This is a genomic window from Escherichia sp. MOD1-EC5495 (genome assembly GCF_002965965.1).
Lineage (GTDB): Bacteria > Pseudomonadota > Gammaproteobacteria > Enterobacterales > Enterobacteriaceae > Escherichia > Escherichia ruysiae.
The window spans coordinates 54854-112524 of the sequence record NZ_PTRI01000006.1 but is presented as its reverse complement, the minus strand read 5'-3'; the positions used below and the strand labels follow the sequence as shown (position 1 = coordinate 112524).

Sequence of the window (57671 nt, the reverse complement as noted above, 5' to 3'; positions counted from 1 at the left end):
GCGGCGGAAAACGTCATCTTCTTCCCCAACTGGTCGGAAATTGCCCGTTTTCAGCATGTTGCAGAGGCTGATGTTGACGCTCTTCGTAACCAGCTTGGCCTGCCGGATAACAAAAAAATCATTCTTTACTCCGGCAATATTGGTGAAAAGCAGGGGCTGGAAAACGTTATTGAAGCCGCCGATCGCCTGCGCGATGAACCGCTGATTTTTGCCATTGTCGGGCAGGGCGGCGGCAAAGCGCGGCTGGAAAAAATGGCGCAGCAGCGTGGATTGCGCAACATGCAATTTTTCCCGCTGCAATCGTATGACGCTTTACCCGCACTGCTGAAGATGGGCGATTGCCATCTGGTAGTGCAAAAACGCGGCGCAGCAGATGCGGTATTGCCGTCGAAGCTGACCAATATTCTGGCGGTAGGCGGTAACGCGGTGATTACCGCAGAAGCCCACACTGAGCTGGGGCAACTCTGCGAAACCTTCCCAGGAATTGCGGTTTGCGTAGAACCGGAATCGGTCGAGGCGCTGGTGGCGGGGATCCGTCAGGCGCTCCTGCTGCCCAAACACAACACGGTGGCACGTGAATATGCCGAACGCACGCTCGATAAAGAGAACGTGTTACGTCAATTTATAAATGATATTCGGGGATAATTATGGCGCAGTCGAAACTCTATCCAGTTGTGATGGCAGGTGGCTCCGGTAGCCGCTTATGGCCGCTTTCCCGCGTACTTTACCCCAAGCAGTTTTTATGCCTGAAAGGCGATCTCACCATGCTGCAGACCACCATCTGCCGCCTGAACGGCGTGGAGTGCGAAAGCCCGGTGGTGATTTGCAATGAACAGCACCGCTTTATTGTCGCGGAACAGCTGCGTCAACTGAACAAACTCACTGAGAACATTATTCTCGAACCAGCAGGGCGTAACACTGCACCTGCCATTGCGCTGGCGGCGCTGGCGGCAAAACGTCATAGCCCGGAGAGCGACCCGTTAATGCTGGTGCTGGCGGCGGATCATGTGATTGCCGATGAAGACGCGTTCCGCGCCGCCGTGCGTAACGCCATGCCGTATGCCGAAGCAGGCAAGCTGGTGACCTTCGGCATTGTGCCGGATCTACCTGAAACCGGATATGGCTATATTCGTCGCGGTGAAGTATCTGCGGGTGAGCAGGATACGGTGGCCTTTGAAGTGGCGCAGTTTGTCGAAAAACCGAATCTGGAAACCGCTCAGGCCTACGTGGCAAGCGGCGAATATTACTGGAACAGCGGTATGTTCCTGTTCCGCGCCGGACGCTATCTCGAAGAACTGAAAAAATATCGTCCGGATATTCTCGATGCCTGTGAAAAAGCGATGAGCGCCGTCGATCCGGATCTCGATTTTATTCGTGTGGATGAAGAAGCGTTTCTCGCCTGCCCGGAAGAGTCGGTGGATTACGCGGTCATGGAACGCACGGCAGATGCCGTTGTGGTGCCAATGGATGCGGGCTGGAGCGATGTCGGTTCCTGGTCTTCATTATGGGAGATCAGCGCCCACACTGCCGAGGGCAACGTTTGCCACGGTGATGTGATTAATCACAAAACCGAAAACAGCTATGTGTATGCCGAATCTGGCCTGGTCACCACAGTCGGGGTGAAAGATCTGGTCGTGGTGCAGACCAAAGACGCGGTGCTGATTGCCGACCGGAACTCGGTGCAGGATGTGAAAAAAGTGGTCGAGCAGATCAAAGCCGATGGCCGCCATGAGCATCGGGTACATCGCGAAGTGTATCGCCCGTGGGGCAAATATGACTCTATCGACGCAGGCGACCGCTATCAGGTGAAACGCATTACAGTGAAACCAGGTGAGGGCTTGTCGGTACAGATGCACCATCACCGCGCGGAACACTGGGTAGTGGTAGCGGGAACGGCAAAAGTCACCATTGACGGTGATATCAAACTGCTTGGCGAAAACGAGTCCATTTATATTCCGCTGGGGGCGACGCATTGCCTGGAAAACCCGGGGAAAATTCCGCTCGATTTAATTGAAGTGCGCTCCGGCTCTTATCTCGAAGAGGATGATGTGGTGCGCTTCGCGGATCGCTACGGACGGGTGTAAACGTCGCATCAGGCGCTGTTTGTCGGATGCGGCGTGAACGCCTTATCTGACCTACGGTTCGGGTTTGTAGGCCTGATAAGACGCGGCAGCGTCGCATCAGGCAATGAATGCCGAACCGCGATGTAAATAACGACAAAAACAAAATTGGCCGTTTCGGTCAGGGCCAACTATTGCCTGAAAAAGGGTAACGACATGAAAAAATTAACCTGCTTTAAAGCCTATGATATTCGCGGAAAATTAGGCGAAGAACTGAATGAAGATATTGCCTGGCGCATTGGTCGCGCCTATGGCGAATTCCTTAAACCGAAAACCATTGTTTTAGGCGGTGATGTCCGCCTCACCAGCGAAACCTTAAAACTGGCGCTGGCGAAAGGTTTACAGGATGCGGGCGTCGATGTGCTGGATATTGGCATGTCCGGCACCGAAGAGATCTATTTCGCCACGTTCCATCTCGGCGTGGATGGCGGCATCGAAGTTACCGCCAGCCATAACCCGATGGATTATAACGGCATGAAACTGGTGCGCGAAGGGGCTCGCCCGATCAGCGGTGATACCGGACTGCGCGACGTCCAGCGTCTGGCTGAAGCCAACGACTTTCCTCCCGTTGATGAAACCAAACGCGGTCGCTATCAGCAAATCAATCTGCGTGACGCTTACGTTGATCACCTGTTCGGTTATATCAATGTCAAAAACCTCACGCCGCTCAAGCTGGTGATCAACTCCGGGAACGGCGCGGCGGGTCCGGTGGTGGACGCTATCGAAGCCCGCTTTAAAGCCCTCGGCGCACCTGTGGAATTAATCAAAGTACACAACACGCCGGACGGCAATTTCCCCAACGGTATTCCTAACCCGCTGCTGCCGGAATGCCGCGACGACACCCGTAATGCAGTCATCAAACACGGCGCGGATATGGGCATTGCCTTTGATGGCGATTTTGACCGCTGTTTTCTGTTTGACGAAAAAGGGCAGTTTATCGAGGGCTACTACATCGTCGGCCTGCTGGCAGAAGCGTTCCTCGAAAAAAATCCCGGCGCGAAGATCATCCACGATCCGCGTCTTTCCTGGAACACCATCGATGTGGTGACTGCCGCAGGCGGTACGCCGGTGATGTCGAAAACCGGACACGCCTTTATTAAAGAACGTATGCGCAAGGAAGACGCCATCTACGGCGGCGAAATGAGCGCGCATCATTACTTCCGTGATTTCGCCTACTGCGACAGCGGCATGATCCCGTGGCTGCTGGTAGCCGAACTGGTGTGCCTGAAAGGAAAAACGCTGGGCGAACTGGTGCGCGACCGCATGGCGGCGTTCCCGGCAAGCGGTGAGATCAACAGCAAACTGGCGCAACCCGTTGAGGCGATTAACCGCGTCGAACAGCACTTTAGCCGCGAGGCGCTGACGGTAGATCGCACCGACGGCATCAGCATGACCTTTGCCGACTGGCGCTTCAACCTGCGCTCCTCCAACACCGAACCGATGGTGCGGCTGAATGTGGAATCGCGCGGTGATGTGCCGCTGATGGAAGCGCGAACGCAAACTCTGCTGACGTTGCTGAACGAGTAATGTCATTACTTTCCCCCTCACCCTGACGCTCTACTGCCTGCGGAGAGAAGAGAGCACGGAACTTTCTTCTCCCCCTCGCCCCTTTGGGGAGAGGGCCGGGGTGAGGCGACAATAGAACAGGAACAACGATGACAAATCTAAAAAAGCGCGAGCGAGCGAAAACCAATGCATCGTTAATCTCTATGGTGCAACGCTTTTCAGATATCACCATCATGTTTGCCGGACTATGGCTGGTTTGCGAAGTGAGCGGACTGTCATTCCTCTACATGCACCTGTTGGTGGCGCTGATTACGCTGGTGGTGTTCCAGATGCTGGGCGGCATCACCGATTTTTATCGCTCATGGCGCGGTGTTCGGGCAGCGACAGAATTTGCTCTGTTGCTACAAAACTGGACGTTAAGTGTGATTTTCAGCGCCGGACTGGTGGCGTTTAACAATGATTTCGACACGCAACTGACAATCTGGCTGGCGTGGTATGGGCTGACCAGTATCGGACTGGTGGTTTGCCGTTCGTGTATTCGCATTGGTGCGGGCTGGCTGCGTAATCATGGCTATAACAAGCGTATGGTCGCCGTGGCGGGGGATTTAGCTGCCGGGCAAATGCTGATGGAGAGCTTCCGTAATCAACCGTGGTTAGGGTTTGAAGTGGTGGGTGTCTATCACGATCCGAAACCGGGCGGCGTGTCTAACGACTGGGCGGGCAATCTGCAACAACTGGTCGAAGATGCGAAAGCGGGCAAAATCCATAACGTCTATATCGCGATGCAGATGTGCGACGGCGCGCGAGTGAAAAAACTGGTTCATCAACTGGCGGACACCACCTGTTCGGTGCTGCTGATCCCCGACGTTTTTACCTTCAACATTCTTCATTCCCGTATCGAAGAGATGAACGGTGTGCCGGTGGTGCCGCTGTATGACACGCCGCTTTCCGGGATTAACCGCCTGATTAAACGTGCGGAAGATATTGTGCTGGCAACGCTGATCCTGCTGCTGATCTCCCCGGTGCTGTGCTGCATTGCGCTGGCGGTGAAACTCAGTTCACCGGGGCCGGTTATTTTCCGCCAGACTCGCTACGGCATGGACGGCAAGCCGATCAAAGTGTGGAAGTTTCGATCCATGAAAGTGATGGAGAACGACAAAGTAGTGACCCAGGCGACGCAGAATGATCCGCGCGTCACCAAAGTGGGGAACTTTCTGCGCCGCACCTCACTGGATGAATTGCCGCAGTTTATCAATGTGCTGACCGGCGGGATGTCGATTGTTGGTCCGCGTCCGCACGCAGTGGCGCATAACGAGCAGTATCGCCAGCTTATTGAAGGCTACATGCTGCGCCATAAAGTGAAACCGGGCATTACCGGTTGGGCGCAGATTAACGGCTGGCGCGGCGAAACCGACACGCTGGAGAAAATGGAAAAACGCGTCGAGTTCGACCTTGAGTACATCCGCGAATGGAGCGTCTGGTTCGATATCAAAATCGTTTTCCTGACGGTATTCAAGGGCTTCGTTAACAAAGCGGCATATTGATATGAGCTTACGTGAAAAAACCATCAGCGGCGCGAAGTGGTCGGCGATTGCCACGGTGATCATCATCGGCCTCGGGCTGGTGCAGATGACCGTGCTGGCGCGGATTATCGACAACCACCAGTTCGGCCTGCTTACCGTGTCGCTGGTGATCATCGCGCTGGCAGATACGCTTTCTGACTTCGGTATCGCTAACTCGATTATTCAGCGAAAAGAAATCAGCCACCTTGAACTCACTACGCTGTACTGGCTGAACGTCGGGCTGGGGATTGTGGTGTGCGTGGCGGTGTTTTTGTTGAGTGATCTCATCGGTGACGTGCTGAATAACCCGGATCTGGCACCGTTGATTAAAACATTGTCGCTGGCGTTTGTGGTGATCCCCCACGGGCAGCAGTTCCGCGCGTTGATGCAAAAGGAGCTGGAGTTCAACAAAATCGGCATGATCGAAACCAGCGCGGTGCTGGCGGGCTTTACTTTTACGGTGGTTAGCGCCCATTTCTGGCCGCTGGCGATGACTGCTATCCTCGGTTATCTGGTCAATAGTGCGGTGAGAACGCTGCTGTTTGGCTACTTTGGTCGCAAAATTTATCGCCCCGGTCTGCACTTCTCGCTGGCGTCGGTGGCACCGAACTTACGCTTTGGTGCCTGGCTGACGGCGGACAGCATCATCAACTATCTCAACACCAACCTTTCAACTCTGGTGCTGGCGCGTATTCTTGGCGCGGGCGTGGCGGGGGGCTACAACCTGGCCTATAACGTGGCCGTTGTGCCGCCGATGAAGCTGAACCCGATCATCACCCGCGTGCTGTTTCCGGCGTTTGCCAAAATTCAGGACGACACCGAAAAGCTGCGCGTTAACTTCTACAATCTGCTGTCGGTGGTGGGGATTATCAACTTTCCGGCGCTGCTGGGGCTGATGGTGGTATCAAATAATTTTGTGCCACTGGTATTTGGCGAGAAGTGGAACAGCATTATTCCGGTGCTGCAATTGCTGTGTGTGGTGGGGCTGCTGCGTTCGGTGGGTAACCCGATTGGTTCGCTGCTGATGGCGAAAGCGCGGGTCGATATCAGCTTTAAATTCAACCTATTCAAAACATTTCTGTTTATTCCGGCGATTGTTATCGGCGGGCAGATGGCGGGCGCGATCGGCGTCACGCTTGGCTTCCTGCTGGTGCAGATTATCAACACCGTTCTGAGCTACTTCGTGATGATTAAACCGGTGCTTGGTTCCAGCTATCGCCAGTACATCCTGAGTTTGTGGCTACCGTTTTATCTCTCGCTGCCGACGCTGGTGGTCAGTTATGCGCTGAGCGTGCTGCTGAAAGGGCAACTGGCGCTGGCAACGTTGCTTGCGGTGCAAATTACCGCAGGCGTACTGGCGTTTGTGGTGATGATTGTGCTGTCGCGCCATCCGCTGGTGGTGGAAGTGAAACGCCAGTTTTGTCGCAGCGAAAAAATGAAAATGCTTTTACGGGCGGGGTGAAGTGTTGTTTTCGGTTCTGGCTCGGGTTTTGTAGGTCTGATAAGACGCGTCAGCGTCGCATCAGGCAAAAAACAGCAATGAAAACAACAAATACAACCTCACCTGGCATCAAATTTATGAGGAAAAAATGAAATTACTTATTCTTGGCAACCATACTTGCGGCAATCGCGGCGACAGCGCCATCCTGCGCGGCTTACTTGATGCCATCAACATCCTCAATCCACAAGCCGAAGTGGACGTGATGAGCCGCTATCCGGTCAGTTCTTCCTGGCTGCTCAACCGCCCGGTAATGGGCGATCCGCTGTTCCTGCAAATGAAACAACACAACAGCGCGGCGGGCGTTGTCGGGCGCGTTAAAAAAGTCCTCCGTCGCCGCTACCAGCATCAGGTATTGCTCTCACGCGTCACCGACACTGGCAAGCTGCGTAATATCGCCATCGCCCAGGGATTCACCGACTTCGTGCGCCTGCTGTCAGGTTACGACGCCATTATTCAGGTCGGCGGATCGTTTTTTGTCGATCTCTATGGCGTGCCGCAGTTTGAACACGCGCTTTGCACATTTATGGCGAAAAAGCCGCTGTTTATGATTGGTCACAGCGTCGGCCCCTTCCAGGATGAGCAATTTAACCAACTGGCGAACTACGTTTTTGGTCACTGCGACGCGCTGATCCTGCGCGAATCGGTCAGCCTTGATCTGATGAAACGCAGCAATATCACCACCGCAAAAGTGGAACATGGCGTCGATACCGCATGGCTGGTCGATCACCACACCGAAGATTTCACCGCCAGCTATGCCGTTCAACACTGGCTGGACGTTGCCGCACAACAGAAAACAGTGGCAATTACCCTGCGCGAACTGGCACCGTTCGACAAACGCCTTGGCACCACTCAACAAGCGTATGAAAAAGCCTTTGCCGGGGTGGTCAATCGCATTCTCGACGAAGGCTATCAGGTGATTGCGCTCTCCACCTGTACGGGCATCGACAGCTATAACAAAGACGACCGCATGGTGGCGCTCAACCTGCGTCAGTACATCAGCGATCCTGCCCGTTACCACGTGGTGATGGATGAACTTAACGATCTGGAAATGGGCAAAATTCTTGGTGCCTGTGAACTTACCGTTGGTACGCGGCTGCACTCCGCCATTATCTCCATGAACTTTGCCACTCCGGCAATTGCCATCAACTACGAACATAAATCCGCCGGGATTATGCAGCAGTTAGGGCTGTCGGAGATGGCAATTGATATCCGTCATTTATTAGACGGCAGCCTGCAAGCGATGGTTGCGGATACCTTAGGCCAGCTTCCGGCGCTGAATGCACGACTTAACGAAGCCGTCAGTCGTGAACGCCAGACGGGGATGCAGATGGTGCAGTCAGTGCTTGAGCGCATCGGGGAGGCGAAATGAAGGTCGGCTTCTTTTTACTGAAATTTCCGCTGTCGTCAGAAACCTTCGTCCTCAATCAAATCACTGCGTTTATTGATATGGGATTTGAGGTGGAGATTGTCGCGCTGCAAAAAGGCGACACACAAAACACCCACGCGGCATGGACGAAATACAACCTTGCTGCCAGAACCCGCTGGTTACAGGACGAACCTACGGGCAAAGTGGCGAAACTGCGCCACCGCGCCAGCCAGACCTTACGCGGCATTCATCGTAAAAATACCTGGCAGGCGCTCAACCTCAAACGCTATGGTGCCGAGTCGCGGAACCTGATTTTGTCTGCCATTTGCGGCCAGGTCGTAACACCGCTTCATGCCGATGTCTTTATCGCTCACTTTGGCCCTGCGGGGGTAACCGCAGCAAAATTGCGTGAACTAGGTGTCATTCGCGGCAAAATTGCCACTATCTTCCACGGTATTGATATTTCCAGTCGGGAAGTGCTCAACCATTACACCCCGGAATATCAACAACTGTTTCGCCGTGGCGACCTGATGTTGCCAATAAGCGATCTGTGGGCAGGGAGATTGCAAAAGATGGGCTGTCCGATGGAAAAAATCGCTGTATCGCGCATGGGCGTGGACATGACGCGCTTTAGCCCTCGTCCGGTTAAAGCGCCTGGAACACCGCTGGAGATTATTTCCGTTGCACGTTTAACTGAGAAAAAGGGCCTGCATGTGGCGATCGAATCTTGCCGTCAGCTCAAAGAGCAGGGTGTGGCATTTCGCTATCGCATCCTCGGCATCGGCCCGTGGGAGCGGCGCTTACGCACGCTCATCGAACAGTATCAACTGGAAGATGTGGTAGAGATGCCGGGCTTTAAACCGAGCCACGAAGTAAAAGCGATGCTCGACGAAGCGGATGTCTTCCTGTTGCCATCGGTAACGGGTGCGGATGGCGATATGGAAGGTATTCCGGTGGCGCTAATGGAAGCGATGGCGGTCGGCATTCCGGTCGTTTCCACTTTGCATAGCGGAATACCAGAACTGGTGGAGGCAGATAAATCTGGCTGGCTGGTGCCGGAAAATGACGCCTATGCACTGGCGCAACGGCTGGCGGCGTTTAGCCAACTGGATACAGACGAACTGGCTCCGGTCGTCAAACGCGCGCGCGAAAAAGTCGAACACGATTTTAACCAGCAGGTGATTAACCGAGAACTCGCCAGCTTGCTGCAAGCTTTATAGAGGAGAACGCATGTCATTTAAAACAATCTCCCGACGCACCTTCCTGACGGCAAGCTCCGCGCTTGCTTTCCTCCATATCCCTTTCGCCCGTGCACTTCCCGCCCGACAAAGCGTTAACATCAACGACTACAATCCGCACGACTGGATCGCCTCATTTAAACAAGCCTTTAGCGAAGGGCAAACGGTCGTCGTGCCCGCCGGATTTGTTTGCGACAACATCAACACCGGCATCTTCATCCCTCCCGGCAAAACGTTACACATCCTCGGTAGTTTGCGCGGCAACGGCAGAGGGCGATTTGTCTTACAGGACGGCAGCCAGGTGACAGGGGTGAAGGGCGGCAGTATGCATAACATCACCCTGGATGTGCGCGGTTCTGACTGCACCATCAAAGGGCTGGCGATGAGCGGCTTTGATCCGGTAACGCAGATTTATATCGGCGGCAAAAACAAACGGGTTATGCGCAACCTGACCATCGATAACCTGACCGTGAGCCATGCTAATTACGCCATATTACGCCAGGGATTTCACAACCAGATTATCGGTGCCAACATCACCAATTGTAAGTTCAGCGACTTACAGGGCGACGCCATCGAATGGAACGTGGCAATCAACGACCGCGATATTTTAATTTCCGACCACGTAATAGAACGTATCAACTGTACTAATGGCAAAATCAACTGGGGTATCGGCATAGGCCTTGCGGGAAGTACCTACGATAATAACTACCCGGAAGACCAGGCGGTGAAAAACTTTGTCGTGGCCAATATTACAGGATCGGATTGTCGACAGCTGATCCATGTTGAAAATGGCAAACATTTCATTATCCGTAATATCAAAGCGCGTAATATTACGCCTGATTTCAGCAAGAAAGCCGGTATTGATAACGCCACTGTAGCGATATATGGATGTGATAACTTTGTTATTGACAATATAGATATGGTTAATAGTGCCGGGATGTTAATCGGCTACGGCGTCATTAAAGGCAAGTATCTCTCCATACCGCAAAACTTCAGACTGAATAATATTCATCTTGATAATACTGACCTTGCCTGGAAATTGCGTGGAATCCAAATCTCCGCAGGGAATGCTATCTCCTTTGTTACGCTGACCAATATTGCGATGAAACGTGCTTCTCTGGAGCTACACAACAAGCCGCAGCACCTTTTTATGCGTAATATCAATGTGATGCAAGAATCTTCGGTTGGTCCGGCATTGACCATGAACTTCGACTTGCGTAAGGATGTCCGTGGGACATTTATGGCAAAGAACGAGACGCTACTGTCACTGGTAAATGTTCATGCGGTGAATGAAAAAGGACAAAGCTCTGTCGATATCGACAGGATTAATTACCATGTCGTTAATGTGGAAAAGATAAACTTCAGGCTACCGAAACTGGAACGATAGATTTGCGACCATTCCTGGAAAAATGGCACCATACTTAAGAATAACGCTACTGCAATCCTGGACAAAGCGGCGTAACATCGGAAGGAAATCAGTAATCAATTCAGGGTAATTGATGCTGGCGAAAAAAATCGAACAAGCTATAATTCAGCAACCATTTTACAGGTGGATGAAATAATGACGAATTTAAAAGCAGTTATTCCTGTAGCGGGGCTTGGGATGCATATGTTGCCTGCAACTAAGGCGATTCCTAAAGAGATGCTACCCATCGTCGATAAGCCAATGATTCAGTACATTGTTGACGAGATTGTGGCTGCAGGAATCAAAGAAATCCTCCTGGTAACTCATGCGTCCAAAAACGCGGTCGAAAACCACTTCGACACCTCTTATGAATTAGAATCCCTCCTTGAGCTGCGCGTGAAGCGACAGCTGCTGGCAGAAGTACAGTCCATCTGCCCGCCGGGCGTGACCATTATGAACGTGCGTCAGGGTGAACCATTAGGTTTAGGCCACTCTATTTTGTGTGCCCGACCGGCTATTGGTGATAATCCATTTGTCGTCGTGCTGCCCGATGTCGTTATTGATGATGCCAGCGCCGATCCGTTGCGTTACAACCTTGCAGCAATGATTGCGCGCTTCAATGAAACTGGTCGCAGTCAGGTATTGGCAAAACGTATGCCGGGAGACCTCTCTGAATACTCCGTCATCCAGACTAAAGAGCCGCTGGATCGCGAAGGTAAAGTCAGCCGCATTGTTGAATTTATCGAAAAACCGGATCAGCCGCAGACGCTGGATTCAGACATTATGGCCGTAGGTCGTTATGTGCTTTCTGCCGATATTTGGCCTGAACTGGAGCGCACTCAGCCTGGTGCATGGGGGCGAATTCAGCTCACAGATGCCATTGCTGAACTGGCGAAAAAACAGTCCGTTGACGCAATGCTGATGACTGGTGACAGTTACGACTGTGGTAAGAAAATGGGCTATATGCAGGCGTTTGTAAAATATGGGCTGCGCAACCTGAAAGAAGGGGCGAAGTTCCGCAAAGGCATTGAGAAGTTGTTAAGCGAATAACGAAAATCTGACAGGAAGTGTCGGTAAGTAAGAAATTAAAAACGGCAGTGAAGATTCATAGCATAAGTTTTGCGCATTGAATTTTCCTGCCGTTGTTTTTTTATGAATTTCAATAATAACAATGAGTTAGCAAGTAGCTTCGCGTCAAACTTTTCCAGGATTTTCCTTGTTTCTATGGCTGTTTGGTAAGACAATTAGCGTTTGAATTTTTTGGATTTGGCACGAGCGAGTCAGGTCGTCACATCGTAGTCATGCACGCAGTGCTCTGGTAGCTGTTAAGCCAGGGGCGGTAGCGTGCACTAATGCCTCTATTAATCAATTCTGGAGCAGTCTATTTCACAGCATGCTCTATAGCTATATGGAATAAAAAAGTGAAGATACTTGTAACTGGTGGCGCAGGGTTTATTGGCTCTGCTGTAGTTCGTCACATTATAAATAATACGCAGGACAGTGTTGTTAATGTCGATAAATTGACTTACGCCGGAAACCTAGAATCACTCGCTGAAGTTTCTGATTCTGAACGTTATTCATTTGAGCATGCAGATATCTGCGATGCCGTAGCTATGGCGCGTATTTTCGCACAGCACCAGCCAGACGCGGTGATGCACCTGGCGGCAGAGAGCCATGTTGACCGTTCAATAACTGGCCCTGCGGCATTTATTGAAACCAATATTGTGGGTACTTATGTTCTATTAGAAGCGGCGCGCAATTACTGGTCTGCTCTGAATGATGAAAAGAAAAAAGGTTTCCGCTTTCATCATATTTCTACTGATGAAGTGTATGGTGATTTACCCCATCCGGATGAAGTAAATAATAACGAAGCGTTACCGCTATTTACGGAAACGACAGCTTACGCGCCAAGTAGCCCATATTCTGCTTCTAAAGCGTCCAGCGATCATTTGGTACGTGCGTGGAAGCGGACTTATGGTTTACCGACCATTGTGACTAATTGCTCTAACAATTATGGTCCTTATCACTTCCCGGAAAAACTAATCCCATTGGTTATTCTGAATGCTCTGGAAGGTAAGCCATTACCTATTTATGGTAAAGGGGATCAAATTCGCGACTGGTTGTATGTAGAGGATCATGCTCGTGCGTTATATACCGTCGTAACCGAAGGTAAAGCGGGCGAAACTTATAACATTGGCGGACACAACGAAAAGAAAAATATCGACGTAGTGTTCACTATTTGTGATTTGTTGGATGAGATTGTACCGAAAGAGAAATCTTATCGTGAGCAAATTACTTATGTTGCCGATCGCCCAGGGCATGATCGCCGTTATGCAATTGATGCCGATAAAATTAGCCGCGAATTGGGCTGGAAACCGCAAGAAACGTTTGAGAGCGGTATTCGTAAAACGGTGGAATGGTATCTGGCTAATACAAATTGGGTTGAGAATGTGAAAAGCGGTGCTTATCAGTCGTGGATTGAACAAAACTATGAGGGCCGTCAGTAATGAATATCCTGCTTTTCGGCAAAACAGGGCAGGTGGGTTGGGAACTGCAACGTGCTCTGGCACCGCTAGGTAATCTGATTGCTCTTGATGTTCACTCCACTGATTATTGTGGCGATTTCAGCAACCCCGAAGGTGTGGCTGAAACTGTCAAAAAAATTCGCCCTGATGTTATTGTTAATGCGGCTGCTCACACTGCAGTAGACAAAGCGGAATCAGAACCGGATTTCGCACAATTACTTAACGCGACAAGCGTCGAAGCGATTGCAAAAGCAGCTAATGAAGTCGGAGCCTGGGTTATACACTACTCCACTGATTATGTTTTCCCAGGCAGCGGTGATACGCCATGGCTGGAAACGGATGCAACAGCACCGCTAAATGTCTACGGTGAAACCAAGCTAGCTGGAGAAAAAGCGTTACAAGAACATTGCGCAAAGCATCTTATTTTCCGTACCAGCTGGGTATACGCTGGTAAAGGAAATAACTTTGCCAAAACGATGTTGCGTCTGGCAAAAGAACGCGAAGAGTTGGCTGTAATAAACGATCAATTTGGCGCACCAACAGGTGCTGAATTGCTGGCTGATTGCACCGCTCATGCCATTCGCGTGGCAGTAAACAAACCCGAAGTTGCTGGTTTGTACCATCTGGTTGCTGGTGGCACAACAACCTGGCACGATTATGCCGCTCTGGTATTTGAAGAAGCGCGCAAAGCGGGGATCAACCTTGCTCTTAACAAACTCAACGCCGTGCCAACAACGGCCTATCCCACACCAGCCCGTCGTCCCCATAACTCTCGTCTCAATACAGAAAAGTTTCAGCAGAACTTTGCGCTTGTCTTACCTGACTGGCAGGTGGGCGTGAAACGTATGCTCAACGAATTATTTACGACTACGGCAATTTAACAAATTTTTGCATCTCGCTCATGATGCCAGAGCGGGATGAATTAAAAGGAATGGTGAAATGAAAACGCGTAAAGGTATTATTTTGGCGGGTGGGTCTGGTACTCGTCTTTATCCTGTGACGATGGCAGTAAGTAAACAACTGCTGCCGATTTATGATAAGCCGATGATTTATTATCCGCTTTCAACGCTTATGTTGGCGGGTATTCGCGATATTCTTATTATCAGTACGCCACAGGATACGCCGCGTTTCCAACAATTGTTGGGGGACGGGAGCCAGTGGGGGCTTAATTTACAGTATAAAGTACAACCGAGCCCGGATGGCCTGGCGCAAGCGTTTATCATTGGTGAAGACTTTATTGGCGGTGATGATTGTGCACTCGTGCTTGGCGATAATATCTTCTATGGACACGACTTGCCGAAATTAATGGAAGCTGCTGTTAACAAAGAAAGCGGTGCAACGGTATTTGCTTATCACGTTAATGATCCTGAACGTTATGGTGTCGTGGAGTTTGATAAGAGCGGAACAGCCATTAGTCTTGAAGAAAAACCATTAGAGCCAAAAAGCAATTATGCTGTAACCGGACTTTATTTCTATGACAATGACGTTGTAGAAATGGCGAAAAACCTTAAACCATCTGCGCGTGGTGAACTGGAAATTACCGATATTAACCGCATTTATATGGAACAAGGACGTTTGTCTGTTGCTATGATGGGGCGCGGCTATGCGTGGCTGGATACAGGGACGCATCAAAGCCTTATTGAAGCAAGCAACTTCATTGCAACGATTGAAGAGCGTCAGGGATTAAAAGTATCTTGCCCGGAAGAGATTGCTTATCGTAAAGGATTTATTGATGCAGAGCAGGTGAAGATATTGGCCGAGCCGCTAAAGAAAAATGCTTATGGTAAGTATCTGCTAAAAATGATTAAAGGTTATTAATAAAATGAACGTAATTGAAACTGAAATTCCTGATGTGCTAATTTTTGAACCAAAAGTATTTGGTGATGAACGCGGTTTCTTTTTTGAGAGCTTTAACCAAAAAGTATTTGAAGAAGCTGTAGGACGGAAGGTTGAATTTGTTCAGGATAACCATTCTAAATCCAGCAAAGGCGTATTACGTGGACTTCATTACCAGTTAGAACCCTATGCACAAGGAAAACTGGTACGCTGTGTTGTCGGTGAAGTTTTTGATGTTGCGGTTGATATTCGGAAATCATCACCTACGTTTGGCAAGTGGGTTGGTGTGAATTTATCTGCTGAGAATAAGCGTCAGTTGTGGATACCTGAGGGGTTTGCTCATGGGTTTTATTCAAAAGAAGAAGGAACAGAAATATTGTATAAAACAAATAATTTTTACTCAAAAACTCATGAGAGATGTATTATGTGGAATGATGTTGTATTAAACATAGATTGGCAATTAGACAACGAACCTCTTTTGTCACCAAAGGATTGTTTGGGCACTCCATTTATAAAAATTGATTATTAATAAAAGACATTAATAATGAGCATTAAAATAAATAGTTTAATAAATTTGGCTGGATATGCAATCCCAACTTTATTGTCAATACCTGCGATGGGTTATTTGGCAAGGGCTCTGGGAATAACAGACTTTGGCTTTTTTTTAATGTTTTTTACAATAGTAGGATACGCTAGCATATTTGACCTTGGGCTTTCGCGAGCAGTTGTGCGCGAGATATCATTAAATAAAAATGATATAAAAGTAACTAGTCAAGTAATCACAACATCAGTATTTTTAACTATATTTATTGGGATTGTTGTTTCCGTTATTTTCTATTATAGTGATCATAAAATAGCATCCTTAATTAGTGGACCTGAACAAACTGAGAATGTAGCATACGCTATAGGTGTTTTATCTTATTGTCTACCGTTCTACCTTCTGAATTTGGTTTGTTGGGGGATATTAGAGGGATATGAAAAATTCAAATTATTAAATGTACAAAAAACAATCACAGGTATTTTAACTGCAATACTACCTATTATTCTTATTCATGAAAATGTTAGTTTGCTTAATGCTACTTGGGGGCTGGTCATTGCGAGAATAACTGGAGCTCTTTTAAGTGTGTTATTTGTTTTTAGAAATAACAAAGTCACAATGGATCTTAGTTTAAATAAGACAAAAGCACTATTAAGTTTTGGCGGATGGGCAAGTATTAGTAGTATAATTAACCCATTGCTTACAAATATTGACCGGTTTATATTGTCAAATGCAGTTGGTCCTGCTAAAGCATCGTTATATATTGCCCCTGCAGATGCGATATCAAAGTTACTTATATTGCCAACAACAATAGCAAGGACAATTTTCCCTGCACTATGCAAGAATAATACAAAAGGTGAGAGAAAAAAAATAATAAAAGAGGCTACACTATTAATTGGTGTAAGTAGCATAATTATAGCTATTATATTTTCTTTTAAAGCTGGTGATATCATAACTTTATGGCTTGGGAAACAATATAGCATAGAGAGTCCTTATATATTTCAAATATTATTGATAGGTTTTGTGTTCAATTCTTTTGCTCAAGTTCCGTTTGCTCAAATCCAATCGAAAGGATATGCAAAAATTACGGGGGTCATTCATCTTATTGAATGTATTCCATACCTGTTAGTTTTATATTTCTCGATTATGTATTTTTCTGTTGCCGGTGTTGCTTATGCTTGGAGCGCAAGAGTTACCGTCGATTATTTTGTTTTAATGCTTGTTTCGTTGAGACTGGAAAAGAAAAAATGAAAATCCCGGTATTAGTGACTTCTTGTATCTCACCTAATGCTCCTCTTACAAATCTTTCTGATGAAAATGCAAGATTATCACTTACATTGAAGGCGATAAGGGAGTTGTCAAAAAATGCAGATTCACTCGTAATATGTGATGGTAGTGATTATGATCTAACTAAAGATATCTATAATGATAAACAAATAATTAATAAGGATTCAATCGAAATATTACATTTTAAAAACGATGTGGAGAGTGTTAAATCTTATGGCAAAGGTTACGGAGAAGGTGAGATAGTTGAATATGCATTAATGAATAGCCACTATTTATCTGGGGCAGAACATTTCGCAAAAATCACTTCCAAACTATATGTTGATAATTATAAGCAATGTATAAAAGCGTTCAATGGAAAGGCTTTTTTTATTCCAGTGCCTTTTTTGAAGGAGAATATGATTGACACAAGGTTTTATGTGGTAAATAAAAAATTATATCATGACTTCTTTGTTGATTCTTATAAAAATGTTCGAGACCTTGATGGGGTTTATTTAGAACATGTTTTTTTTGAACAGATTGAAAAAAATAAATTAACAGGAGTTATTGGAACAATAATACCAAAAATAAGAGGTTTTTCTGGCACATTTAATATCGAGTATTGTACTGATAGTAAAGTTAAGAGCTTGATTAAAGAATTAAGGTTAAAATATATTGCTATGAAAAATAAGTGAGTGGAGATGAATAGCTTAAGGATCACTATAATAACATCAACGTACAATTGTGGATATGATTTTTGCAAGACAGCGGAATCTATTAAAAATCAAACTTATAATAATATCCAATGGATTGTAATTGATGGTAACTCTAATAAGTCAACACTAGAACATATACAAAAATATACCGACATCATCGATTATTTTTTATGCGAGTCTGATCAAGGTATATACGACGCTTGGAATAAAGCTCTACCTCACATAACGGGCGATTGGGTTATTTTCATGGGTGCCGGCGATACCTTTTATGAAAATAATACGCTTGTAAAAATAATCAATGTTATGCGTGAAAAAGAGAATGCAACAACTATATATGGTGATGTGTATTTTGGTGAAAAAGATAACATAGTTGGGATTTATGGGGAAATAAAGAAAAAATGGGAATGTGGTCGACCCGCGCTCCCTCCTCATCAGGGGACTTTTCAGCACTCAAGTCTTTTTAAAGATAATGTTAATTGCTTTGATACAAAATTAAAAATAGCGGCTGATAGTGATTTTTTGATACGAACGATTGATCCGGATAAAATACATTATGTTAATTTTCCTGTATCAATTATGGATGCTTCAGGTATAAGTTCAAATGAGTCTAATAAAGAGTTGGTTAAGAAGGAAATCGCATATATTCTTGCTAAAAATAAAATTTCCATGCCTCTATCATACAAGGTGAAATTTATTTTTTATAATATCTTGCAGGATTTATTTAAAAAAATTGTTCCACAAATATTATATCAGAAAACAAAATCAATTAAGCGCAAATTATTCGGTCTAAGATAGGGGGGGGTGTGGTCATAATTTATTGTTTAAACATTACAATAGCTATAGTATTATATTTCTCTTTTTCTTTATTAGCTACGAAAACACTAAGGCTTAAAATTGCCAATCCATTTACAATTTATGCGATTATTTTATTTCCGGTTTTTTTATTAGAAAATATCTTAGCTCCTCTTTTTTATGGTGCGGATTTTGCTTTAAATGAATATTATAATGAAGCTTTATTTATATATAACATCTATTCTTTTACTGGTATTTTATCTATAATTTTCTTTTATTTGGTGTTCAATACAGTATTTAAAAAAAGTGAAATTTCCTTCAACCATGTGATTTCAAAAGGTAAATTAAAAAGAATATCCAACATTACATTAATTCTATTTGTCGCTTTATTTGTTCTTCTTTCTTCAACGTCAGAAATAGGCATTTCCGGATGGTTAATGAATCCAAGGGACGGCTATCAAAACTATCGAGAAGGTAATGGATTTTTATATGCTTTTTCTTTAAGTACGCTTTCAGTATCTTATTTTACTAGAGCGTTAGCTTTACGTTCAGAAATGAAATTATTTATATGTGCTATATTATATTGTGTCTTGGTATTTTTTCTAGGCTCAAAAACTTTTATTCTTTCATTCGCGATTTTTTATCTTGCAGTGTTAAGCCTCAATCAATCTAAGTTTTTAAAATTTGGACTCATTTTAGTTACGCCTCTGGCAGCATGTGCCATTCTTTATAATTTGTTTTTAGCTATTGGTAATATGAATGTTGATGTCGTGTTGTCTTATTTTGATCAATATCAAAATAGTATTTATTTGCTTCAGGATCTTGATAAAGGCGTAGTTAGATTATTTAATGGTACAGTTTATTTCAGTCAATTTTGGTCTTATATACCGAGAAGTTTGTTTCCAGAGAAACCATTTGTGTATGGCTTCCTTCATGTAAATGAAATATATTATCCAGGTGCTGCGGAATCTGGTCATACTCCAGCCTTTTCAAAGGGGATGGATAATTTTGTTGATTATGGATATGTAGGATTGGTAATTTTAACATTCCTGACACCTATGAATATATTTTATGGCTATATTTTTGCTAAACTCAAAGTTTTCAATAAAAACGTAATGACAAACTCTGCTTCGTATTTGCTACTTTCTTTAATTCTTATTTCACCTTCATTTGGCACGTATTTTACTGGGCCTGCATATGTGTTGTTACTAATCTTCTTTATGATATTGTTCGTTCTAATCGAACGTATTACCTTACGGGGGCGATAATGGTAACTATTGATGGAATTATTTATAACCTCCAATCATTTGGTGGAATAAGTGTATATTTTAATGAGTTGATCCAGGGAATGGCGAAGTCAAACTACCAGGCTGAAATTTTGTTGTATAAAAATAAAGAGTTTGAGTTCGATACAAATAACTTAAAGTTACAATATCGTACGCCAAGAGTTTTAGAAAGATATAAAAATGTTTCTGATGTTAAAGGTGGCGTTTTTCACTCAAGTTATTATCGAGTACATAAAAATCCTTATTTAAATGTAAAAAATGTCACAACTGTTCATGATTTTACATATGAAAAATATAGAGGAGGAATGTCAAAATTCATTCATACACTTCAAAAATATCATGCTATCAAAAATAGTGATATCGTAATTTGTATTTCAAACAACACAGCCAGGGATTTACTCAAGTACTGTCCAATTAGTGAAGACAAAATTAGAGTGATTTATAATGGTGTATCTTCATCATATAAACATCTATCCAATCTATTGGATATAAGAGTCAATAACTCAGTCTTATTTGTCGGTGCTAGAGAGGGTTATAAAAATTTCGTTCTTGCAGTAAAAGCTGTGGGGAAGTTACATGACTTAAAGCTTACGATAGTAGGTGGAGGAGTACTTAAAAAATATGAAAAAGAACTCCTTGAGAAATATTTAAAAAATAGATATGAACATTTTTCTTTTTTGAGTAATGAAGATTTAAATATACAGTATAACACTGCATATGCTCTTGTTTATCCCTCCAGTTATGAGGGCTTTGGAATACCTGTCATAGAAGCTATGCAGGCCGGATGTCCAGTTATTTGTGCGAATACATCTTCATTGCCAGAAGTAGGGGGAGATGCGCCTATTTATATTGATGATATTAATGAGTTCACTTTAAAAGAAGCTTTAGAATTAGTTAATTTAAAAAGAAATGATATGGTCGAAAGAGGTTTACTTCAGGCGCGAAAATTTTCATGGTCAAAATGTGTTAACGAAACAATTAATGTTTATAACGAATTAAATATTTAGGAATATAAGATGATTAAAATGAAGAAAAAAGTTGCATTTATCACTGGCGTAACTGGGCAAGATGGTTCATATCTTGCCGAATTTCTCATTGAAAAAGGTTATGAAGTACATGGTATAAAACGGCGAGCATCGTCATTTAACACTGATAGAATTGATCATATTTATCAATCCCGATTCGTAGATGAGCCTAATTTTATATTACATTATGGAGATTTAACCGATACATCAAATCTGATCCGTTTAATTCAGGAGATTCAACCAGATGAAATTTATAACCTTGGTGCACAATCTCATGTAGCTGTGTCATTTGAGTCACCAGAATATACAGCAGATGTAGATGCAATAGGGACGTTGCGATTATTGGAAGCAATACGAATCTGTGGGTTGGAGAAAAAAACACGTTTCTATCAAGCATCTACTTCAGAACTTTTTGGTTTAGTTCAAGAGATTCCTCAACGTGAAACTACTCCATTCTATCCGCGTTCGCCATACGCTGTAGCGAAAATGTATGCTTATTGGATAACAGTTAACTACCGTGAGTCTTATGGCATATATGCGTGTAATGGAATTCTTTTTAACCATGAATCGCCACGCCGTGGAGAAACATTTGTCACTCGTAAGATTACTCGTGCAATAGCTAATATTTCACAGGGGATCGAACAATGCCTATATTTGGGTAATCTAGATTCGTTGCGTGACTGGGGACATGCTAAAGATTATGTTCGCATGCAATGGATGATGCTTCAGCAAGATCATCCAGAGGATTTTGTCATTGCCACAGGTAAACAGATTTCTGTGCGTGAATTTGTCCGTATGGCAGCTAAAGAAGTCGGTCTCGAACTTGAATTCTCTGGTGAAGGTGTGGATGAGATAGCTACAGTAGTAAATAAAATTTCCGATTGTGCTATTGGTGTAAATGTTGGGGATGTTATAGTTCGGGTTGATCCTCGTTATTTCCGTCCTGCTGAAGTTGAAACCCTCTTAGGTGATCCTGCAAAAGCAAAAAATATATTAGGATGGGAGCCAGAGATTACAGTTGAAGAGATGTGCGCGGAAATGGTTGCTAGCGATTTGTTAAAAGCAAAACAACATGCACTTCTTAAAAGCCATGGCTATGATGTTTCGGTTTCTCTGGAGCGTTAATACATGATAAAGAAAAGAGTTTATGTCGCAGGGCATCAAGGTATGGTGGGTTCTGCAATCTGTAGGCAATTATCAGTACGTAATGATATTGAATTAATTGTTAAAACACATAAAGAACTCGATTTGACGATTCAGGAAGATGTTAAACATTTTTTTGAAGAGGAATGTATTGATCAAGTTTATCTTGCCGCAGCAAAAGTTGGTGGGATCTATGCTAACAATACTTTTCCGGCAGAATTCATCTATCAGAATCTCATGATAGAGAGTAATATTATTCATTCAGCTCATAAAGTTGGAATTCAAAAATTACTATTCTTAGGTTCTAGTTGTATATATCCTAAGTTCGCAGATCAACCAATGAAAGAATCTGCGCTTTTAACTGGCATACTTGAACCAACAAATGAGCCGTACGCCATCGCAAAAATTGCGGGAATAAAATTATGTGAATCTTACAATCGGCAATATGGGCGTGATTATCGGAGCATAATGCCAACTAATTTGTATGGTATTAATGATAATTTTCATCCTGAAAATTCGCATGTTATTCCTGCCCTCATGCGTCGATTCCATGAGGCAAAAGAAAGCGGTGCACCAGAAGTTATTGTTTGGGGAACGGGAACTCCAATGCGTGAATTTTTATATGTTGATGATATGGCTGCAGCTTCGGTTTATGTTATGGAACTTGAAGACAAAATTTATCAAGAACATACACAGCCAATGCTATCCCATATTAATGTAGGCACAGGTGTTGATTGTTCTATACGTGAAATGGCTGAAACAATGGCCTCTGTAGTTGGCTATCAAGGGAAAATTGTTTTTGATGCTACAAAACCAGATGGTACACCACGTAAATTAATGGACGTTACTCGCTTAAAAAATTTAGGTTGGGAATATCGCTATAATTTACATGAAGGTTTATCATTGACATATCAATGGTTTCTCGAAAATAAAAATACTTTCCGAGGCTAATTGTGACTAAGAGATTAGAATTTGAGTTATTTAAAACAATAGTTGAGCATACTCCTCTAATCTCGATTGATCTCATAATTAGAAATGAGAAAGGTGAGGTGCTGCTTGGGCAGCGCCTGAATCGCCCTGCGAAAAATTATTGGTTTGTACCTGGTGGGCGAATTTTTAAGGATGAGTCATTCGAGATAGCTTTTAAAAGGATAACATTTGAAGAATTAGGCTACCAAATCAGTCTTGATCAGGCGAATTTTCTTGGGGTGTATGAACATTTCTATAATGATAATGTTTCTGGGACCGATTTTTCTACTCACTACATAGTGCATGGATACGAAACCCAACTTAATCCTCAGCAAATTCGACTACCAACGGCCCAGCATAATTCCTACAAGTGGTTTGATGTAGAAGCCTTACTTCATAGCACTATTGTTCATCAGTATACCAAAAATTATTTTATTCCAAGGTAATAAATATGCTACTTCCCGTTGTCATGGCCGGTGGTTCTGGGACCAGATTATGGCCTCTCTCACGTACACTTTATCCGAAACAGTTCCTGTCCTTAAATAGCCGGTTAACTATGTTGCAAGAGACTTTGCGACGGCTTGAAAAGGTTGAACACACTCCTGCTTTGATTATTTGTAATGAATCACATCGTTTTATCGTTGCTGAACAATTGCGTAAAGTAGGTTTAAAGCATAGTGGAATTTTGCTTGAGCCTGTTGGACGCAACACTGCACCTGCCGTTGCGCTTGCAGCACTTCAGGCAATGGTAACTGGAGAGGATCCTATACTCTTGGTTCTTGCTGCTGACCATGAAATTCAGAATGAAGAAAGTTTTATTGCAGCAGTTTTGGCTGCTAAGGATTTCGCGACGCAAGGTAAGTTGGTTACCTTTGGCATAGTTCCAACTGCTCCAGAGACCGGGTATGGTTATATTAAGTCAGGTGATTCACTTGGTGGGCAAGGTTATAAAGTCGCAGCTTTTGTTGAAAAGCCAGGGCTAGAATTAGCTCAGCGGTATTTGTCAGATGGTGGCTATCTTTGGAATAGTGGAATGTTTATGTTCAGAGCATCTGTCTTTATTGATGAACTGAAAAAATTCCGCCCAGATATTTTAGAGAGTTGCCAACAATCCTTAGCTTCCTCGACACAAGATTTAGATTTTATCCGCTTGGATAACTCTTCTTTTTCTTGCTGCCCTGAAGAGTCAATTGACTATGCCGTTATGGAAAAAACATCTGAAGCTGTCGTCGTTCCGTTAAATGCGCAATGGAGTGATGTTGGGTCATGGTCTGCGTTATGGGAAATAAGCTCAAAAGATCAAAGCGGTAATGCCATTCGTGGTGACGTACTGGTCGAAGATGCGACAGATAGTTATCTTTATTCGCAGCATAGACTTATTGGTGCAGTGGGCATAAAGGATTTGGTTGTCGTTGAAACGAAAGATGCTGTATTGGTTGCACATAAAGACAAAGTTCAGCAAGTTAAGAATATAGTTGCACAACTTAAAAAGAATAATCGAACAGAATATTTACAGCATCGGGAAATTTTTCGTCCTTGGGGTAGTCATGATACTATTGCTGAAGGGGAACGATTCCAGGTAAAGCATGTGATTGTATTACCTGGACACATTACGGCTAAACAGATCCATTATCATCGTACTGAACATTGGGTGGTTGTATCGGGGACAGCTAAAGTTCATCTTGAGGATAAGACCTATCTTGTTTCAGAAAATGAATCAACATATATTCCTGTTGGCGTTCCACATTCAATTGAAAATCTTGGCAAGATCCCACTTGAAATAATTGAAGTTAGATCCGGAGTCTACCTGGAAGAGGATGATGTTATAAGAGTTTCTTCATCAGGGGTTGGATACTAATGAGGATTTCTATTATTACAGCAACCTATAATAGTGAAAAAACTCTGCTTGATACATTGCTCTCTCTGGAAAAACAAACGCATCCAGATATAGAGTATATAATTATAGATGGGGTCTCTAACGATAATACAATTGAGCTAATTAAAAGTAATTGTACAAGAGTTTCAAAAATCATTTGCGAACCAGATAAAGGTATTTACGATGCACTGAATAAAGGTATTCAGGTAGCTACTGGTGATGTTATTGGATTTTTACATTCTGATGACTTACTTGCTTATGATGATGTTATTGCAGATATAGCAAAAACATTTGAAAATTCGGGGTGTGATGCTGTTTATGGTGATCTGGAATACGTTTCTCAGAATGATACGGCTAAACGTATTAGATTATGGAAAAGTGGCACGTTTAGCCGTGTGAGAATGAAATTAGGTTGGATGCCACCTCATCCATCATTTTATATGAAACGTGATTGTTATAATAAATTTGGTGATTTTTCATTAGATTATCGAATTTCTGCTGATTATGACTCATTATTGCGTTATATTCTAAAACAACGAGTTTCGGTAGCTTATTTACCTAAAGTATTAGTGAAGATGCGTGTTGGCGGAATTAGTAATCGCTCAATATCTTCAATGGTTAATAAGTCAATGGAAGATATTCGTGTTATGAGGAATAATGGTATTATCTGGCCATTAGCCTTAGCGTATAAAAATCTTTCAAAACTCCCTCAATTTATTAAAAAGTAATCATCATGTTAAATGCTAATAAAGTTATTGATCAAAGCAACATTGCTTTCGGCACTAGTGGTGCGCGCGGTTTAGTCGTTGATTTTACCCATGATGTATGTGCTGCGTTCACCCATGCTTTCCTTTCAGTTGTACAAAATAAATCTAACTTTAATACGGTTGCCTTAGCAATCGATAACCGTCCCAGTAGTTATAAAATTGCACAGGCATGCGCATATGCAATAAAACAACATGGGTTCAACGTTGAATATCATGGTGTCATTCCTACACCAGCGTTGGCATATTATTCGATGCAGAAAGGCATACCATGCATTATGGTTACCGGAAGTCATATCCCATTTGATCGCAATGGATTGAAATTCTATCGACCAGATGGAGAAATTACAAAAGAAGATGAAGTTGCGATAGCAAATAGTCAATATACGTTTTCTCCTGTAACTACATTACCTCATTTGGAAACTAGCTCTCAAGGTGCTAATTCATACATAACACGATATGTATCATTATTTGATAAAAATATTCTAAAAGGCAAAAAAATCGGTATTTACGAACACTCTAGTGCCGGTAGGGATTTATATGCCCCATTATTTAGTCAATTAGGTGCTGAAGTCGTATCTTTGGGCAGAAGTGATGAATTTGTTCCCATTGATACAGAGGCAGTTAGTGAGGAAGATCGAGTAAGAGCGCGTGAATGGTCGGAGAAATTTAAGCTGGACGCTATCTTTTCCACCGATGGAGATGGTGACCGACCGCTTGTAGCAGATGAAAAAGGTGAGTGGTTAAGAGGTGATATCCTGGGGCTTCTAACTGCTGATGCTTTAAAAATTCAGGCATTAGCGATTCCAGTCAGTTGTAATACCGCAGTTGAGCTATCAAACAAATTCACATGTATTCAACGTACAAAAATCGGTTCCCCGTATGTTATTGCTGCGTTTGAAGAACTTAAGAATCGATACGACGCTATTGCTGGTTTTGAGGCCAATGGTGGTTTTCTTCTGGCATCAGACCTGTTGATTAATGGAAAAACGTTAAAGGCGTTACCAACCCGCGACGCGATATTACCTGTATTAATGTTATTAACGACAGCCAGTAAAAGTAAAATATCAACATTAGTTGAAAGTCTTCCTCAGCGTTTTACTTGGTCCGATCGTGTAAAAGCTTTCCCAAGCGTTGAAAGCAAAAAAATAATTAATGATGCGATTTCAGCGCCCGATGCTTTTTTAAATAAGTTGGGATTTTCAACACTGACTTGCATTGATATTGATGAAACAGATGGTGCAAGATTTACACTTTCAAACGGTGCTGTTATTCATCTTCGCCCATCAGGTAATGCGCCTGAGCTTCGTTGCTATACTGAAGCTAATGATGAGAGTCAGGCGAAAACATATGTCAATACAGTATTAAGTAATATTGTTCTTTTACGTAACTGACATAATCTTATGTAACAATGTATGCAAACGAGGGTATGCTCAACACTTAACAACCAACAGATATAAACAGTTTGTTGGGATAACTATGATATACAGCACTACACACATATATGTAACTTGAGTTAACATCTGTTTCATATTTCAAGCCGCGCAATCCCGCGGTGACCACCCCTGACAGGAGTAAACAATGTCAAAGCAACAGATTGGCGTCGTCGGTATGGCAGTGATGGGGCGCAACCTTGCGCTCAACATCGAAAGCCGTGGTTATACCGTCTCTATTTTCAACCGTTCCCGTGAAAAGACGGAAGAAGTTATTGCTGAAAATCCAGGCAAAAAACTGGTTCCTTACTATACGGTGAAAGAGTTTGTTGAATCTCTTGAAACGCCTCGTCGCATCCTGTTAATGGTGAAAGCAGGTGCAGGCACGGATGCTGCTATTGATTCCTTGAAACCATACCTCGATAAAGGCGACATCATCATTGATGGTGGTAATACTTTCTTCCAGGACACCATTCGTCGCAACCGTGAGCTTTCCGCAGAAGGTTTTAATTTCATCGGTACTGGTGTTTCCGGTGGAGAAGAGGGCGCGCTGAAAGGGCCTTCCATCATGCCTGGTGGTCAGAAAGAAGCCTATGAACTGGTTGCGCCAATCCTCACCAAAATTGCTGCCGTAGCTGAAGATGGCGAACCGTGTGTTACCTATATTGGTGCCGATGGTGCAGGTCACTACGTAAAAATGGTTCACAACGGTATTGAATACGGCGATATGCAGCTGATTGCGGAAGCCTATTCTCTGCTGAAAGGTGGCCTGAACCTTTCCAACGAAGAACTGGCTCAGACTTTCACCGAGTGGAATAACGGTGAGCTGAGCAGCTACCTGATCGACATCACTAAAGATATCTTCACTAAAAAAGATGAAGACGGTAACTACCTGGTCGATGTGATTCTGGATGAGGCAGCTAACAAAGGTACTGGTAAGTGGACCAGCCAGAGCGCACTGGATCTCGGTGAGCCTCTGTCACTGATCACTGAATCAGTGTTTGCACGTTACATCTCTTCTCTCAAAGAGCAGCGTGTTGCGGCGTCTAAAGTACTGTCCGGTCCGCAAGCACAACCTGCAGGCGACAAAGCTGAATTCATTGAGAAAGTTCGTCGTGCGCTTTATCTGGGTAAGATTGTTTCTTACGCTCAGGGCTTCTCACAGCTACGTGCCGCGTCTGAAGAGTACAACTGGGATCTGAACTATGGTGAAATCGCGAAGATCTTCCGTGCTGGCTGTATCATCCGCGCTCAGTTCCTGCAGAAAATCACTGATGCTTACGCTGAAAATCCGAAGATCGCTAACTTGCTGTTAGCACCGTACTTCAAGAAAATCGCCGACGATTATCAGCAAGCTCTGCGTGATGTAGTAGCCTATGCGGTACAGAACGGTATCCCGGTTCCGACCTTCGCCGCTGCGGTTGCCTATTACGACAGCTACCGTGCCGCAGTACTGCCTGCGAATCTGATCCAGGCACAGCGTGACTATTTTGGTGCGCATACTTATAAACGCATTGATAAAGAAGGTGTATTCCACACCGAATGGTTGGATTAATCTGATTTAATCAGTAATAAACTAAGGCCCGGCATTTATCGCTGGGCTTTTTTTTGCCATAAATCTTATAGACTAAATTTCATTGCTTAATATTAACTTAATAAATATTAGCTATTCTTATAAAGAAAATCTGAATTGTTTTTCGTTGCGTTGACCAGTCATCATCGTAGCGTTAAAACTTTTAACTCTTATCAGGATGCTAAAAACATCATGATTCATAGTTAAGTTAATTCTGAGAGCATGAAATGAAAATCACCATTTCCGGTACTGGTTATGTAGGCCTTTCAAATGGGCTTTTAATCGCACAAAATCATGAGGTTGTAGCATTAGATATTTTACCAGCACGCGTCGCAATGCTGAATGATAGGATATCTCCTATTGTTGACAAGGAGATTCAGCAGTATTTGCAATCAGATAAAATATGCTTTAATGCCACTTTAGATAAAAATGAAGCCTACCGGAATACAGATTATGTGATTATCGCAACTCCGACTGACTATGATCCTAAAACTAATTATTTCAATACATCCAGCGTAGAATCAGTAATTAAAGATGTAACAGAGATAAATCCCCAGGCGGTAATGGTTATCAAATCCACGGTTCCGGTAGGTTTTACCGCCGCTATGCATAAGAAATACCACACCGAAAATATTATTTTCTCCCCCGAATTCCTTCGCGAAGGTAAAGCCCTTTACGATAATCTTCATCCTTCTCGTATCGTGATCGGCGAACGTTCTGAACGTGCAGAGCGTTTTGCCGCGTTATTACAGGAAGGGGCAATCAAACAAAATATTCCAACCCTGTTTACTGATTCAACAGAAGCTGAAGCAATTAAACTTTTTGCTAATACCTATCTCGCGATGCGTGTGGCGTACTTTAATGAACTGGATAGCTATGCAGAAAGTTTAGGATTGAACACACGTCAAATTATTGAAGGCGTTTGTCTTGATCCACGCATCGGCAACCACTACAACAATCCATCATTTGGTTACGGTGGCTACTGTCTACCGAAAGATACTAAGCAGCTGTTGGCAAACTATCAGTCTGTTCCCAATAATATTATCTCTGCCATCGTTGAGGCTAATCGTACCCGGAAAGACTTCATCGCCGATGCTATCTTGTCGCGCAAACCTAAAGTAGTTGGAATATATCGTCTGATAATGAAGAGTGGTTCGGATAACTTCCGCGCTTCGTCCATTCAGGGGATTATGAAACGGATCAAAGCTAAGGGTGTTGAAGTTATCATTTATGAACCAGTGATGAAGGAAGAATCGTTCTTCAACTCGCGACTGGAACGTGACCTCACAACGTTTAAGCAACAGGCTGATGTCATCATTTCTAATCGTATGTCTGAAGAGCTTAAGGATGTAGCAAATAAGGTCTATACCCGTGATCTTTTCGGTAGTGACTAACCTATTGTTACCATGATGGTTTTCTGTACACACGTCATTTAATGCTCGTGGAGTAATTCAGTATTTTTATTGTTACTCCTATGGCATTCATACAGATTATCGCTAAACTATGGCGACCTGAAATTTTCCGTCTGTTAGGGTAATGATGAGAGTTGAAAATAATAATATTCCTGGGCATAACCATGACCCGGAACAGATTGATTTAATTGATTTACTGATGCAGTTGTGGCGTGGGAAGGTGACAATCTTCATCACTGTTATTGTGGCAATCGCTCTGGCTATCGGATATCTGGCGGTCGCGAAAGAGAAATGGACGTCGACAGCCATTGTTACTCAGCCAGATGTGGGGCAAATTGCTGGCTATAACAATGCCATGAATGTTATCTATGGTCCGGCAGCACCGAAAGTGTCGGATTTACAGGAGGCGTTAATTGGTCGCTTCAGTTCTGCCTTCTCTGCATTAGCCGAAACGCTGGATAATCAGGAAGAACCAGAAAAACTGACCATTGAACCTTCTGTTAAAAATCAGCCGTTGCCATTAGCTGTTTCTTATGTCGGGCAAACTGCGGCTGACGCACAGAAGAAGCTGGCTGAATATATTCAACAGGTTGATGACCAGGTGAATAAAGAGCTGGAAAAGGACCTGAAAGATAATATTGCTTTGGGTATGAAAACCCTGAAAGACTCTTTGAAAACGCAAGAAGTGGTGGCACAGGAGCAAAAAGATCTGCGTATCCGCCAGATTCAGGAAGCATTGCAATATGCGAATCAGGCGCAGTTGGCAAAGCCACAGATTCAACAGACCGAAGACGTAACGCAGGATACGTTGTTCCTTCTGGGGAGTGATGCACTGGAGTCGATGATCAAGCATGAAGCGACCCGTCCGCTGGTTTTCTCTCCTGGTTACTACCAGACTCGTCAAAACCTTTTGGATATCGAAAGCCTGAAGGTTGATGATCTTGATATAAATGCCTACCGTTACGTTATGAAACCCACACTGCCAATTCGTCGCGATAGCCCGAAAAAGGCCATCACACTGATTCTGGCTGTGCTGCTGGGCGGTATGGTTGGCGCGGGGATTGTGCTGGGGCGTAATGCGCTGCGCAATTACAACGCGAAATAATCTTTTTAGCTTTAATGAAAACGGGCAGGGTGGTGACACCGTGCCCGTTTTTTGTTGCTGGATGCGACAAAAACATCACATCCAGTCAGCCCCAATTCACTGATGCCGCTTGCGTAAGTTCTCAATCACCGTCGTTAAATCCAGATCCTGATCCTGCAACAATACCAGCAGGTGATACATCAAATCAGATGCTTCGTTGGTCAGTTCAAAGCGGTCATGTACCGTCGCGGCCAGTGCGGTTTCCACGCCTTCTTCACCAACTTTTTGTGCGATACGCTTGGTGCCGCTGGCATACAGTTTGGCGGTGTAGGAGGTTTCCGGATCGGCAGATTTGCGCTCGGCGAGCAGTTGTTCCAGTTGATACAGGAACAGCCACTGGTGAGCGGTATCGCCGAAGCAACTACTTGTGCCTTTATGGCAGGTTGGGCCGATGGGATTCGCCAGCACCAGTAGTGTGTCGTTGTCGCAGTCCGGCGCAATGCTCACTACGTTGAGGAAATTGCCCGACGTTTCGCCTTTGGTCCACAGTCGCTGTTTAGTGCGCGAGAAGAAAGTGACCTTGCCGCTTTCGATGGTTTTATCCAGAGCTTCCGGGTTCATGTAGCCCAGCATTAGCACTTCGCCGGATACTGCGTGTTGCACAATCACCGGCATCATCCCGTCGGTTTTTTCCCAGTCCAGTTCGCGACGTTGTTGTTCTGTTAACATATCCTGATCTCCACGCCCTGTGTTGCCAGGTACGCTTTTAATTCACCAATATTGATTATTTGTTTGTGGAACACGGAAGCCGCCAGCGCGCCGTCAACGTCGGCATCGCGGAAGGCTTCGAGGAAGTGTTCCATGGTGCCTGCGCCACCGGAGGCAATCAGCGGTACGTGACAGACTTCACGTACTTTTTTCAGTTGCCCGAGATCGTAACCGTTACGCACACCGTCCTGATTCATCATATTAAGAACGATTTCTCCGGCACCGCGTTTTTGTACTTCCTGTACCCAGTCGAGCGTTTCCCATTGAGTGACGCGGGTGCGGTTTTCATCGCCGGTATATTGATTAACGTGATACTTGCCGGTTTCTGCGTCGTACCAGGTATCAATGCCTACCACAATACACTGCACGCCAAAACGATCTGCCAGACGGGTGATCAATGTCGGATCTGCCAGCGCAGGGGAGTTGATGGATATTTTATCCGCACCAAAAGAAAGAATTTTGGCAGCGTCATCCAGGGACTTAATCCCGCCAGCTACGCAGAAGGGAATATCGATCACTTCCGCCACGCGAGATACCCAGCTTTTATCTACCACACGTCCATCGCTGGAAGCGGTGATATCGTAGAACACCAGCTCGTCAGCGCCTTCTTCGGCGTAGCGTTTTGCCAGCGGCACAATATCGCCAATGATTTCATGGTTGCGAAACTGTACGCCTTTCACCACCTGACCATCACGAACGTCGAGACATGGAATTATGCGTTTTGCCAACATGCGATGGCCTCCTTCACGGTGAATTTACCTTCCAGTAATGCCCGACCAACTATTACGCCGCGCACACCAGTACCACGCAGGGCAGCGACATCATCAATGTCGCCAATGCCGCCGGAGGACTGAAACGCCACCTGCGGATATCTGGCGCACACTTCTTCATATAAAGAGACGTTAGAACCTGCCAGCGTGCCGTCGCGCGAGATATCGGTACACAGCACATGTTTCAGGCCGACGGGCAGATAGGTTTCCACCAGTTGTTCCAGTGAAACGCCCGAGTTTTCTTGCCAGCCGCTCACTGCCACCTGTTTGTTGCCTTGCTCGTCAATGCGTACATCCAGCGCCAGCACCAGCGCATCGGCACCGAAGCGTTCAAACCATCCTTTCACCACGTCAGGTGATTTTACCGCAGTGGAGCCGACGACCACGCGGGCAACGCCTGCGTCCAGTAATGCTGCCACGTCTTCTTCGCTACGCACGCCGCCGCCAACCTGCACCGGAACGTTAACGCCCGCGACCAGCGTTTTAATCAGGGGGATTTGGCGTTTAGCCGGATCTTTTGCCCCGGTCAGATCCACCAGATGCAGCACTTCGGCACCCTGCGCGGCGTAATCCTGTAAGCGTGGCAGCGGGTCGTTACCGTAATCACGCTGCTTGCCGTAATCGCCCTGATGGAGACGCACCACGGTGCCGTCGATTAAATCTAATGCCGGAATAATCATTACATCTCCAGGAAGTTTTTCAGCAACTTAGCGCCAGCGGCACCAGAACGCTCCGGGTGGAACTGCACGCCGTAGAAGTTATCTTTTTGCACCGCAGCGGTGAACGGTTCGCCGTAATTACATTGGGCGATGGTCCACGGATTGACCGGCATCGCGTAGCTGTGAACAAAGTAAAAGTAAGCGCCGTCTTCAATTCCCTGAAACAGACGGTTGCCCGCCTGCGGGTAAACGCGATTCCAGCCCATATGCGGCAGCGGCAGACCAAAGTCGGTCATTTTCGGCACATCCTCGTCGATGATGCCCAGCAAATCGACGCCGTTGCTCTCTTCGCTGCGTCGTCCCAGCAGTTGCATCCCTAAGCAGATGCCCAGCACCGGTTGAGTACAGGCTTTGATGAGATCAAACAGTTCGCGCTCACGCACCTGATCCATCGCCGCTTGTGCTGTGCCGACGCCGGGTAAAAACAGTTTATCGGCCAGCAACACTACGTCCGGATCACGGCTGACTTTCGGTTCATAGCCGTGACGCGCAATAGCAGACTTCACCGAGTTCAGGTTGGCGCAGCCGGTATCAAGGATCACCACGTTCATTACAACACTCCTTTCGACGAGGGTAAGGTGTCGCCTTCCACGCGGATGGCCTGGCGCAGGGTGCGACCAAAGGCTTTGAACAAGCTCTCTACACGGTGATGATCGTTTTTACCTTTGGTTTTCAGGTGTAGTGTCACGCCCATGGTGTATGAAAGCGAACGGAAGAAGTGCTCGATCATCTCGGTGCTGAGATCGCCCACGCGCTGGTAGGTAAATTCGGCTTTATATTCCAGGTGCGGGCGACCAGAGATATCCAGCGCGCAGCGGGCAAGGCATTCGTCCATCGGCAGCACAAAACCGAAGCGGCAAATACCGCGTTTGTCGCCGAGGGCGATTTTTAACGCTTCGCCCAGCGCCAGGCCGGTATCTTCGACGGTGTGGTGATCGTCAATATAGAGGTCGCCTTTGACGTTGATTTCCATACGGAAGCCGCCGTGGGTGGCGATCTGATCCAGCATGTGATCAAAGAAGCCAACGCCGGTGTTAATTTTGCTGCCGCCTTCGCGATCCAGCCACACCTGAACGTCAATCTGCGTCTCTTTGGTGTTGCGTACCACGTGAGCGTAACGATCACGTTTGGTGAGTTGCTCGCCAATCATCGGCCAGTTCAGGGTTTCGCGGTTGTAGCGTAAACCATTAATGCCCATGTTTTCTGCGAGTTGAATATCGGTCGCGCGATCGCCAATCACATAACTGTTGGCACGATCCATTGCTTGTTCAGCCAGGTAACGCTCCACCAGTTTTACTTTCGGTTTACGGCAGTCGCACTCATCTGCGGGCAGATGTGGACAAATCAGCACTTCATCAAACTGAACGCCTTGTGAGGTGAAGATCTGCATCATCAGGTTGTGCGGGCCATCGAAATCCGCCTGCGGGAAACTTTGCGTCCCCAGACCATCCTGGTTGGTGATCATCACCAGTTTATAGCCCGCTTTTTGCAGCTTCAGCAGTTCCGGGATCACGCCTGGTTCAAAGGCGAGTTTGTCAAAACGGTCCACCTGAAAATCACTCGGCGGTTCGCTAATCAGGGTTCCATCGCGATCGATAAAAAGATACTTCTGACTCATCAAACTTGCTCCGCACGTAAGGCGTCAATGACGCGCTGGCTTTCTTCACGGGTTCCGACGGTAATTCGCAGGCAGCCGCTTAAAGAGGGTTGTTTATTCTGATCACGTAAGATAATGCCCTGATCCCACAAAGATTTAAACACCGCGCTGGAGGCTTTAAAGCGCGCCAGAATGTAGTTGGTTTCGGAGTCGAAAACCTGCTCCACGCAGGGAATTTCTTTTAGCGCGGCAATCAGGTATTCGCGTTCTGCAATAATTTGCGCCACCCGTTCGCGCATGGCGACGATTCCCTTCTGGCTTAACGCCTGTGCGGCAATGTCGGCAACCGGCGTCGAGAGCGGGTAGGGGGCGATCACTTTCATTAACAGGTTGATGACTTCTTCGTTTGCCAGCGTAAACCCGCACCGAAGACCCGCCAGAGCGAAGGCTTTCGAAAGGGTGCGCAAAATAGCCAGGTGCGGATATTCCGCCAACCAGCCAGCCAACGATGCCTGTGGGCAAAATTCAATATAAGCTTCATCGGCGACCACAATGGCTTTACCGCGCGTTAACTCCAGCAACGTGCGAAAATCCTGCGGGTTGATCAGTTGCCCGGTTGGGTTGTTGGGGCTGCAAACGTAGACCACTTTCACGCCGTCCAGCTTGTCGGAAATCCCCTGCAAGTCCAGTTGCCAGTTTTCCAGCGTAGGTACGGTACGGCACTCGACGCCAATGGTTTCGGCGCTGACGCTGTACATGCCGTAAGTTGGCGGGCAATAGAGAATGGCGTCTTTCCCTGGTTCACAAAAAGCGCGAATCAGCAGTTCAATACCTTCGTCCGCGCCACGGCTGACCAGCACCTGCTCCGGTTTCACGCCTGCATACTGCGCATAATTTTCAATGACCGCTTTCGGCTGACATTCCGGGTAGCGGTTGAGCGTTTGCTGAGTAAGCTGAAACTCCACAGCTGTAGGATATTCGTTGGCGTTCAGCCAGACATCGCCGTTACCGCCCAGACGACGCGCCGACTGATACGGCGTCAGGTTGCGGACGTTTTCACGCGCTAAATCGGTAATAGTCACAGTGCTCATGCTTGCTCCTTAAGGGCGTTAACACGCAAAGTAACGGCATTTTTGTGGGCACTCAGGCGTTCGGCGGCGGCCAGTGTTTCAATGGTCGAAGCCAGCGCGGAAAACCCTTCTTTTGACAGTTCTTGCACGGTCATACGCTTCTGGAAATCCGCCAGGCCGAGACTGGAACAGGTGGCGGTGTAACCGTAAGTCGGCAGCACGTGATTGGTGCCGGAGGCGTAGTCGCCCGCCGATTCCGGTGACCAGTCACCAAGAAATACCGAGCCGGCACTGGTGATGCTATCGACCAGTTCACGGGCATTGCGGGTCTGAATGATCAGGTGCTCCGGGCCGTACTGGTTGGAGATTGCCACGCACTGCGCTAAATCGTTGGTCACGATCAGGCGACTGGCGCTCAGTGCCTGGCGGGCGGTTTCGGCACGCGGCAGTTCTGCCAACTGGCGTTCGACGGCTTCGGCAACGCGACGCGCCATATCAACATCGGGCGTCAGTAAAATCACCTGCGAGTCCGGGCCGTGTTCTGCCTGGGAGAGCAAATCAGAGGCGACAAAATCCGGTGTTGCGCCGCTGTCAGCAATCACCAGCACTTCCGACGGGCCTGCGGGCATATCGATCGCCGCACCGTCCAGACGCTGGCTCACCTGGCGTTTTGCTTCTGTCACAAAGGAGTTACCAGGCCCGAAAATTTTGTCCACTTTTGGCACGGATTCTGTACCGAACGCCAGCGCGGCAATGGCCTGAGCGCCGCCGACGTTAAACACGTCCTGCACGCCACACAGTTGCGCCGCGTAAAGGATCTCATCGGCAATCGGCGGCGGTGAGCACAGCACCACTTTATTGCAACCTGCAATACGCGCCGGAGTCGCCAGCATTAATACGGTTGAGAAGAGCGGGGCGGAGCCGCCAGGAATATACAAACCAACTGAAGCCACCGGGCGTGTTACCTGCTGGCAACGCACGCCTGGCTGAGTTTCAACATCTACCGGCGGCAGTTTTTGCGCAGTGTGGAAGGTTTCAATATTCTTTACTGCCACCGCCATCGCCTGTTTTAGCTCGTCGCTCAGGCGTTCGCAGGCGTCGGCAATTTCCTTAGCAGTTACTTTCAGTGCGGTAACCGTGGTTTTATCAAACTTCGAGCTGTATTCCCGCAGGGCATCATCGCCGCGTGCTTTCACGTTATCTAAAATTTCACGGACGGTACGGGTGATGCTTTCAGAGGCGGAGATCGCCGGGCGCATTAACAGCTGGCGTTGTTGTTCCGCAGTACAGCTATTCCAGTCAATGATTGTGTTAAAGCTCATGGCTATTACTCCATCATCTTCTCAATTGGCAGAACCAGAATCGAGCTGGCGCCCAGCTCCTTCAATTTTTCCATGGTTTCCCAGAACAGGGTTTCGCTACTGACCATGTGCATCGCTACGCGCTGTTGGTCACCCGCCAGCGGCAGAATAGTCGGGCGTTCTGCACCTGGCAGCAGGGCGATGACATCATCCAGACGTTCGGTCGGTGCGTGCATCATGATGTATTTTGATTCGCGCGCCTGGATCACTCCCTGAATACGGGTCAGCAGTTTGTCGATCAGTTGCTGTTTGGATTCTTCCATTTCGCCATCGCGCTGGATCAGGCAGGCTTTCGAGCGGTAGATAACTTCGACTTCGCGCAGGCCGTTAGCTTCCAGCGTGGCACCGGTGGAAACCAGATCGCAAATCGCATCCGCCAGTCCGGCGCGCGGAGCCACTTCGACAGAACCGTTCAGTAAGCAGGATTTAAAAGAGATACCTTTCTGGTCGAGATAACGTTTGAGCAGGTGAGGATAAGAGGTGGCAATACGTTTACCGTTTAAGGAGAGCGGGCCGTCCCAGGCTTCATCAACTGGCGTTGCCAGCGAAAGGCGGCAGCCGCCGAAATCGAGACGACGCAGGGTAAAGTAGCGCGGATCTTCACCCTGGGCGCGGCGGTTAAGCAACTCTTCTTCCAGTACGTTTTCGCCAATAATCCCGAGGTCAACTACGCCGTCCATTACCAGACCGGGAATGTCGTCGTCACGCACCCGCAGAATATCAATCGGCATGTTTTCTGCCATCGCGATCAGGCGCTGGGTGTGAAGATTAATTTTAATGCCACAGCGCGCCAGCAATTCGCGTGAATCATCACTTAAACGACCTGATTTCTGCATAGCTATGCGTAAACGAGTGTTGTCTGTCATTTTCTTCTTCCTCTTTTAACCTGTCTGAATCGTTATCAACCGCGCAATAAAAAAGCCCCCGGAAGATGATCTTCCGGGGGCTTTCTCATGCGTTCATGCACCACTGGAAGATCTGAATGTCTTCCAGCACACATCGCCTGAAAGACTAGTCAGGATGATGGTGATGATGGTGGTGTTTAAATTGAACGCGTGTCATAAAATTCTCTGTGAATGTTTATTCAACTGATGCCTTTTAACCTAAACCACTTTCACGTTAGAAAGCAAGGGCTTTTTTATATATTTTGTGGCGATAGATTTGTTTAATGAATGAGCGGGGAAAGGAGGGGGCCAGGAGTGGCTACGTTAAAAACGTAATCGTGAAAATATGTCTTTAAAACCCTCAAGAACATTGTGTTCTGTAACTAAAGTGGGCTTTGTTCCTGCCGGATGCGGCGTGAATGCCTTATCTGGTCTACAAATGTTGCCTAAATTCAATATATTGATGTTTTTGTAGGACTGATAAGCGGAGCGCATCAGGCAATTGTATATTTGCTAACAGTTTCGATTTCATTCATAGAATGAATTGTCAGTTTTGATACGCTGGCGTAGCCTTATAGATCTAAGGTGTATCAGGAGAAAACGGATGAAAAAGGTCGCAATTGTCGGGTTAGGGTGGTTAGGTATGCCGCTGGCGATGTCACTTTCAGCGCGAGGCTGGCAGGTCACCGGGAGTAAAACCACACAAGATGGCGTCGAAGCGGCCCGAATGAGCGGGATTGATAGCTATCTGCTTCGTATGGAGCCTGAGTTAGTTTGTGATTCTGACGATCTGGATGCCCTGATGGATGCCGATGCGCTGGTCATTACGCTTCCTGCACGTCGCAGTGGCCCCGGCGATGAGTTCTATTTACAAGCTGTGCAAGAGCTGGTGGATAGCGCGCTGGCTCATCGTATTCCCCGCATTATTTTTACCAGCTCAACGTCTGTCTATGGCGATGCACAAGGCACTGTGAAAGAAACTACCCCGCGTAATCCAGTGACCAACAGTGGACGAGTATTAGAAGAACTCGAAGACTGGCTGCACAATTTACCCGGTACTTCAGTCGATATTCTGCGTCTTGCGGGTCTGGTCGGACCAGGGCGCCATCCCGGACGCTTCTTTGCCGGAAAAACCGCGCCTGACGGTGAGCACGGTGTTAATTTAGTCCACCAGGAAGATGTTATTGGCGCTATCACCCTGTTGTTACAGGCACCTAAAGGCGGACACATCTATAATATATGTGCGCCAGCTCACCCTGCGCGCAATGTTTTCTATCCACAGATGGCTCGTTTACTGGGGCTGGAACCCCCGCAGTTCAGAAATAGTCTGGACAGCGGTAAGGGTAAAATTATTGATGGCAGTCGGATTTGCAATGAACTGGGATTTGAATACCAGTATCCCGATCCGCTGGTAATGCCGCTGGAGTAAACGATCACGCCAGCAGGACGCCGCATACACTGCAAGGGGGCGTGTATGAAACCACTGCTGGATGTGTTGATGATCCTTGATGCCTTAGAAAAGGAAGGCAGTTTTGCGGCGGCGTCGGCCAAACTCTACAAGACGCCGTCCGCTCTGAGTTATACCGTTCACAAGCTGGAAAGCGACCTTAATATTCAATTACTCGATCGCAGCGGTCACCGCGCTAAATTCACCCGTACCGGAAAAATGCTATTAGAGAAAGGGCGAGAAATACTCCACACTGTTCATGAACTGGAAAAACAGGCGATCAAACTTCATGAAGGCTGGGAAAACGAGCTGGTGATTGGGGTAGATGATACGTTTCCTTTTTCTCTGCTTGCGCCGCTCATTGAAATCTTTTATCAACATCACAGCGTGACGCGCCTGAAGTTTATCAATGGCGTGCTCGGTGGTTCCTGGGAGGCGCTGACCCAGGGGAGGGCGGATATTATTGTCGGCGCGATGCATGAGCCGCCGTCCTCCAGCGAATTTGGCTTTTCTCGTCTGGGTGATCTGGAGCAAGTTTTCGCTGTGGCACCCCATCATCCTTTAGCACTGGAAGAAGAACCGTTAAACCGACGAATTATTAAACGATACCGGGCAATAGTGGTAGGCGACACGGCACAGGCAGCCGCGTCCACAGCCTCGCAAATACTCGACGAACAAGAAGCCATAACCGTATTCGATTTTAAAACCAAGCTGGAGCTACAAATCAGCGGTCTTGGTTGTGGCTATTTACCCCGCTATCTGGCGCAACGTTTTCTCGATAGTGGCGCGTTAATTGAAAAGAAAGTGGTCGCCCAGACTCTTTTTGAACCGGTCTGGATTGGCTGGAACGAACAGACCGCAGGGCTTGCCAGCGCATGGTGGCGGGATGAGATTTTAGCAAATAGTGCGATTGCTGGAGTTTATGCAAAATCTGATGACGGAAAATCAGCCATTTAAATAAAAAATTTTATGACAAGCCTCTCATTCTCTTGTCATTTACCCCCCATTTAGGCACAATGCGCCGCTGTCAAAAAATGACTAAAAACCGACGTTTTATCCGCGTCGGTTATTTTTTGCTTCAAACCAATCATTCATACCAAGAGGCCGGGCTTCGTACCGGATAGATATTTACTAAAAATCGACAGTTGTTGTCGCTGAGGAATCCAAAAAAATGGGGCAATTTTTTGCTTACGCGACGGTTATCACCGTAAAGGAGAATGACCATGTCGCATAACGTTACTCCAAACACCTCTCGCGTGGAATTGCGTAAAACGCTTACGTTAGTTCCGGTTGTAATGATGGGTCTTGCCTATATGCAGCCGATGACGCTGTTTGATACTTTTGGTATCGTTTCAGGCCTCACGGATGGTCATGTGCCGACAGCCTATGCGTTCGCATTAATTGCGATCCTGTTTACGGCTCTGAGCTACGGGAAGCTGGTTCGCCGCTATCCTTCTGCTGGCTCTGCATACACTTACGCCCAGAAATCCATTAGCCCGACCGTTGGCTTTATGGTGGGTTGGTCTTCTCTGCTCGACTATTTGTTCGCGCCGATGATCAACATTCTGTTGGCGAAAATCTATTTTGAAGCCCTGGTGCCTTCCATCCCATCGTGGATGTTTGTGGTGGCGCTGGTGGCCTTTATGACCGCCTTTAACCTGCGTAGTCTGAAATCCGTAGCGAACTTCAACACGGTAATCGTAGTGTTGCAGGTTGTGCTGATCGCGGTGATTCTGGGCATGGTAGTTTACGGCGTATTTGAAGGTGAAGGCGCTGGTACGCTGGCGAGCACCCGTCCGTTCTGGTCTGGCGATGCGCATGTTATCCCAATGATTACCGGTGCGACGATCCTGTGCTTCTCCTTTACAGGTTTTGACGGCATCAGCAACCTGTCGGAAGAAACCAAAGATGCAGAGCGCGTGATCCCGCGTGCGATTTTCCTGACCGCGCTGATCGGCGGCATGATCTTCATCTTTGCAACTTACTTCCTGCAGCTGTACTTCCCGGATATCTCTCGCTTTAAAGATCCGGATGCGTCACAGCCTGAAATCATGCTGTACGTTGCGGGTAAAGCGTTCCAGGTTGGCGCGCTGATCTTCTCCACCATTACCGTACTGGCGTCCGGTATGGCGGCGCACGCAGGCGTAGCGCGTCTGATGTACGTAATGGGTCGTGACGGCGTGTTCCCGAAAAGCTTCTTCGGTTATGTACACCCGAAATGGCGTACCCCGGCAATGAACATTATCCTGGTTGGCGCGATTGCTCTGCTGGCAATCAACTTTGACCTGGTAATGGCAACGGCGCTGATTAACTTTGGTGCGCTGGTAGCATTTACCTTCGTTAACCTGTCGGTCATTTCGCAGTTCTGGATCCGTGAGAAGCGTAACAAAACGCTGAAAGATCACTTCCAGTATCTGTTCCTGCCGATGTGTGGTGCTCTGACTGTAGGTGCGCTGTGGGTTAACCTGGAAGAAAGCTCAATGGTTCTGGGTCTGATCTGGGCGGCAATCGGTCTGATTTACCTGGCTTGCGTGACGAAGAGCTTCCGCAATCCGGTTCCGCAGTACGAAGACGTTGCATAATCCTATCAAGCCGGATGGCATAACCATCCGGTAATTCACTAAAAACCGGAGTTTATCGCTCCGGTTTTTTCTTTTCAGACGATCTCTTCCGCGTACTGCCAAAGCGCCTTTAACAGCGACACTTTCTCTTTATCATCGGCATATTGTTGTGCCAGCATTTGCAATTCATCAGCATAATCTTGCAAAAACTCTGGCGTGAAGACCTGGCGACGGTGCTCCAGCCAGCGTTGCTGTTCGGCGTAGTCCAGCGTTCCTGGGAAGTTACGCGCACGATAATTGAACAACAGTTTCTCAATGCGTTTATCGACAAAGGTGATATCCAGTGCTGGTAAATTACGCGGCTCGGTTTCCAGTACAATTTTCATTGCTGCACGATCGGCGTCGCTGAAAAAGCCGTTATAAAGCTGGGCATCCACGTTATCTGAAGGCGTAAATGGTTCGGCTTCAGCAAAGATCGCCACCACTTTTTCACGCACTTGCGGATTTTCACGCAGAATTTTCAGGTTATCGAGACAATGCTGGCGATTAATGCCCAGCCGATCGGCATCTTCCGGGCGAAGCGTATTCGCCTGTGCTAATACCGGACATTTATTAATATGCACCAGCTTAACCGGAACGGCGGTGTTATCGCCCAGATCGGCTTTCGCGGTATACAGGCGCTCGCGCAGCGTGTCGCTATCCAGTTCCAGTAATGGCGAAATATCTCCTGCTAAATCCACCATAATCACGGCATTACGATTTTCAGGATGCCATGCCAGCGGCGCAACCCAACTGGTATTGCCGCGCCATGCACCAAACATACCGGAAACGTGTACCAGTGGTTTCATCTGTGGCACATCAATCAACGCCATCAATTTGTGCTTGTTGCGATGGCTGTAGAGATAATCAAACAGGCGTGGCTGACGCGTTTTTACCAGTTTTGCCATCGCAATAGTGGCGTACACATCAGCCATCGCATCGTGGGCGTTGCTATGTTCAATACCATTCGCTTTGGTTAAATGTTCAAGGCGAAAACTCGGTAGACCGTCATCATTTTCAGGCCAGTTAATCCCCTCTGGACGCAGGGCATAACAGGCACGCATGACGTCCAGCAGATCCCAGCGAGAGTTGTCATGCTGCCAACTCCAGGCGTAGGGATCGTAGAAATTACGATAAAAAACGTTGCGTGTGACTTCGTCATCGAAACGTACATTGTTGTAGCCCAGAATACAGGTCTTCGGGACGGTAAAAAGCGAATGAATGCGAGCGGCAAACGCGGCTTCGTTTTCTCCTTTCGCCCGCGCTTCCTGCGGGGTAATACCAGTGATTAATACTGCTCCTGGCTGGGGTAAATAATCATCCGCAGGCTTGCAATAAAAAACCTCTGGTTCGCCGATGATATTGAATTCGCTATCGGTGCGAATGGCAGCGAACTGCGCAGGGCGATCTAACGCAGGGTGCGTGCCAAAGGTTTCATAATCGTGAAACAAAAAGGTAGATTGTTGCTTACCGTCATTCATCATTAGGTTAAATCCGTTATTTCTGCTGTGTGTCAGAGTATCAAATATCACCGTGCTAATCAGCTTTAGAGCGACAATTTGGCAGAGAGTGGCAACTGATAATGTCAGATTAAAAATGAGATAACTGTCACATTTTCTTGCACTTTATTCCAGCCAGTTCATCAGGATTTCCGTAAAAAGAACTGCTATTTGAAACTCCTGAGGATTTGCTGTTGAAACGCCGTCTTATTATTGCTGCTTCTTTGTTCGTTTTTAATTTATCGTCTGGTTTTGCGGCGGAAAATATTCCCTTTTCACCCCAGCCTCCAGAGATTCATGCAGGGTCATGGGTCTTGATGGATTACACAACCGGTCAGATCCTCACGGCGGGTAATGAGCATCAACAACGCAATCCTGCCAGCCTGACTAAGCTGATGACTGGCTATGTTGTTGATCGTGCAATCGATAGCCATCGCATTACGCCAGACGATATTGTCACTGTAGGACGCGATGCGTGGGCGAAAGATAATCCGGTATTTGTCGGGTCTTCACTGATGTTTTTGAAAGAGGGCGATCGCGTATCGGTACGTGATTTAAGCCGTGGTTTAATTGTGGACTCCGGAAATGACGCTTGTGTTGCACTGGCTGATTATATTGCCGGTGGGCAACGGCAGTTTGTCGATATGATGAACAATTATGCTGAGAAGTTGCATCTTCAGGATACGCATTTTGAAACAGTGCATGGTCTGGATGCACCCGGTCAGCACAGTTCGGCCTATGATTTAGCCGTGCTTTCTCGCGCTATCATCCACGGCGAGCCTGAGTTTTATCATATGTACAGCGAAAAAAGCCTCACCTGGAACGGTATCACCCAGCAAAACCGTAACGGATTATTGTGGGATAAAACCATGAATGTTGACGGCCTGAAAACCGGACATACTTCCGGTGCCGGGTTTAATCTCATTGCTTCGGCGGTGGATGGTCAGCGTCGTCTCATTGCGGTGGTGATGGGGGCTGACAGCGCAAAAGGCCGCGAAGAAGAAGCAAGGAAGCTGCTGCGTTGGGGGCAACAGAACTTTACTACGGTGCAAATTTTGCACCGGGGGAAAAAGGTTGGCACAGAACGAATCTGGTATGGCGATAAAGAAAACATCGCTCTGGGAACGGAACAAGAGTTCTGGATGGTGCTGCCAAAAGCGGAGATTCCTAATATCAAAGCAAAATATACCCTTGATGGTAAAGAACTGACCGCGCCAATTAGCGCCCATAAGCGGGTAGGGGAAATTGAACTTTATGACCGCGATAAACAGGTGGCGCACTGGCCGTTGGTCACCCTGGAATCTGTCGGGAAAGGCGGTGTGTTTTCCCGGCTGAGTGATTATTTCGAGCATAAAGTCTGACCTTTCTTACGCCGCAGACTGGCAGGAGTGCGAGTCTGCTCGCATAATCAACACTCATTCCTTGTGGTTTTTATATTACAAAGCATACTGTATATAAAACCAGTATAAGTGGAGGCGTCATGAACTACGAGATTAAGCAGGAAGATAAACGTACCGTTGCAGGTTTCCATCTCGTTGGCCCGTGGGAACAAACAGTAAAGCAAGGTTTTGAGCAGTTGATGATGTGGGTTGATAACAAAAATATTGTTCCGAAGGAGTGGGTGGCGGTCTATTACGATAATCCAGATGAAACACCTGCCGAAAAGTTACGTTGTGACACCGTAGTTTCGGTGGCAGATAATTTCACACTTCCCGAAAACAGTGAGGGCGTCATCCTGACAGAAATTTCGGGTGGTCAGTATGCGGTGGCGGTAGCTCGCGTAGTGGGTGATGATTTTGCGAAACCCTGGTATCAGTTCTTTAACAGCCTCTTGCAGGACAGTGCTTACGAAATGTTACCAAATCCCTGCTTTGAGGTTTATCTGAACAATGGCGCGCAAGATGGTTATTGGGATATCGAAATGTATGTCGCGGTGCAGCCAAAACGGCGCTGATAAATGACGTCGGGTCAGAGGTTAACCTGATTGCCACGCTGTTTTTCGTTATGTAAAAGAGTAAGATCCGTCTTCAGTTTTCTGACAACCAAACCGGGAACGTCCGCTATTCCCGGTTTGCCGGACAGAGTTGTTACATAGCGTTATTGCACCTGGTTTGTCAGATTGCATTATGATCGTTTTTTCCCTCTTACACGGAGTGCCCGCGTGCGTGCCGATAAGTCCTTAAGCCCGTTCGAAATTCGAGTCTACCGTCATTACCGCATTGTTCATGGTACTCGGGTTGCGCTGGCGTTCTTGCTCACCTTTCTCATCATTCGCCTGTTTACTATCCCGGAAAGCACCTGGCCGTTGGTCACTATGGTAGTGATCATGGGACCAATTTCGTTCTGGGGTAACGTCGTCCCTCGTGCGTTTGAACGTATTGGCGGTACGGTGTTTGGCTCGATTTTAGGTCTTATTGCTCTGCGACTGGAGTTAATCTCTTTACCGCTGATGTTAGTCTGGTGCGCGGCTGCCATGTTTCTTTGTGGCTGGCTGGCACTCGGCAAGAAACCGTATCAAGGCTTATTGATTGGTGTGACGCTGGCAATTGTTGTTGGTTCCCCAACAGGTGAAATTGATACGGCGTTATGGCGAAGTGGCGATGTGATCCTCGGCTCTTTACTGGCAATGCTGTTTACCGGTATCTGGCCGCAACGGGCGTTCATCCACTGGCGCATTCAACTGGCGAAAAGTCTGACCGAGTATAATCGGGTCTATCAATCTGCATTCTCACCGAACTTACTTGAACGCCCACGTCTGGAAAGCCATCTGCAAAAACTCCTGACCGATGCCGTGAAAATGCGTGGGCTGATTGCGCCTGCCAGCAAAGAAACCCGTATTCCAAAATCGATATATGAAGGTATCCAGACTATTAACCGTAATCTGGTTTGTATGCTGGAGCTGCAAATCAATGCTTACTGGGCCACACGCCCCAGCCATTTCGTGTTATTGAACGCGCAAAAACTGCGTGATACACAGCACATGATGCAGCAAATAGTGCTGAGCCTTGTTCATGCGCTGTACGAAGGTAATCCTCAGCCGGTTTTTGCCAATACGGAAAAATTGAACGATGCTGTGGAAGAGTTGCGCCAGTTGCTCGATAACCACCATGAGCTGAAGGTCGTGGAAACACCGATTTATGGCTATGTGTGGCTGAACATGGAAACGGCACATCAACTTGAGTTGCTATCGAATCTGATTTGCCGGGCCTTGCGCAAATAATTCCTGAACTTCAGAATCATCTTGCAGCTGCTTCGATTCAGCAAGGATAAAGGGTATGATAGTGAAAAGGGATAAAAGCATTGTCATCTGCGGCAGCTATGAGTAATGTTGGCCCTAACGAATAGCGGTTGCTTAAACGAATCCGACTCTCACATTATCAGGGGTATAAAAATGGAAACTACCAAGCCTTCATTCCAGGACGTACTGGAATTTGTTCGTCTGTTCCGCCGTAAGAACAAACTGCAACGTGAAATCCAGGACGTTGAGAAAAAGATCCGTGACAACCAGAAGCGTGTCCTGCTGCTGGACAACCTGAGCGATTACATTAAGCCTGGTATGAGCGTAGAAGCAATCCAGGGCATCATCGCCAGCATGAAAGGTGACTATGAAGATCGCGTTGACGATTACATCATCAAAAATGCAGAGCTTTCCAAAGAACGCCGCGATATCTCTAAAAAGCTGAAAGCTATGGGTGAAATGAAAAACGGCGAAGCAAAGTAATTTCTGCTTTATTTGATGAGGGTTGCCCGGCAACCCTCATTATTCATTGACTCTTTTCTGTGTATCAAAAGTCATCATTCCCATCTGATAACATATCGAAATTAGCGACAGCCTTCTTTTGTATGCAGCAAGGCAAAAAGTTCTGCAACTCCGATGTTATTAATCGCACTGGTCACTAACACGTTGCGCGCTCCAGCTTCCCGTAACCAACATTTCACCAAAGATAGTTGTGCCACGCTGGCTAAATCCGCTTTGGTTACTATCCCAATGACCGGGCGATTCATTGACATGGTAAAACCTGGCGAAAAAGGTGACCACGGTGCGTCCGCATTTAGCACCAGCGCGATAATGTCCGCTTCGCAGGCGCTGACCAGCAGTGCGCTGTAAAGGCTGCGGTTTTCGAGGTATTCGCCTGGTGTGTCAATAGTGGCCGGTGACCAGACGATTGCTTGCGTTTTCTGATACTGAAGATCTTCTCCGCGCAGACATTGCGTGAGTGACGTTTTTCCGCACTGACTGGGACCGATAAGTATCATACGTTGCATAACGTCAGGTCCGTGTAATGGGGCAGGCGGTAAAATGCATCATTTCACCCAGCGTGCGGGTAACCTGATTAAGTGCATATTCGATAGCTGAAACATCGCCAGTCAGTACTACGGCACCAGTGAAACGATCAAGAAAACCAATTTCTACTGCTCCTGACTTTGTAGCGATATCGCACGCGATAATAGACGCTTCGCTGGGGGTAATCGTCAGAATGCCAATGGCGGAAACGGTATCTGGTAAACCTAATTTCTTAAACAGATCCTTCCCTGGATTAGCAATGACATGAGCCAGCGTGACCTGCTTACCAGGGACATATTCCTGAATCATCCGTTCAGTTGTGTGCAGAGTTGTCATTATCCCTCCACCATCTGACGCCACATGGCTTCATGCGGACGGGCAATCACCGAGCGATAGACCAGCAACCCTTTTTCACCTGCGCGCTCGCTGGCGACAGAGACCGCGTTATTAACATCTGAAATATCGCCAGCAACCACCATGTAGCATTTCCCCCCAATGCCAAAAGCCATATGCACGCGAACGAGAGTGACATTCGCAGCTTTAACAGCACAATCGGCAGCATCAATGCAGGCTGCCACACTCCAGGTTTCGACCACACCGACAGCCTGACGCTGTTCAACATGGTTCAGTCCGCTGATTGCGGGAAGGATACTGGGGTGAATATTAGGGAGGATCAGACTGTCGACCAGCATTTCACCTGCAAGGGAAGCGCCGCTGTTGATAGCCTGTTGCACCGCACCGACATCGCCACCAAGCATCAGCAGAAATTTCCCAGGGCATAGCGTTTTGCTGACCAGTAACTCAACATTGGCGCTTTTCAGCATGGCATCGCCGGTTTCCATCCCTTTCGCGATACTGCTAAGTTCTAAAATACCTACCGCTTTCGACATGGTTAACCTCTCACAACCGTAATAGCGTTTTCTGTCACATCACTGATCGTGCCATCAATACTGGCATGAATAGGGGCACCTAATGTGCCGTGTGGAATTTGGCCTACACATTGCCCACGAACGACGCGATCGCCTTTTTGTACACATGCAATTGCGCTGGCACCGATATGCTGGCGTAACAATAGTGTCACTTTTTCGGGCTGAGGCACTTGTTCAGACAATGGCGCATCCTGATACCACGGGGTTAATCCCAGTCTGGTTACTAGCCGTTTTACTGGGATCAGCCGATAATTTGCCATGACATCCTCAGGATTTAAGGCACCTTCGTAGCGGAGATTTTGGGCGCGTAATTCCTGCTTAAGCAGGCGGTTTATGCGCATCGGCGAAATACCTACCGGACAGGCGACGCTGGCACAGACGTTGCACTCCGAACAGGTGAGAGCTGTCAGTAACAGTTGTGGCGTAGCGAGCTGTTGATAGTTAACCGCACGTACTAACAAATGTGGCGACAGTTCGTGACCAATTAAATGACGTGGGCAGAGATCGGTACATAAGCGGCATTGCTCACAAACGGTTTTCGCGACGGCAAGTACGCTACGGTCATCCTGCATTCGACGTTGGATGAGTGAATGAGAATTGGGTAAAACCAGCAAGCCGCCAGTGGTTTTGCTGACTGGCGTGTCGAGCGATGTGATCAAACTACCCATCATCGGACCGCCATTGATAAAACCAGGATTATCCACTGTTGCGCCGCCCGCCAGCGCCAGTACTTCGCGTAAAGACATCCCGATGGGCACGGTCACTGTTATTGGTTTAGCCACTGCACCATTAACAGTAAGCGTGCGTCGCGTCACCGGATACTGTTGTTCAACGGCTCTGGCAATATTCAGTACGGTTTGCACATTATTGACCACCACACCGACGCTAACGGGTAACGCAGCGGGAGGAACGCGGCGACCTGTTGCCATCCAGATGGTCAGCACTTCGTCTCCTGCGGGGTAAACGTCGGGCAAAATATGCAGGCGGATATCCGTCGGAAGCAATGATGTGAGTGCGTTTATTGCTGGTTGATACTTCTCTTTCAGCGCGATAATTCCGCTACTGGCTCCGGTGGCTTTCATCGCATAGTGAACACCGCGAAGCAGGCGGCTGGCTTGCTGTGCCATTAACTGTTGATCTACTTTCAACATTGGTTCACATTCCGCCGCATTCACCAGGAAAGTGTCAACCTGCGCCTGCAGCTTAATATGTGTTGGAAAGCCTGCGCCACCAGCACCCACGACGCCTGCTGCCTGTACTCGCTCGCGGATCGTCTGTTCGTCAAAGGACATTAACTCGCCGTTCATAACAACTCCTCAAGCAGTTCTGCTATAACGATGGCATCAGCCGCTCGTGGATTGGTACGCAGTGTGGCATCCGCCAGCGTAGCCCGAACCATATCTGGAATACGTGATGACCATTCTGCTTTTTTTTCTTTCAGTGCCTTGGCGAGAGTCGGCATTGAACAGGCTTTTTTTAGCTGTTCAATATGTTGAATAAGTGCATTCAGGCTGGCAGTGTCATTGGCATTGTCCGGGCATAAATGACACGTTTTCGCCAGCCGGGCATAGCGTTTGGCAGCACGCGGATCGCCAGCATTAAAACGAATAACCGTCGTGAGCAGGAGTGCATTCGCCAGGCCGTGTGGCAGATGAAACTGCCCGCCGAGTTGATGGGCAATTGCATGATTTAACCCCAGTCCGGCCTGGCTAAAGGCCATTCCTGCAAGCGTCGAGGCATTGTGCATTTTGCCGCGAGTGGCAAGACAATCGCCTTTATTCACTGCCGTGGGCAGGTATTGAAAAACAATTTGCACTGCTTTTTCGGCCAGTGCATCCGTGAAGTCACTGGCACGGGGAGAAACATAAGCTTCAAGGGCATGGGTTAAAACATCCATTCCGGTATTGGCAGTTATCGCGGCTGGCACACTGACGACCAGCGAGGGATCGAGGACCGCTATATCCGGATAAAGCGCATTATCGAAAAGAGGATATTTAATCCCTTTATCGGGATCGCTGATGACACAGGCGCTGGTCACTTCCGAACCGGTGCCGCTGGTGGTGGGAATAGCAACGCAGGTTTCAATCTCAATAGCACACTGGCGACTAAACCAGACAATCGCTTTTGCGGCGTCCAGTGCAGAGCCGCCGCCAAAACCGATAACTACATCCGGGCGTAAAGTCTGCATTTGTGCAATGCCTTTTACCACGGTCTGGATAGTTGGGTCGGGCGTTATTTCGCTAAAAATACTGATGTGGTTGCTATCAGGCAGCGACTGGCGCAGCGTGTCAATCAATGGCGAACTTGCCAGGAAGGCATCGCAAATAATCCAGATGTGCTTATTGGTGAAACGGCTAAGGACTTTAAGACTTCCCGATCCACTGTATAAACGCGTCTGCAATGAAAAAGTATTCATTTCCGTTTCTCTAGCGAATGGAAAAGCCACTGGTTAACACGCAGCGTCGTGAGCGGGCAAAAGTCCGTGCTGACGTTGTCCCTTCTCCGGTCGGTGTAGCAATGGTGAAGGTCGTAAAGCTTTCGCCGCCAACGCCAATACCAGCCCAGGAGGGACCGTTTTTGACAAAGATTGAGGTTTGCATAACGCGTGCAGCAAGGTTGAGTCGTGAGACGTTCTGCGAGTGCATAATTGCCGTGTGGTGCAAACCGTCTTCGACTTTCAGCGCCAGGGTGAGGGCGCTGTCAAAATCGCTGACTTTCACAATGGGTAGCATCGGCATCAGTTGTTCACAGGTAACCCAGTTATCATCGGCGTCAACAACGGCAATCAGTAATCGTGGCGTTTTCTGCGGTAGAGGAATTCCAGCCGCTTCCAGAAGATGGCATGGACTTTTGCCGACTAGTTTTTTATTGGCGACACCATCTGGCAGACAAACGGCGCGCAATTTTTCAGTTTGCTCATGGTTAAGAAGAAGGGCGCCAAAACTTTGCATCTGTTGAATTAAATACTCTGCCACTGACGCCACGACAATCAGGCTTTTTTCAGCGATGCACGGTAGGTTGTAATCAAAAGAAGCGCCGTTGATGATGTCTTCGGCGGCTTTCACAATATCCGCCGTTTCATCGACAATACACGGCGGGTTACCCGCACCGGCACCAATCACTTTCTTGCCACTTTTCATTCCCATGGCGACGATACCCGGACCGCCGGTAATCGCCAGAACGCTGATTTTAGGGTGCGCCATCATCTGTTCGGTGGCTGTAAAGGTCGGTTCAGATACGGTAACGATCAGGTTATGAATGCCACTACAGCGAAACGCGATGTCTTCGATTATGGCAATGAGTTTCAGCGATACGTTTTTGGCTCCCGGATGAGGACTGAAGTAGACGCTATTGCCTGCTGCCAACATGCTGATGCTGTTATTAATGACGGTTTCCGTGGGATTGGTACTCGGCGTGACCGAGCCAATAACACCAAATGGAGAGTATTCAAATAAAACCATGCCTCCATCACCGGTTAGTGCAGTGGTGGTTAAATCTTCAATTCCTGGCGTGTTATCAAGTGCCGCTTTGTTTTTCAGATACTTATCTTCTTTATTTCCCATCCCCGTTTCGCTGGCGCTTTCTTCTGCCAGTTCGGTAAGGCGGGGCGTTAATTCTTCGCGAATGGCGCTGATAATGGCGCTGCGGGTTTTAAGCGGACACTGTTGAAAGCGCAAAAAGGCCAGGTGTGCCGCGCAGACGGCCTCATCGACAGTCTGGAAAATCCCATGTCTTTGCACTTGTGACGTACTGGGCATCAGTTGTTCGCGCAGGATGTTGCGGATAATCATTTCTAATTCAGTCGTATTCATAGGTTTGCTCCTGCGTTAATTGCTGCCATTGCGGCTTGTGCAATATCCATATCTTGTTCAACGCTACCACCGCTGATGCCAAGTCCCCCAAGCAATATTCCGTCACGCCAGAGGGGAAAACCGCCACCAAAAGTGACGACTTTGCCTTGCATATGGCTTTCGAGTCCGTAAAGCGGCGCTCCGGGTTGTACGGCGTCAGCAAGTTTGTGTGTTGCCGTTTTCATCGCCACGGCGGTCCAGGCTTTTTTCGGTGCCAGTTCACTGCTGACCAGCAGGGCATCGGGCATCCGCCAGGTAACACTTTCTGTCCCGTTGGCATCAACAATGCTGATGACAACGGGAATATGTAGTTCATCCGCGCGTATTGCCGCGCTACGAATGAGCTGGTGAAGATCCTGAAAAGTGAGCGACATCGTGCGTTCCTTTAATGCTGGAGTGTGGTTGGCTTCGTGATAACGTTTTGTGATTTCCTGAATCATCAGGTTTTGATGAGCAACGTTGTCTTCCACGCGGGCGAGGGCATACAGGCAATCGGAAAGTCGGTTGATATAGTGCAACAAAACATGGCGGACGGTGGTTTCCGTTGTCAGTTCAACCAGACGTCTTTCAGCCCGCCGGGCCACCGTGCGGGCGACATGCATACGGCTCGCGGCTTCACAACGACCAGGCAAAATGAAGTTGTGAACTGGAGGGACAGCGTTCATTGCGCTATCGATCGCTTTTTCCAGCGCGGCAATTTCTTCTGTTCCGATGTAACGCTGCTGCGCTGACGGCTGTTCGCTTTCACTGGCGAGTTCGGCGCTAAACCAAAATATTTGTTGCTGAATGGCTTCCAGGAAGATGCGATGGCTTTCGATGGAGGTGGCGCAATAACACAGACTGAGCGTCGCGTTCAGTTCATCCAGCGTGCCATAGGCTTCGACACGTCGATGAGTTTTACTGACACGCTGTCCGGTAAATAGAGATGTACTTCCTGAATCACCTGTTCGGGTATAAATCGCCATCGTTAAAGTCCTTAGCGTGAAAGCGTATCGACAATGCCGACCACTGCCAGATCAATGGCTTCGTTGGGGTCGGAAAAAACATGTCTGGCGCTGGAGCCGCTGCTGAGGAGTACCAGTTCACCAACGCCTGCGCCGACTGAATCAACGGCAACTTCGTCGCCGGTTAACGGTGTGAGAGGCAATTCGCCGTCAGCACTGACCCGACGAACCAACAGCAGTTTTTTCCCGATAAGAGAAGGTGATTTTTGCGTGGATACCACCGCGCCAGTGACTCGAGCCAGATGCATGAGTTACTCCTGCCTGATTAACTGAATGTTTCGGGTAATTGCCGCGTCACGCGCAAGTGCGGTCACACAACATTTCCGCTGTAGTACCAGTATCCCCGCGCATAACGGTGCTACGTCGGCATAACTTAAAAGTCGACCACGATGAAGGTGGATTGGTTTTCCTTGTTCGTCGCACCAGGTTAGCGGTAGACGGGCGAGATTTTTCAACTTGATGGCGTTCAGGAAATGATGCTGCAACGATAATTGAATGTGCATTCCCCATGCTAACGCCTCGTGAAGGTGGATTACTGCCTCGTCTGACGTATTGTTCTCCGCAAGCTGTCGCAACAACGGCAGATCGACGTATCGAATATGTAACGATGCATACTGATGAACTATCTTGTGAACGCTGGCTTCTCGCAGTTGCGAAACGGTGAGCGTGAGTGTCTTTTCCGCACGTTGTTTCAGGCGAAAAATCACTTCGTCAACAATGCGTTGCATCAGCACATGATTCATGGCAGCGACACCAGCATGGCAAAAACGTCAGGATTATCAGCGCCTGCAGCGTTGGCTTCGTCGGTATCAATATGCATTTCAAGACGCATATCCGGTGAGACGCGAACAGCGACGTTATCAAATATCAGTCGTCGCTCATCACCTTCAATGGCGACCGCCACTTTATCGCCTTGCGTAACGCCATAAATCAGGGCATCGAGCGGAGACATATGAATATGCCGTTGCGCGACAATAACGCCAGAAGCGATTTCCAGTTCTGCAAACGGACTTATCAGACGAATCCCCGGTGTGCCGTTGAGATCGCCAGACATGCGTAGCGGAGCGGTGATCCCCAACGTTCTGGCATCAGTCCGGGAAATTTCCACCTGGCTTGCATTGCGTAGTGGTCCCAACAAACGAACGTTGTGCAATTTGCCTTTTGGTCCCACCAGCGTAACAACTTGTTCAGCAGCGAACTGACCTGGTTGCAATAACGGTTTTTTCTCGCTGATCGGTTGTTCAGGAAAAAGGCGTACATAATCCGCAGTTGAAAGGTGAATATGACGACTGGAGACGCCCAGAGGGATAGGGCGTTCGCGCATCTCATCCAGAACCTGGCTCACTGTTTCTTGCAAGGTTTGTTTGTCCATTGTTACTCCTCTCGCTTATCGGAGTGGAGGCAAAGTGAACGTGGCTCACCTTTTTGCCGTTGACACGCCGGATCAAGACACAAATTACAACTGATACTTTCTGAGGTGACTGTTGCTGCTGGTGTTTCGCTTGCTTCAACCCTTACATTCAGTGCTTCTGTTGTGCGGGACAGTATTCCCTCGCCTGGACGGGCAATCACTTTGTGCGCGACAAGACCATTTCTCTGCCCGGCGAAACTGGCACCCGTCTCGATCGCTGCATTAACCGAGGCGACGTCACCGGTGATTTTGATAACCGTCCAGCCTGAGCCATTGGTCTTCTCAAGGCCAACCAGCGTGATGGACGCGGCTTTTGCCATAACATCCGCGCAACTGATGGCGAGTGCCAGACCACTGACTTCAAGTAATCCCAGTGATTGCTTCACGCTGTGCTCCTTAGCGAATGGGGTTATGCAGATTTTGGTAAAATGGCCTCAACATCGCTGTGCGGCCGAGGGATGACATGGCAGGACTTCACTTCGCCAACGGCGCTTGCGGCGGCGCTCCCCGCGTCAACGGCGGCTTTTACTGCGCCAACATCGCCGCGCACCATCACTGTGATCAGACCTGAACCAATCTTTTCATAGCCGACCAGTTGTACGTTGGCGGATTTAACCATGGCGTCTGCGGCTTCAATCGCGCCGACTAACCCTTTTGTTTCAACCAGTCCCAGTGCGTTATTCATACGGTGTTTCTCCTGTGGATTATGAGTGGTATTCCTTGAAGGGAATCCCTTTGACCAGCCGGGCTGCGTTATTGCCGGTGCTGCGCCGGGTATGGTTATCTTGTTGATGCATCAGCGTAAACAGTGGCGCTGATGCCGGTAAGTTTTTGTAATGCACAATCAGTTTTTCCCGGTCACAGGCTATGCCAACCAACAGGGGAGACTGGCGAGCAGCCTGCCAGGCGCTATCGATGATTTCACCTGATGGAATGTGTTGAATGCGAAAGGGAATACCTTCCTCTTCAATGCCAAGAAGCACCTCATTCCATGTACTGATACAGTCACCGATTACTATGACGACAATGGCTGGTGCACGTTCTTTACTTTCCATGAACCGACTCCTTGTGCCAGGAGATGAGTAGCCCGGTAGCTACCGCATTGCGCGGCCCCTCGCTACCACGGATATTCCCCCGCCCGGCGACCAGTCGATAATGTGCCAACGCATCGGTGACTAACTGCGGGACTTCGAAATCCAGTGAAGAGCCGCCCACCAGTACGACGAACGGAATGTCGCGAATATTTCCACCAGGACTTACCTGACGTAGTGCGCGCAGGGCATTTGTTACGAAGACCCGCTCTTTTGCACTGCGACGAATGGTTCGCACTTTTTCCAGCGTTATATCACCGGGAATGGGCACCAGTTCGTCTGGTTTCACCACACAAACACGGGCAAATACCTGGGGGGATAGTGGGGTAGGGAAGAACTGAACGTTGCCGTCTTCGTGGCGTAAGTGGAACAGGCTTTCAACTTTTGCCAGTGGGTTTTTTTTGATCTCTTCTGCCAGATAGCGATCATTTAAGCCCAGTTCCCTGGCGATAATCATCGTCACCATGTCGCCCGCTCCCGCAAGGTGAGTGGCAATCATTTCCCCTTTTTGATTGATGATGGAGGCATCGGTAGAACCTGCGCCTAAGTCCAGAATGGCTAAGGGACGCATGGTTCCTGGGGTAGTTAAGGCTCCCTGAATGGCTGCCTCTGCTTCTGCGCCTCCGACCTGAACATCAACGTGCAGTTTTTGCTTAATTTCACTGGCGATCATCGCCATTTGCAGACGGTCGGATTTCACCATAGAGGCGATACCCACTGCCTGTTCCAGTGAAAATTCGCCTGCCAGACCACCGGTTACGCTGACGGGAACTGATGTATCTATCGCTAATAAATCCTGAATAAAAATTTCGTTGCTGGGTTTATTGGTCAGCTCCGCCATGGTCTGGCGAACATGTTCCAGCATTCCGCCGATGTTGGTGCCCGGTTCGCCCGTCACATTTTCCAGTTTTGGGCATTCACCGACCGCTTTCATAATGGCATCGGCCCCGGCAGCAACATCAACCCGAATTGTGCGCCCGGCAGAAAGCAATTCGATATTTCCGGCGGGTATCGAACGGGCTTTAACGTCGCCAGAAGGTGTTTTCACGACCACTGCTGAACGGTTGCCGATTAGCGCCCGTGCGACAGGAACGATATTTTTAGTCTCTTCAGCATTGAGGGCGAAAACGGTGGCGATCCCATATGGGTTAGACAGGGTTTCGATAACTTTCCCGGGAACGGCGACTTCAATAGCAGCTAACATGCCGAGCGGAATACGATCGATGTAGAGGACTTCATCAACAATGGGTAAAGGGATTTCCAGTCGGTTACTGACCAGCACACCATCGTCGCGTTGCAGAATAACGCCCGTTAGCTGATATCCGGCACGCACTGAGGAATTTATCATGGTTGCGATATCGGCAAAATCAAATGCCGATGACACGACCAGAATGTACGGTGTGTCCGCCGGGCGTGTTAACAACTCTTGCGGAGTGATGGTGAGTCCTACAC

At 47.4% G+C, this 57671-nt stretch carries 59 protein-coding genes and 1 other annotated feature (2 of these 60 running past the window's edge); of the genes, 35 read left to right on the top strand and 24 right to left on the bottom strand.

The genetic code is table 11. The features are described from left to right. From wcaI to wzzB, 27 genes are all read left to right on the top strand, one after another. Nucleotides 1-645, top strand: the 3' portion of a protein-coding gene (gene wcaI, locus BEG40_RS06710; protein WP_105285108.1) for a colanic acid biosynthesis fucosyltransferase WcaI. 579 nt of this gene lie to the left of the window's left edge; the window shows 645 of its 1224 coding nt (coding positions 580-1224); the start codon falls outside the window, past its left edge; the stop codon is at nt 643-645. 2 nt (nt 646-647) lie between these two features. Further along, complete coding sequence (cpsB, locus tag BEG40_RS06705; protein WP_104726754.1) at nt 648-2084, top strand: mannose-1-phosphate guanyltransferase; 1437 nt, start codon at nt 648-650, stop codon at nt 2082-2084. Between the two features lie 192 nt (nt 2085-2276). Next, complete coding sequence (gene cpsG / locus BEG40_RS06700; protein ID WP_105285107.1) at nt 2277-3647, top strand: colanic acid biosynthesis phosphomannomutase CpsG; 1371 nt, start codon at nt 2277-2279, stop codon at nt 3645-3647. Between the two features lie 128 nt (nt 3648-3775). Next, entirely contained in the window at nt 3776-5170 is a 1395-nt protein-coding gene (wcaJ, locus tag BEG40_RS06695) for an undecaprenyl-phosphate glucose phosphotransferase (RefSeq protein ID WP_105285106.1), read from the top strand. 1 nt (nt 5171) lies between these two features. After that, nucleotides 5172-6650 carry a colanic acid undecaprenyl disphosphate flippase WzxC gene (gene wzxC / locus BEG40_RS06690; protein ID WP_105285105.1) on the top strand — a complete coding sequence of 493 codons (1479 nt, stop codon included), beginning with the start codon at nt 5172-5174 and terminating at the stop codon, nt 6648-6650. 127 nt (nt 6651-6777) lie between these two features. Beyond that, a complete protein-coding gene (gene wcaK / locus BEG40_RS06685; protein ID WP_105285104.1) occupies nt 6778-8058 on the top strand; it encodes a colanic acid biosynthesis pyruvyl transferase WcaK in 1281 nt (426 codons plus the stop codon). Next, entirely contained in the window at nt 8055-9275 is a 1221-nt protein-coding gene (gene wcaL, locus BEG40_RS06680) for a colanic acid biosynthesis glycosyltransferase WcaL (protein WP_000862690.1), read from the top strand. Before wcaK ends, wcaL begins: the two co-directional genes overlap by 4 nt. Before the next feature lie 10 nt (nt 9276-9285). Next, nucleotides 9286-10680 carry a colanic acid biosynthesis protein WcaM gene (wcaM, locus tag BEG40_RS06675; protein WP_105285103.1) on the top strand — a complete coding sequence of 465 codons (1395 nt, stop codon included), beginning with the start codon at nt 9286-9288 and terminating at the stop codon, nt 10678-10680. A 174-nt stretch (nt 10681-10854) separates the two neighbouring features. Continuing rightward, nucleotides 10855-11748, top strand: a complete 894-nt coding sequence (galF, locus tag BEG40_RS06670; protein ID WP_000183032.1) for a UTP--glucose-1-phosphate uridylyltransferase GalF — start codon at nt 10855-10857, stop codon at nt 11746-11748. Nucleotides 11749-12119: 371 nt separating this feature from the next. Then, nucleotides 12120-13205, top strand: coding sequence for a dTDP-glucose 4,6-dehydratase (rfbB, locus tag BEG40_RS06665; RefSeq protein WP_000699454.1), 1086 nt, complete (start codon nt 12120-12122; stop codon nt 13203-13205). After that, on the top strand, nt 13205-14104 hold the full coding sequence (gene rfbD, locus BEG40_RS06660) for a dTDP-4-dehydrorhamnose reductase (RefSeq protein WP_001023613.1): 900 nt from the start codon (nt 13205-13207) through the stop codon (nt 14102-14104). The genes rfbB and rfbD overlap by 1 nt, the downstream gene beginning before the upstream one ends. 58 nt (nt 14105-14162) lie before the next feature. Then, a complete protein-coding gene (gene rfbA / locus BEG40_RS06655) occupies nt 14163-15041 on the top strand; it encodes a glucose-1-phosphate thymidylyltransferase RfbA (protein WP_105285102.1) in 879 nt (292 codons plus the stop codon). Nucleotides 15042-15045: 4 nt separating this feature from the next. Continuing rightward, the gene (gene rfbC / locus BEG40_RS06650; protein WP_001100715.1) at nt 15046-15588 is read left to right on the top strand and encodes a dTDP-4-dehydrorhamnose 3,5-epimerase; all 543 of its coding nucleotides are present in this window, start codon (nt 15046-15048) and stop codon (nt 15586-15588) included. Between the two features lie 15 nt (nt 15589-15603). Then, on the top strand, nt 15604-16848 hold the full coding sequence (locus BEG40_RS06645) for a flippase (protein WP_016231801.1): 1245 nt from the start codon (nt 15604-15606) through the stop codon (nt 16846-16848). Further along, complete coding sequence (locus BEG40_RS06640; RefSeq protein ID WP_016231800.1) at nt 16845-17555, top strand: hypothetical protein; 711 nt, start codon at nt 16845-16847, stop codon at nt 17553-17555. The genes BEG40_RS06645 and BEG40_RS06640 overlap by 4 nt, the downstream gene beginning before the upstream one ends. Nucleotides 17556-17561: 6 nt before the next feature. Next, the gene (locus BEG40_RS06635; protein ID WP_016231799.1) at nt 17562-18371 is read left to right on the top strand and encodes a glycosyltransferase family 2 protein; all 810 of its coding nucleotides are present in this window, start codon (nt 17562-17564) and stop codon (nt 18369-18371) included. An 8-nt stretch (nt 18372-18379) separates the two neighbouring features. After that, entirely contained in the window at nt 18380-19636 is a 1257-nt protein-coding gene (locus tag BEG40_RS06630) for an O-antigen polymerase (protein ID WP_105285101.1), read from the top strand. Then, a complete protein-coding gene (locus BEG40_RS06625; RefSeq protein WP_000256237.1) occupies nt 19636-20661 on the top strand; it encodes a glycosyltransferase family 4 protein in 1026 nt (341 codons plus the stop codon). Before BEG40_RS06630 ends, BEG40_RS06625 begins: the two co-directional genes overlap by 1 nt. Before the next feature lie 18 nt (nt 20662-20679). Further along, nucleotides 20680-21804, top strand: a complete 1125-nt coding sequence (gmd, locus tag BEG40_RS06620) for a GDP-mannose 4,6-dehydratase (protein WP_024165189.1) — start codon at nt 20680-20682, stop codon at nt 21802-21804. A gap of 3 nt (nt 21805-21807) precedes the next feature. Next, nucleotides 21808-22773, top strand: a complete 966-nt coding sequence (gene fcl, locus BEG40_RS06615) for a GDP-L-fucose synthase (protein WP_010353186.1) — start codon at nt 21808-21810, stop codon at nt 22771-22773. Between the two features lie 2 nt (nt 22774-22775). Further along, nucleotides 22776-23237 (top strand): GDP-mannose mannosyl hydrolase, encoded by a 462-nt coding sequence (locus tag BEG40_RS06610; RefSeq protein ID WP_000166826.1) that lies wholly within the window; start codon nt 22776-22778, stop codon nt 23235-23237. Nucleotides 23238-23242: 5 nt separating this feature from the next. After that, entirely contained in the window at nt 23243-24649 is a 1407-nt protein-coding gene (locus BEG40_RS06605) for a mannose-1-phosphate guanylyltransferase/mannose-6-phosphate isomerase (protein WP_105285100.1), read from the top strand. Continuing rightward, nucleotides 24649-25395, top strand: a complete 747-nt coding sequence (locus BEG40_RS06600) for a glycosyltransferase family 2 protein (protein ID WP_105285099.1) — start codon at nt 24649-24651, stop codon at nt 25393-25395. The genes BEG40_RS06605 and BEG40_RS06600 overlap by 1 nt, the downstream gene beginning before the upstream one ends. A 5-nt stretch (nt 25396-25400) precedes the next feature. Beyond that, complete coding sequence (locus tag BEG40_RS06595) at nt 25401-26825, top strand: phosphomannomutase (protein WP_105285098.1); 1425 nt, start codon at nt 25401-25403, stop codon at nt 26823-26825. 187 nt (nt 26826-27012) lie between these two features. Then, nucleotides 27013-28419, top strand: coding sequence for an NADP-dependent phosphogluconate dehydrogenase (gene gnd, locus BEG40_RS06590; RefSeq protein WP_085460843.1), 1407 nt, complete (start codon nt 27013-27015; stop codon nt 28417-28419). A 245-nt stretch (nt 28420-28664) separates the two neighbouring features. Next, nucleotides 28665-29831: a UDP-glucose 6-dehydrogenase gene (ugd, locus tag BEG40_RS06585; protein WP_000704838.1), complete on the top strand. Its 1167-nt coding sequence runs from the start codon at nt 28665-28667 to the stop codon at nt 29829-29831. 145 nt (nt 29832-29976) lie between these two features. Further along, entirely contained in the window at nt 29977-30954 is a 978-nt protein-coding gene (gene wzzB / locus BEG40_RS06580) for an LPS O-antigen chain length determinant protein WzzB (protein WP_001261964.1), read from the top strand. 96 nt (nt 30955-31050) lie between these two features. On the opposite strand, the gene hisIE is transcribed toward wzzB, so the two are convergent. The 9 genes from hisIE to hisL form a co-directional block, all read right to left on the bottom strand. Then, complete coding sequence (hisIE, locus tag BEG40_RS06575) at nt 31051-31662, bottom strand: bifunctional phosphoribosyl-AMP cyclohydrolase/phosphoribosyl-ATP diphosphatase HisIE (protein WP_105285097.1); 612 nt, start codon at nt 31660-31662, stop codon at nt 31051-31053. Further along, nucleotides 31656-32432, bottom strand: coding sequence for an imidazole glycerol phosphate synthase subunit HisF (gene hisF, locus BEG40_RS06570; protein WP_000880153.1), 777 nt, complete (start codon nt 32430-32432; stop codon nt 31656-31658). The genes hisIE and hisF overlap by 7 nt, the downstream gene beginning before the upstream one ends. Continuing rightward, nucleotides 32414-33151, bottom strand: coding sequence for a 1-(5-phosphoribosyl)-5-[(5-phosphoribosylamino)methylideneamino]imidazole-4-carboxamide isomerase (gene hisA / locus BEG40_RS06565; protein ID WP_105285096.1), 738 nt, complete (start codon nt 33149-33151; stop codon nt 32414-32416). The genes hisF and hisA overlap by 19 nt, the downstream gene beginning before the upstream one ends. Continuing rightward, nucleotides 33151-33741 carry an imidazole glycerol phosphate synthase subunit HisH gene (gene hisH, locus BEG40_RS06560; RefSeq protein WP_001103560.1) on the bottom strand — a complete coding sequence of 197 codons (591 nt, stop codon included), beginning with the start codon at nt 33739-33741 and terminating at the stop codon, nt 33151-33153. Before hisH ends, hisA begins: the two co-directional genes overlap by 1 nt. Beyond that, entirely contained in the window at nt 33741-34808 is a 1068-nt protein-coding gene (gene hisB / locus BEG40_RS06555; RefSeq protein WP_000080099.1) for a bifunctional histidinol-phosphatase/imidazoleglycerol-phosphate dehydratase HisB, read from the bottom strand. The genes hisH and hisB overlap by 1 nt, the downstream gene beginning before the upstream one ends. After that, nucleotides 34808-35878 (bottom strand): histidinol-phosphate transaminase, encoded by a 1071-nt coding sequence (gene hisC / locus BEG40_RS06550; protein WP_105281258.1) that lies wholly within the window; start codon nt 35876-35878, stop codon nt 34808-34810. Before hisC ends, hisB begins: the two co-directional genes overlap by 1 nt. Further along, entirely contained in the window at nt 35875-37179 is a 1305-nt protein-coding gene (gene hisD, locus BEG40_RS06545; RefSeq protein ID WP_105285095.1) for a histidinol dehydrogenase, read from the bottom strand. Before hisD ends, hisC begins: the two co-directional genes overlap by 4 nt. 5 nt (nt 37180-37184) lie before the next feature. Beyond that, entirely contained in the window at nt 37185-38084 is a 900-nt protein-coding gene (gene hisG / locus BEG40_RS06540; RefSeq protein ID WP_000131781.1) for an ATP phosphoribosyltransferase, read from the bottom strand. A gap of 46 nt (nt 38085-38130) precedes the next feature. Next, nucleotides 38131-38254, bottom strand: a sequence feature (His leader region). Continuing rightward, nucleotides 38230-38280 (bottom strand): his operon leader peptide, encoded by a 51-nt coding sequence (hisL, locus tag BEG40_RS06530; protein ID WP_001364200.1) that lies wholly within the window; start codon nt 38278-38280, stop codon nt 38230-38232. (Overlaps the previous feature by 25 nt.) Before the next feature lie 426 nt (nt 38281-38706). Here hisL and BEG40_RS06525 point away from each other — a divergent pair, with 426 nt between their 5' ends. The 4 genes from BEG40_RS06525 to plaP all read left to right on the top strand — a co-directional run bounded on the left by BEG40_RS06525 (nt 38707) and on the right by plaP (nt 42131). After that, nucleotides 38707-39531: an SDR family oxidoreductase gene (locus BEG40_RS06525; protein WP_000754742.1), complete on the top strand. Its 825-nt coding sequence runs from the start codon at nt 38707-38709 to the stop codon at nt 39529-39531. Between the two features lie 45 nt (nt 39532-39576). Next, a complete protein-coding gene (locus BEG40_RS06520; RefSeq protein ID WP_105285094.1) occupies nt 39577-40506 on the top strand; it encodes a LysR substrate-binding domain-containing protein in 930 nt (309 codons plus the stop codon). Between the two features lie 214 nt (nt 40507-40720). After that, entirely contained in the window at nt 40721-40783 is a 63-nt protein-coding gene (gene yoeI, locus BEG40_RS06515) for a membrane protein YoeI (protein WP_010723108.1), read from the top strand. After that, entirely contained in the window at nt 40773-42131 is a 1359-nt protein-coding gene (gene plaP / locus BEG40_RS06510; protein ID WP_000019197.1) for a putrescine/proton symporter PlaP, read from the top strand. The genes yoeI and plaP overlap by 11 nt, the downstream gene beginning before the upstream one ends. 74 nt (nt 42132-42205) lie before the next feature. On the opposite strand, the gene sbcB is transcribed toward plaP, so the two are convergent. Continuing rightward, entirely contained in the window at nt 42206-43633 is a 1428-nt protein-coding gene (gene sbcB, locus BEG40_RS06505; RefSeq protein ID WP_105285093.1) for an exodeoxyribonuclease I, read from the bottom strand. Between the two features lie 209 nt (nt 43634-43842). Between sbcB and dacD the strand changes: the two genes are divergently transcribed. The 4 genes from dacD (at nt 43843) to BEG40_RS06485 (ending at nt 47369) form a co-directional block, all read left to right on the top strand. Further along, complete coding sequence (dacD, locus tag BEG40_RS06500; protein ID WP_105285092.1) at nt 43843-45009, top strand: serine-type D-Ala-D-Ala carboxypeptidase DacD; 1167 nt, start codon at nt 43843-43845, stop codon at nt 45007-45009. 119 nt (nt 45010-45128) lie between these two features. After that, nucleotides 45129-45602 carry a DNA gyrase inhibitor SbmC gene (gene sbmC, locus BEG40_RS06495; RefSeq protein ID WP_105285091.1) on the top strand — a complete coding sequence of 158 codons (474 nt, stop codon included), beginning with the start codon at nt 45129-45131 and terminating at the stop codon, nt 45600-45602. Between the two features lie 207 nt (nt 45603-45809). Continuing rightward, nucleotides 45810-46868 carry an FUSC family protein gene (locus BEG40_RS06490; protein ID WP_001200874.1) on the top strand — a complete coding sequence of 353 codons (1059 nt, stop codon included), beginning with the start codon at nt 45810-45812 and terminating at the stop codon, nt 46866-46868. A 171-nt stretch (nt 46869-47039) separates the two neighbouring features. Next, on the top strand, nt 47040-47369 hold the full coding sequence (locus BEG40_RS06485) for a DUF496 family protein (protein WP_000450409.1): 330 nt from the start codon (nt 47040-47042) through the stop codon (nt 47367-47369). A gap of 101 nt (nt 47370-47470) precedes the next feature. Here BEG40_RS06485 and BEG40_RS06480 read toward each other — a convergent pair whose 3' ends face one another. The 14 genes in view from BEG40_RS06480 to BEG40_RS06415 are tightly spaced (at most 19 nt apart) and all read right to left on the bottom strand, a layout consistent with a single transcriptional unit that may run on beyond the window. After that, nucleotides 47471-47914 (bottom strand): EutP/PduV family microcompartment system protein, encoded by a 444-nt coding sequence (locus BEG40_RS06480; RefSeq protein WP_105285090.1) that lies wholly within the window; start codon nt 47912-47914, stop codon nt 47471-47473. 4 nt (nt 47915-47918) lie between these two features. Further along, a complete protein-coding gene (gene pduU / locus BEG40_RS06475; RefSeq protein ID WP_000209216.1) occupies nt 47919-48269 on the bottom strand; it encodes a propanediol utilization microcompartment protein PduU in 351 nt (116 codons plus the stop codon). Beyond that, nucleotides 48269-48823 (bottom strand): propanediol utilization microcompartment protein PduT, encoded by a 555-nt coding sequence (gene pduT / locus BEG40_RS06470; protein ID WP_105285089.1) that lies wholly within the window; start codon nt 48821-48823, stop codon nt 48269-48271. The genes pduU and pduT overlap by 1 nt, the downstream gene beginning before the upstream one ends. 2 nt (nt 48824-48825) lie before the next feature. After that, complete coding sequence (locus tag BEG40_RS06465; RefSeq protein WP_105285088.1) at nt 48826-50169, bottom strand: 4Fe-4S dicluster domain-containing protein; 1344 nt, start codon at nt 50167-50169, stop codon at nt 48826-48828. After that, on the bottom strand, nt 50166-51278 hold the full coding sequence (locus tag BEG40_RS06460; protein ID WP_001091472.1) for a 1-propanol dehydrogenase PduQ: 1113 nt from the start codon (nt 51276-51278) through the stop codon (nt 50166-50168). Before BEG40_RS06460 ends, BEG40_RS06465 begins: the two co-directional genes overlap by 4 nt. A gap of 10 nt (nt 51279-51288) precedes the next feature. Next, nucleotides 51289-52674, bottom strand: coding sequence for a CoA-acylating propionaldehyde dehydrogenase PduP (gene pduP, locus BEG40_RS06455; RefSeq protein WP_105285087.1), 1386 nt, complete (start codon nt 52672-52674; stop codon nt 51289-51291). Next, entirely contained in the window at nt 52671-53678 is a 1008-nt protein-coding gene (pduO, locus tag BEG40_RS06450) for a two-domain cob(I)yrinic acid a,c-diamide adenosyltransferase PduO (RefSeq protein WP_105285086.1), read from the bottom strand. Before pduO ends, pduP begins: the two co-directional genes overlap by 4 nt. A gap of 11 nt (nt 53679-53689) precedes the next feature. Further along, nucleotides 53690-53965 carry a EutN/CcmL family microcompartment protein gene (locus BEG40_RS06445; RefSeq protein WP_105285085.1) on the bottom strand — a complete coding sequence of 92 codons (276 nt, stop codon included), beginning with the start codon at nt 53963-53965 and terminating at the stop codon, nt 53690-53692. Nucleotides 53966-53968: 3 nt separating this feature from the next. Further along, nucleotides 53969-54460, bottom strand: a complete 492-nt coding sequence (pduM, locus tag BEG40_RS06440; RefSeq protein ID WP_105285084.1) for a microcompartment protein PduM — start codon at nt 54458-54460, stop codon at nt 53969-53971. Continuing rightward, the gene (locus BEG40_RS06435; RefSeq protein WP_000361048.1) at nt 54457-55089 is read right to left on the bottom strand and encodes a phosphate propanoyltransferase; all 633 of its coding nucleotides are present in this window, start codon (nt 55087-55089) and stop codon (nt 54457-54459) included. The genes pduM and BEG40_RS06435 overlap by 4 nt, the downstream gene beginning before the upstream one ends. A 2-nt stretch (nt 55090-55091) precedes the next feature. Beyond that, the gene (locus BEG40_RS06430; protein ID WP_123058223.1) at nt 55092-55541 is read right to left on the bottom strand and encodes a BMC domain-containing protein; all 450 of its coding nucleotides are present in this window, start codon (nt 55539-55541) and stop codon (nt 55092-55094) included. After that, a complete protein-coding gene (gene pduJ / locus BEG40_RS06425) occupies nt 55538-55813 on the bottom strand; it encodes a propanediol utilization microcompartment protein PduJ (protein ID WP_001057752.1) in 276 nt (91 codons plus the stop codon). The genes BEG40_RS06430 and pduJ overlap by 4 nt, the downstream gene beginning before the upstream one ends. 19 nt (nt 55814-55832) lie before the next feature. Then, entirely contained in the window at nt 55833-56183 is a 351-nt protein-coding gene (locus BEG40_RS06420; protein ID WP_000444011.1) for a glycerol dehydratase reactivase beta/small subunit family protein, read from the bottom strand. Next, nucleotides 56173-57671, bottom strand: the 3' portion of a protein-coding gene (locus BEG40_RS06415; protein WP_105285083.1) for a diol dehydratase reactivase subunit alpha. 334 nt of this gene lie beyond the right edge of the window; only the last 1499 of its 1833 coding nucleotides appear in the window; its start codon lies off the right edge, out of view; it ends in the stop codon at nt 56173-56175. Before BEG40_RS06415 ends, BEG40_RS06420 begins: the two co-directional genes overlap by 11 nt.

What these genes read in the sequence shown, in the direction of transcription:
- cpsB (WP_104726754.1), top strand. Translation starts at nt 648, where the DNA reads ATGGCGCAGTCGAAACTCTATCCAGTTGTGATGGCAGGTGGCTCCGGT.
- cpsG (WP_105285107.1), top strand. Translation starts at nt 2,277, where the DNA reads ATGAAAAAATTAACCTGCTTTAAAGCCTATGATATTCGCGGAAAATTA.
- wcaJ (WP_105285106.1), top strand. Translation starts at nt 3,776, where the DNA reads ATGACAAATCTAAAAAAGCGCGAGCGAGCGAAAACCAATGCATCGTTA.
- wzxC (WP_105285105.1), top strand. Translation starts at nt 5,172, where the DNA reads ATGAGCTTACGTGAAAAAACCATCAGCGGCGCGAAGTGGTCGGCGATT.
- wcaK (WP_105285104.1), top strand. Translation starts at nt 6,778, where the DNA reads ATGAAATTACTTATTCTTGGCAACCATACTTGCGGCAATCGCGGCGAC.
- wcaL (WP_000862690.1), top strand. Translation starts at nt 8,055, where the DNA reads ATGAAGGTCGGCTTCTTTTTACTGAAATTTCCGCTGTCGTCAGAAACC.
- wcaM (WP_105285103.1), top strand. Translation starts at nt 9,286, where the DNA reads ATGTCATTTAAAACAATCTCCCGACGCACCTTCCTGACGGCAAGCTCC.
- galF (WP_000183032.1), top strand. Translation starts at nt 10,855, where the DNA reads ATGACGAATTTAAAAGCAGTTATTCCTGTAGCGGGGCTTGGGATGCAT.
- rfbD (WP_001023613.1), top strand. Translation starts at nt 13,205, where the DNA reads ATGAATATCCTGCTTTTCGGCAAAACAGGGCAGGTGGGTTGGGAACTG.
- rfbA (WP_105285102.1), top strand. Translation starts at nt 14,163, where the DNA reads ATGAAAACGCGTAAAGGTATTATTTTGGCGGGTGGGTCTGGTACTCGT.
- rfbC (WP_001100715.1), top strand. Translation starts at nt 15,046, where the DNA reads ATGAACGTAATTGAAACTGAAATTCCTGATGTGCTAATTTTTGAACCA.
- BEG40_RS06645 (WP_016231801.1), top strand. Translation starts at nt 15,604, where the DNA reads ATGAGCATTAAAATAAATAGTTTAATAAATTTGGCTGGATATGCAATC.
- BEG40_RS06640 (WP_016231800.1), top strand. Translation starts at nt 16,845, where the DNA reads ATGAAAATCCCGGTATTAGTGACTTCTTGTATCTCACCTAATGCTCCT.
- BEG40_RS06635 (WP_016231799.1), top strand. Translation starts at nt 17,562, where the DNA reads ATGAATAGCTTAAGGATCACTATAATAACATCAACGTACAATTGTGGA.
- BEG40_RS06625 (WP_000256237.1), top strand. Translation starts at nt 19,636, where the DNA reads ATGGTAACTATTGATGGAATTATTTATAACCTCCAATCATTTGGTGGA.
- gmd (WP_024165189.1), top strand. Translation starts at nt 20,680, where the DNA reads ATGAAGAAAAAAGTTGCATTTATCACTGGCGTAACTGGGCAAGATGGT.
- fcl (WP_010353186.1), top strand. Translation starts at nt 21,808, where the DNA reads ATGATAAAGAAAAGAGTTTATGTCGCAGGGCATCAAGGTATGGTGGGT.
- BEG40_RS06605 (WP_105285100.1), top strand. Translation starts at nt 23,243, where the DNA reads ATGCTACTTCCCGTTGTCATGGCCGGTGGTTCTGGGACCAGATTATGG.
- BEG40_RS06600 (WP_105285099.1), top strand. Translation starts at nt 24,649, where the DNA reads ATGAGGATTTCTATTATTACAGCAACCTATAATAGTGAAAAAACTCTG.
- BEG40_RS06595 (WP_105285098.1), top strand. Translation starts at nt 25,401, where the DNA reads ATGTTAAATGCTAATAAAGTTATTGATCAAAGCAACATTGCTTTCGGC.
- gnd (WP_085460843.1), top strand. Translation starts at nt 27,013, where the DNA reads ATGTCAAAGCAACAGATTGGCGTCGTCGGTATGGCAGTGATGGGGCGC.
- ugd (WP_000704838.1), top strand. Translation starts at nt 28,665, where the DNA reads ATGAAAATCACCATTTCCGGTACTGGTTATGTAGGCCTTTCAAATGGG.
- wzzB (WP_001261964.1), top strand. Translation starts at nt 29,977, where the DNA reads ATGAGAGTTGAAAATAATAATATTCCTGGGCATAACCATGACCCGGAA.
- hisIE (WP_105285097.1), bottom strand. Translation starts at nt 31,662, where the DNA reads ATGTTAACAGAACAACAACGTCGCGAACTGGACTGGGAAAAAACCGAC.
- hisF (WP_000880153.1), bottom strand. Translation starts at nt 32,432, where the DNA reads ATGTTGGCAAAACGCATAATTCCATGTCTCGACGTTCGTGATGGTCAG.
- hisA (WP_105285096.1), bottom strand. Translation starts at nt 33,151, where the DNA reads ATGATTATTCCGGCATTAGATTTAATCGACGGCACCGTGGTGCGTCTC.
- hisH (WP_001103560.1), bottom strand. Translation starts at nt 33,741, where the DNA reads ATGAACGTGGTGATCCTTGATACCGGCTGCGCCAACCTGAACTCGGTG.
- hisB (WP_000080099.1), bottom strand. Translation starts at nt 34,808, where the DNA reads ATGAGTCAGAAGTATCTTTTTATCGATCGCGATGGAACCCTGATTAGC.
- hisC (WP_105281258.1), bottom strand. Translation starts at nt 35,878, where the DNA reads ATGAGCACTGTGACTATTACCGATTTAGCGCGTGAAAACGTCCGCAAC.
- hisD (WP_105285095.1), bottom strand. Translation starts at nt 37,179, where the DNA reads ATGAGCTTTAACACAATCATTGACTGGAATAGCTGTACTGCGGAACAA.
- hisG (WP_000131781.1), bottom strand. Translation starts at nt 38,084, where the DNA reads ATGACAGACAACACTCGTTTACGCATAGCTATGCAGAAATCAGGTCGT.
- BEG40_RS06525 (WP_000754742.1), top strand. Translation starts at nt 38,707, where the DNA reads ATGAAAAAGGTCGCAATTGTCGGGTTAGGGTGGTTAGGTATGCCGCTG.
- BEG40_RS06520 (WP_105285094.1), top strand. Translation starts at nt 39,577, where the DNA reads ATGAAACCACTGCTGGATGTGTTGATGATCCTTGATGCCTTAGAAAAG.
- plaP (WP_000019197.1), top strand. Translation starts at nt 40,773, where the DNA reads ATGTCGCATAACGTTACTCCAAACACCTCTCGCGTGGAATTGCGTAAA.
- sbcB (WP_105285093.1), bottom strand. Translation starts at nt 43,633, where the DNA reads ATGATGAATGACGGTAAGCAACAATCTACCTTTTTGTTTCACGATTAT.
- sbmC (WP_105285091.1), top strand. Translation starts at nt 45,129, where the DNA reads ATGAACTACGAGATTAAGCAGGAAGATAAACGTACCGTTGCAGGTTTC.
- BEG40_RS06485 (WP_000450409.1), top strand. Translation starts at nt 47,040, where the DNA reads ATGGAAACTACCAAGCCTTCATTCCAGGACGTACTGGAATTTGTTCGT.
- BEG40_RS06480 (WP_105285090.1), bottom strand. Translation starts at nt 47,914, where the DNA reads ATGCAACGTATGATACTTATCGGTCCCAGTCAGTGCGGAAAAACGTCA.
- pduU (WP_000209216.1), bottom strand. Translation starts at nt 48,269, where the DNA reads ATGACAACTCTGCACACAACTGAACGGATGATTCAGGAATATGTCCCT.
- pduT (WP_105285089.1), bottom strand. Translation starts at nt 48,823, where the DNA reads ATGTCGAAAGCGGTAGGTATTTTAGAACTTAGCAGTATCGCGAAAGGG.
- BEG40_RS06465 (WP_105285088.1), bottom strand. Translation starts at nt 50,169, where the DNA reads ATGAACGGCGAGTTAATGTCCTTTGACGAACAGACGATCCGCGAGCGA.
- BEG40_RS06460 (WP_001091472.1), bottom strand. Translation starts at nt 51,278, where the DNA reads ATGAATACTTTTTCATTGCAGACGCGTTTATACAGTGGATCGGGAAGT.
- pduP (WP_105285087.1), bottom strand. Translation starts at nt 52,674, where the DNA reads ATGAATACGACTGAATTAGAAATGATTATCCGCAACATCCTGCGCGAA.
- pduO (WP_105285086.1), bottom strand. Translation starts at nt 53,678, where the DNA reads ATGGCGATTTATACCCGAACAGGTGATTCAGGAAGTACATCTCTATTT.
- BEG40_RS06445 (WP_105285085.1), bottom strand. Translation starts at nt 53,965, where the DNA reads ATGCATCTGGCTCGAGTCACTGGCGCGGTGGTATCCACGCAAAAATCA.
- pduM (WP_105285084.1), bottom strand. Translation starts at nt 54,460, where the DNA reads ATGAATCATGTGCTGATGCAACGCATTGTTGACGAAGTGATTTTTCGC.
- BEG40_RS06435 (WP_000361048.1), bottom strand. Translation starts at nt 55,089, where the DNA reads ATGGACAAACAAACCTTGCAAGAAACAGTGAGCCAGGTTCTGGATGAG.
- pduJ (WP_001057752.1), bottom strand. Translation starts at nt 55,813, where the DNA reads ATGAATAACGCACTGGGACTGGTTGAAACAAAAGGGTTAGTCGGCGCG.
- BEG40_RS06420 (WP_000444011.1), bottom strand. Translation starts at nt 56,183, where the DNA reads ATGGAAAGTAAAGAACGTGCACCAGCCATTGTCGTCATAGTAATCGGT.